This is a genomic window from Stenotrophomonas panacihumi (assembly GCF_001431645.1).
Taxonomy (GTDB): Bacteria; Pseudomonadota; Gammaproteobacteria; order Xanthomonadales; family Xanthomonadaceae; genus Stenotrophomonas_A; species Stenotrophomonas_A panacihumi.
On the sequence record NZ_LLXU01000069.1, the window covers coordinates 1 to 56,542 of the forward strand.

The 56,542-nt window shown below is 67.7% G+C and carries 50 protein-coding genes and 1 pseudogene (1 of these 51 cut by a window edge); 27 read left to right on the forward strand and 24 right to left on the reverse strand.

Annotation, left to right across the window (positions count from 1 at the left end; translation table 11 throughout):
* The first annotated feature begins 174 nt into the window (after positions 1-174).
* Together ARC20_RS07560 and ARC20_RS07565 are read left to right on the forward strand one after the other, a co-directional pair.
* On the forward strand, positions 175-1,125 hold the full coding sequence (locus ARC20_RS07560) for a hypothetical protein (RefSeq protein ID WP_057646170.1): 951 nt from the start codon (positions 175-177) through the stop codon (positions 1,123-1,125).
* Positions 1,122-1,496, forward strand: coding sequence for a hypothetical protein (locus ARC20_RS07565; protein ID WP_057646171.1), 375 nt, complete (start codon positions 1,122-1,124; stop codon positions 1,494-1,496). The genes ARC20_RS07560 and ARC20_RS07565 overlap by 4 nt, the downstream gene beginning before the upstream one ends.
* 100 nt (positions 1,497-1,596) lie before the next feature.
* Here ARC20_RS07565 and accC read toward each other — a convergent pair whose 3' ends face one another.
* The 6 genes from accC to cutA form a co-directional block, all read right to left on the reverse strand.
* Positions 1,597-2,964, reverse strand: coding sequence for an acetyl-CoA carboxylase biotin carboxylase subunit (accC, locus tag ARC20_RS07570; RefSeq protein WP_057646172.1), 1,368 nt, complete (start codon positions 2,962-2,964; stop codon positions 1,597-1,599).
* 10 nt (positions 2,965-2,974) lie between these two features.
* Entirely contained in the window at positions 2,975-3,454 is a 480-nt protein-coding gene (gene accB, locus ARC20_RS07575; RefSeq protein WP_057646173.1) for an acetyl-CoA carboxylase biotin carboxyl carrier protein, read from the reverse strand.
* Positions 3,455-3,515: 61 nt separating this feature from the next.
* The gene (gene aroQ, locus ARC20_RS07580) at positions 3,516-3,959 is read right to left on the reverse strand and encodes a type II 3-dehydroquinate dehydratase (protein ID WP_057646174.1); all 444 of its coding nucleotides are present in this window, start codon (positions 3,957-3,959) and stop codon (positions 3,516-3,518) included.
* A gap of 129 nt (positions 3,960-4,088) precedes the next feature.
* On the reverse strand, positions 4,089-4,901 hold the full coding sequence (locus tag ARC20_RS07585; protein ID WP_057646175.1) for a polysaccharide deacetylase family protein: 813 nt from the start codon (positions 4,899-4,901) through the stop codon (positions 4,089-4,091).
* A gap of 106 nt (positions 4,902-5,007) precedes the next feature.
* Complete coding sequence (locus ARC20_RS07590; protein ID WP_057646176.1) at positions 5,008-7,263, reverse strand: protein-disulfide reductase DsbD family protein; 2,256 nt, start codon at positions 7,261-7,263, stop codon at positions 5,008-5,010.
* A gap of 3 nt (positions 7,264-7,266) precedes the next feature.
* Complete coding sequence (cutA, locus tag ARC20_RS07595) at positions 7,267-7,605, reverse strand: divalent-cation tolerance protein CutA (protein ID WP_057646177.1); 339 nt, start codon at positions 7,603-7,605, stop codon at positions 7,267-7,269.
* Positions 7,606-7,866: 261 nt separating this feature from the next.
* Here cutA and ARC20_RS07600 point away from each other — a divergent pair, with 261 nt between their 5' ends.
* The 3 genes from ARC20_RS07600 to ARC20_RS07610 all read left to right on the forward strand — a co-directional run bounded on the left by ARC20_RS07600 (position 7,867) and on the right by ARC20_RS07610 (position 11,248).
* Positions 7,867-8,154, forward strand: coding sequence for a co-chaperone GroES (locus tag ARC20_RS07600; protein ID WP_057646178.1), 288 nt, complete (start codon positions 7,867-7,869; stop codon positions 8,152-8,154).
* A gap of 51 nt (positions 8,155-8,205) precedes the next feature.
* Positions 8,206-9,855, forward strand: coding sequence for a chaperonin GroEL (gene groL / locus ARC20_RS07605; protein WP_057646179.1), 1,650 nt, complete (start codon positions 8,206-8,208; stop codon positions 9,853-9,855).
* A 322-nt stretch (positions 9,856-10,177) separates the two neighbouring features.
* Positions 10,178-11,248 carry a 3-deoxy-7-phosphoheptulonate synthase gene (locus ARC20_RS07610; RefSeq protein ID WP_057646180.1) on the forward strand — a complete coding sequence of 357 codons (1,071 nt, stop codon included), beginning with the start codon at positions 10,178-10,180 and terminating at the stop codon, positions 11,246-11,248.
* A gap of 4 nt (positions 11,249-11,252) precedes the next feature.
* Here the strand turns inward: ARC20_RS07610 and scpC are convergent, their stop codons facing one another.
* On the reverse strand, positions 11,253-12,770 hold the full coding sequence (gene scpC, locus ARC20_RS07615; RefSeq protein WP_057646181.1) for a succinyl-CoA:acetate CoA-transferase ScpC: 1,518 nt from the start codon (positions 12,768-12,770) through the stop codon (positions 11,253-11,255).
* Between the two features lie 176 nt (positions 12,771-12,946).
* Between scpC and ARC20_RS07620 the strand changes: the two genes are divergently transcribed.
* From ARC20_RS07620 to glnE, 3 genes are all read left to right on the forward strand, one after another.
* Positions 12,947-15,154, forward strand: coding sequence for an AsmA family protein (locus ARC20_RS07620; RefSeq protein ID WP_057646182.1), 2,208 nt, complete (start codon positions 12,947-12,949; stop codon positions 15,152-15,154).
* Between the two features lie 82 nt (positions 15,155-15,236).
* The gene (locus tag ARC20_RS07625) at positions 15,237-17,474 is read left to right on the forward strand and encodes a translocation/assembly module TamB domain-containing protein (RefSeq protein WP_057646183.1); all 2,238 of its coding nucleotides are present in this window, start codon (positions 15,237-15,239) and stop codon (positions 17,472-17,474) included.
* A 180-nt stretch (positions 17,475-17,654) separates the two neighbouring features.
* Positions 17,655-20,468, forward strand: a complete 2,814-nt coding sequence (glnE, locus tag ARC20_RS07630; RefSeq protein WP_057646184.1) for a bifunctional [glutamate--ammonia ligase]-adenylyl-L-tyrosine phosphorylase/[glutamate--ammonia-ligase] adenylyltransferase — start codon at positions 17,655-17,657, stop codon at positions 20,466-20,468.
* A gap of 9 nt (positions 20,469-20,477) precedes the next feature.
* On the opposite strand, the gene ARC20_RS07635 is transcribed toward glnE, so the two are convergent.
* Complete coding sequence (locus ARC20_RS07635) at positions 20,478-21,038, reverse strand: queuosine precursor transporter (protein ID WP_057646185.1); 561 nt, start codon at positions 21,036-21,038, stop codon at positions 20,478-20,480.
* A 69-nt stretch (positions 21,039-21,107) separates the two neighbouring features.
* Positions 21,108-22,070, reverse strand: coding sequence for a mitochondrial fission ELM1 family protein (locus ARC20_RS07640; protein ID WP_057646186.1), 963 nt, complete (start codon positions 22,068-22,070; stop codon positions 21,108-21,110).
* A gap of 97 nt (positions 22,071-22,167) precedes the next feature.
* On the opposite strand from ARC20_RS07640, the gene ARC20_RS07645 reads away from it, so the two are divergent.
* Together ARC20_RS07645 and ARC20_RS07650 are read left to right on the forward strand one after the other, a co-directional pair.
* On the forward strand, positions 22,168-22,758 hold the full coding sequence (locus ARC20_RS07645; protein ID WP_057646187.1) for a malonic semialdehyde reductase: 591 nt from the start codon (positions 22,168-22,170) through the stop codon (positions 22,756-22,758).
* Positions 22,759-22,836: 78 nt separating this feature from the next.
* Positions 22,837-23,544, forward strand: coding sequence for a YceI family protein (locus ARC20_RS07650; RefSeq protein WP_081418085.1), 708 nt, complete (start codon positions 22,837-22,839; stop codon positions 23,542-23,544).
* 65 nt (positions 23,545-23,609) lie between these two features.
* Here the strand turns inward: ARC20_RS07650 and ARC20_RS07655 are convergent, their stop codons facing one another.
* From ARC20_RS07655 to ARC20_RS18270, 4 genes are all read right to left on the reverse strand, one after another.
* A complete protein-coding gene (locus tag ARC20_RS07655) occupies positions 23,610-24,839 on the reverse strand; it encodes a hypothetical protein (RefSeq protein WP_057646188.1) in 1,230 nt (409 codons plus the stop codon).
* Between the two features lie 12 nt (positions 24,840-24,851).
* Positions 24,852-25,145 carry a hypothetical protein gene (locus tag ARC20_RS18265; RefSeq protein WP_146165777.1) on the reverse strand — a complete coding sequence of 98 codons (294 nt, stop codon included), beginning with the start codon at positions 25,143-25,145 and terminating at the stop codon, positions 24,852-24,854.
* A gap of 286 nt (positions 25,146-25,431) precedes the next feature.
* Positions 25,432-26,223, reverse strand: coding sequence for a siderophore-interacting protein (locus ARC20_RS07665; protein WP_057646190.1), 792 nt, complete (start codon positions 26,221-26,223; stop codon positions 25,432-25,434).
* The gene (locus tag ARC20_RS18270) at positions 26,220-26,639 is read right to left on the reverse strand and encodes a PadR family transcriptional regulator (protein ID WP_108143288.1); all 420 of its coding nucleotides are present in this window, start codon (positions 26,637-26,639) and stop codon (positions 26,220-26,222) included. Before ARC20_RS18270 ends, ARC20_RS07665 begins: the two co-directional genes overlap by 4 nt.
* 3 nt (positions 26,640-26,642) lie before the next feature.
* On the opposite strand from ARC20_RS18270, the gene ARC20_RS18275 reads away from it, so the two are divergent.
* Entirely contained in the window at positions 26,643-27,038 is a 396-nt protein-coding gene (locus ARC20_RS18275; protein WP_146165776.1) for a hypothetical protein, read from the forward strand.
* A 165-nt stretch (positions 27,039-27,203) separates the two neighbouring features.
* Entirely contained in the window at positions 27,204-27,950 is a 747-nt protein-coding gene (locus tag ARC20_RS07675; RefSeq protein ID WP_057646191.1) for a DUF1028 domain-containing protein, read from the forward strand.
* Positions 27,951-27,969: 19 nt separating this feature from the next.
* Here ARC20_RS07675 and ARC20_RS07680 read toward each other — a convergent pair whose 3' ends face one another.
* The 3 genes and pseudogenes from ARC20_RS07680 to ARC20_RS07690 form a co-directional block, all read right to left on the reverse strand.
* Positions 27,970-28,365: an STAS domain-containing protein gene (locus tag ARC20_RS07680; RefSeq protein ID WP_057646192.1), complete on the reverse strand. Its 396-nt coding sequence runs from the start codon at positions 28,363-28,365 to the stop codon at positions 27,970-27,972.
* Positions 28,362-28,799, reverse strand: a complete 438-nt coding sequence (locus ARC20_RS07685) for an ATP-binding protein (protein ID WP_057646193.1) — start codon at positions 28,797-28,799, stop codon at positions 28,362-28,364. The genes ARC20_RS07680 and ARC20_RS07685 overlap by 4 nt, the downstream gene beginning before the upstream one ends.
* Positions 28,768-30,769: pseudogene (locus ARC20_RS07690) on the reverse strand (SpoIIE family protein phosphatase); the annotation flags it as partial. The pseudogene ARC20_RS07690 and the gene ARC20_RS07685, both read right to left, overlap by 32 nt.
* A 296-nt stretch (positions 30,770-31,065) precedes the next feature.
* Between ARC20_RS07690 and aceE the strand changes: the two are divergent.
* The 4 genes from aceE to ARC20_RS07700 all read left to right on the forward strand — a co-directional run bounded on the left by aceE (position 31,066) and on the right by ARC20_RS07700 (position 36,564).
* Positions 31,066-33,753, forward strand: coding sequence for a pyruvate dehydrogenase (acetyl-transferring), homodimeric type (gene aceE / locus ARC20_RS07695; protein ID WP_057646195.1), 2,688 nt, complete (start codon positions 31,066-31,068; stop codon positions 33,751-33,753).
* Positions 33,754-33,906: 153 nt separating this feature from the next.
* Positions 33,907-35,115: an AAA family ATPase gene (locus ARC20_RS17930; protein WP_081418088.1), complete on the forward strand. Its 1,209-nt coding sequence runs from the start codon at positions 33,907-33,909 to the stop codon at positions 35,113-35,115.
* Positions 35,112-35,711 (forward strand): DUF4276 family protein, encoded by a 600-nt coding sequence (locus ARC20_RS17935; RefSeq protein WP_081418089.1) that lies wholly within the window; start codon positions 35,112-35,114, stop codon positions 35,709-35,711. Before ARC20_RS17930 ends, ARC20_RS17935 begins: the two co-directional genes overlap by 4 nt.
* 475 nt (positions 35,712-36,186) lie before the next feature.
* Entirely contained in the window at positions 36,187-36,564 is a 378-nt protein-coding gene (locus ARC20_RS07700; protein ID WP_057646196.1) for a SymE family type I addiction module toxin, read from the forward strand.
* Between the two features lie 271 nt (positions 36,565-36,835).
* On the opposite strand, the gene ARC20_RS07705 is transcribed toward ARC20_RS07700, so the two are convergent.
* The 3 genes from ARC20_RS07705 to ARC20_RS07715 form a co-directional block, all read right to left on the reverse strand.
* Positions 36,836-37,351 (reverse strand): hypothetical protein, encoded by a 516-nt coding sequence (locus ARC20_RS07705; protein WP_181360111.1) that lies wholly within the window; start codon positions 37,349-37,351, stop codon positions 36,836-36,838.
* Between the two features lie 560 nt (positions 37,352-37,911).
* Complete coding sequence (locus ARC20_RS07710) at positions 37,912-38,919, reverse strand: glycoside hydrolase family 43 protein (RefSeq protein WP_057646197.1); 1,008 nt, start codon at positions 38,917-38,919, stop codon at positions 37,912-37,914.
* 131 nt (positions 38,920-39,050) lie between these two features.
* Entirely contained in the window at positions 39,051-39,317 is a 267-nt protein-coding gene (locus ARC20_RS07715; RefSeq protein ID WP_057646198.1) for a hypothetical protein, read from the reverse strand.
* Between the two features lie 355 nt (positions 39,318-39,672).
* Here ARC20_RS07715 and ARC20_RS18760 point away from each other — a divergent pair, with 355 nt between their 5' ends.
* Positions 39,673-40,671: a MafI2 family immunity protein gene (locus tag ARC20_RS18760; protein ID WP_237642532.1), complete on the forward strand. Its 999-nt coding sequence runs from the start codon at positions 39,673-39,675 to the stop codon at positions 40,669-40,671.
* A 26-nt stretch (positions 40,672-40,697) separates the two neighbouring features.
* Here the strand turns inward: ARC20_RS18760 and ARC20_RS07725 are convergent, their stop codons facing one another.
* Together ARC20_RS07725 and ARC20_RS07730 are read right to left on the reverse strand one after the other, a co-directional pair.
* Positions 40,698-41,171 (reverse strand): YehS family protein, encoded by a 474-nt coding sequence (locus tag ARC20_RS07725; protein ID WP_057646199.1) that lies wholly within the window; start codon positions 41,169-41,171, stop codon positions 40,698-40,700.
* Between the two features lie 147 nt (positions 41,172-41,318).
* Positions 41,319-41,819, reverse strand: coding sequence for a M48 metallopeptidase family protein (locus tag ARC20_RS07730; RefSeq protein WP_057646200.1), 501 nt, complete (start codon positions 41,817-41,819; stop codon positions 41,319-41,321).
* A 75-nt stretch (positions 41,820-41,894) separates the two neighbouring features.
* Between ARC20_RS07730 and ARC20_RS07735 the strand changes: the two genes are divergently transcribed.
* The 10 genes from ARC20_RS07735 (at position 41,895) to ARC20_RS07770 (ending at position 53,283) form a co-directional block, all read left to right on the forward strand.
* Positions 41,895-42,449 (forward strand): DUF2058 domain-containing protein, encoded by a 555-nt coding sequence (locus ARC20_RS07735; protein WP_057646201.1) that lies wholly within the window; start codon positions 41,895-41,897, stop codon positions 42,447-42,449.
* Between the two features lie 71 nt (positions 42,450-42,520).
* Positions 42,521-43,372, forward strand: coding sequence for a helix-turn-helix transcriptional regulator (locus ARC20_RS07740; RefSeq protein ID WP_057646202.1), 852 nt, complete (start codon positions 42,521-42,523; stop codon positions 43,370-43,372).
* A gap of 77 nt (positions 43,373-43,449) precedes the next feature.
* Positions 43,450-43,596, forward strand: coding sequence for a TRASH domain-containing protein (locus ARC20_RS18280; protein WP_146165775.1), 147 nt, complete (start codon positions 43,450-43,452; stop codon positions 43,594-43,596).
* A gap of 171 nt (positions 43,597-43,767) precedes the next feature.
* A complete protein-coding gene (locus tag ARC20_RS07745) occupies positions 43,768-44,766 on the forward strand; it encodes an alpha/beta fold hydrolase (protein WP_202595434.1) in 999 nt (332 codons plus the stop codon).
* Between the two features lie 105 nt (positions 44,767-44,871).
* Positions 44,872-45,000, forward strand: coding sequence for a hypothetical protein (locus ARC20_RS18835; RefSeq protein ID WP_272914604.1), 129 nt, complete (start codon positions 44,872-44,874; stop codon positions 44,998-45,000).
* A 154-nt stretch (positions 45,001-45,154) separates the two neighbouring features.
* Complete coding sequence (locus tag ARC20_RS07750; protein WP_057646203.1) at positions 45,155-46,216, forward strand: hypothetical protein; 1,062 nt, start codon at positions 45,155-45,157, stop codon at positions 46,214-46,216.
* Between the two features lie 230 nt (positions 46,217-46,446).
* Entirely contained in the window at positions 46,447-47,037 is a 591-nt protein-coding gene (locus tag ARC20_RS07755; protein WP_146165774.1) for a hypothetical protein, read from the forward strand.
* Between the two features lie 369 nt (positions 47,038-47,406).
* On the forward strand, positions 47,407-47,910 hold the full coding sequence (locus ARC20_RS07760; RefSeq protein WP_057646205.1) for a hypothetical protein: 504 nt from the start codon (positions 47,407-47,409) through the stop codon (positions 47,908-47,910).
* Positions 47,911-47,941: 31 nt separating this feature from the next.
* Positions 47,942-49,972 carry an alkaline phosphatase family protein gene (locus ARC20_RS07765; protein ID WP_108143272.1) on the forward strand — a complete coding sequence of 677 codons (2,031 nt, stop codon included), beginning with the start codon at positions 47,942-47,944 and terminating at the stop codon, positions 49,970-49,972.
* A gap of 248 nt (positions 49,973-50,220) precedes the next feature.
* Entirely contained in the window at positions 50,221-53,283 is a 3,063-nt protein-coding gene (locus ARC20_RS07770) for an autotransporter family protein (protein ID WP_161809476.1), read from the forward strand.
* Between the two features lie 31 nt (positions 53,284-53,314).
* Here ARC20_RS07770 and ARC20_RS07775 read toward each other — a convergent pair whose 3' ends face one another.
* The 3 genes in view from ARC20_RS07775 to ARC20_RS07785 are tightly spaced (each overlapping or abutting the next) and all read right to left on the reverse strand, a layout consistent with a single transcriptional unit that may run on beyond the window.
* The gene (locus tag ARC20_RS07775; RefSeq protein WP_057646207.1) at positions 53,315-55,318 is read right to left on the reverse strand and encodes a S9 family peptidase; all 2,004 of its coding nucleotides are present in this window, start codon (positions 55,316-55,318) and stop codon (positions 53,315-53,317) included.
* Entirely contained in the window at positions 55,315-56,304 is a 990-nt protein-coding gene (locus ARC20_RS07780) for an alpha/beta hydrolase (RefSeq protein ID WP_057646208.1), read from the reverse strand. Before ARC20_RS07780 ends, ARC20_RS07775 begins: the two co-directional genes overlap by 4 nt.
* Positions 56,301-56,542, reverse strand: partial view of an FMN-binding negative transcriptional regulator gene (locus ARC20_RS07785; RefSeq protein WP_057646209.1) — the 3' end only. The gene runs 388 nt beyond the window's last position; the window shows 242 of its 630 coding nt (coding positions 389-630); the start codon falls outside the window, past its right edge; the stop codon is at positions 56,301-56,303. The genes ARC20_RS07780 and ARC20_RS07785 overlap by 4 nt, the downstream gene beginning before the upstream one ends.

Sequence of the window (56,542 nt, forward strand, 5' to 3'; positions counted from 1 at the left end):
CGGTGCAGCGCATGGTCAGTTCGAGGAACGGCATGGGGGCGACTCTTGGGGCGACAGGGCGGGCATCGTAGACCACCCCGGCCGGCCGTGGGTCGGCGGGTGCCGCGGCGGCGCTTGCGCTAGACTTTGCGCGCGCCCGCGAGCCCTCCTGCCGCCGGGACCCGCCCGGACCCCATGCCCCAGACCCGCCACCGCCACCTGCTGATCCTGCTTGCGCCCGCCGCGCTGCTGGCGGCCGTGTGGGCGTACCGCATGGGCGGCGGCAAGCCGGTCGTGGCGTCCTGGCCGAGCATCGCGCCGGTCGCCGCCGTGGTGACCTCCGAGCCGCGCCTGCCGCGCCTGCCCCCGCAAACGCCGGCCGAAGCGCGCGCGCAGGTCGCCGCGGGGCTGCCGGTGAACCGCCGGGCCGCCTTCGAGGGCGAAACCGACCTCTACCGCTACGCCCAGCAGCTGGCCGAAGCCGCCCGCGGGGGCGACGCCGAGGCCGGCTGGATGCTCAGCCGCGTCTACGACTACTGCGCCGCCTACGCGCAGAACCCGGCCGGCTATGCCGCCGACAACACCACGCTGGCCAGCCACGCCAACCCGGCGGTGGCGGCGATGATCGACGCCCGCCAGCACCTGCAGGCGCGCTGCAATGGCTTCGTCGCCAGCGATGGCCTGACCGCCGCCAACATCCTGTCCCAGCGCACGCAGGCCGCGCAGGCCGGCAACCTGGCCGCCGAAGCCGCGCTGCTGTCGCTGGGCCAGCCGCTGGTCGCCAGCGCCGCCTACAAGCGCGACCTGGTGCAGCGCGTGCTGGCCTCGCGCGACCCGGAAGCCTACCTGGCGCTGTCGGGGGCGATGGGCGTGTCGGCGCGGGGCGACGAGGCCTATCGCGGCTACGTCGCCGGCGACCAGTTCGCGCAGCTCGCCTGGCAGCTGGCCGCGTGCCGGCTGGGCCTGGCGTGCGGCGCCGAGAGCAACCTGATGACGAGTTACTGCGCCAACGGCGGGATCTGCTCCGCCAACGCCGCGCAGGACTTCCCGGATTTTGTATATGACGCCGCGGTACCGCGGCAAAGTGCGGACAAGATGGACGAGATGATCAATACGCTGGTCAATGGCACGGGGGTGACGTCATGAAGTTCCGACGCTTTCTGATCGGGGCGCGCTTCTGGTTCTGGGTCGTGGCGTTCGTCGCCTACTCGGCGGCGGCCGTGGGCATCGTGATGATCGATACCGCCGACATGCGCTACCAGAATCTCTCGCAGGTGCACCTGACCTCGGTGAAGTCCGACGACCAGGTCCGGCGCATGGGCGCGGCGCAGGTCGCGGCGCTGTATCGCGCGCAAAGCGGCATGCCGTTCGATTCGCTGCCGGCGGGCGCCACCTTCCAGATCGTCTGGCCGGACGGCTCCACCGAAACGGTCACCGTGGTGGATCCGGCCTCGAGCACGGGCAACCAGCTGCAGGTGGGTTCGCAGCAGGCCGCGCCCGCCACCGGCGCGAACTGACGCCTCGCGCCGCGCCGTCGAAGCGCGGCGCCGGCGGGAAAAGCGGCAAAGAAAAAGGCGGGGAGATCCCCGCCTTTTCCATGCCTGCCTGCCGGCCGCCTCAGACCAGCGCGATCGACTGGTTCTTGCGCTCGGCCAGCCGCTTCTCCAGGTAGTGGATGTTCTGCCCACCGGCCTGGAAGCCCTTGTCGCGCATGATCCGCTGCTGCAGCGGGATGTTGGTCTTGATGCCGTCCACGACCATCTCGCTCAGCGCCACGCGCATGCGCGCGATCGCGGTTTCGCGGTCCGGGCCGTGCACGATCAGCTTGCCGATCATCGAGTCGTAGTTCGGCGGGACCTTGTAGCCGCTGTAGATGTGCGTATCCACGCGCACGCCCGGGCCACCCGGCGGGTGGAAAGCGGTGATCAGGCCCGGGTTGGGCATGAACGTTTCCGGGTCCTCGGCGTTGATGCGGCACTCGATGGCATGGCCACGCAGCACGATGTCGCTCTGCTTGATGGTCAGCTTCTGGCCGGCGGCGATGCGCAGCTGCTCGCACACCAGGTCGATGCCGGTGATGCGCTCGGTCACCGGATGCTCCACCTGGATGCGGGTGTTCATCTCGATGAAGTAGAAGCGGCCGTTCTCGAACAGGAATTCGAACGTGCCCGCACCGCGGTAGCCGATGCGCAGGCAGGCTTCCACGCAGACCTTGCCGATCTCGTTGCGCAGTTCCTCGGTGATGCCCGGCGCCGGCGCTTCCTCGACCACCTTCTGGTGGCGGCGCTGCATCGAGCAGTCGCGTTCGCCCAGGTGGATCGCATTGCCCTGGCCGTCGGCCAGCACCTGGATCTCGATGTGGCGCGGGTTCTCCAGGAACTTCTCCATGTAGACCTGGTCGTTGCTGAAAGCCGCCTTGGCCTCTTGCTTCGTGGTCTCGATGGAGGCCTTCAGCGCGCCTTCGGCATGCACCACACGCATGCCGCGGCCGCCGCCGCCGCCGGCGGCCTTGATGATCACCGGGAAGCCGATCTCGCGGGCGATCTTCGTGTTGGCCACGATGTCATCGCCCAGCGGGCCGCCCGAGCCGGGCACGCACGGCACGCCGGCGGCCTTCATCGCGCGGATCGCTTCCACCTTGTCGCCCATCAGGCGGATGGTGTCGGCCTTCGGGCCGATGAAGATGAAGCCGGACTGCTCCACGCGCTCGGCGAAGTTGGCGTTCTCCGAGAGGAAGCCGTAGCCGGGGTGGATGGCCTGCGCGTCGGTGACCTCGGCCGCGGCGATCAGTGCCGGGATGTTGAGGTAGCTGTCGGCCGAGGCGGCCGGGCCGATGCAGACCGACTCGTCGGCCATGGCGACGTGCTTGAGGTTGCGGTCGACGGTGGAATGCACCGCGACCGTGCGGATGCCGAGCGTGTGGCACGCGCGCAGGATGCGCAGCGCGATTTCACCCCGGTTGGCGATGACGACTTTATCGAGCATGCGCTGCTCCTCAGCCGATCACGAACAGGGGCTGGTCGAATTCCACGGGCTGGCCGCTTTCGCCGAGGATCGCCACGATCGTGCCCGAGACGTCGGCCTCGATCGGGTTGAACATCTTCATCGCCTCGATGATGGCCAGCGTCTCGCCGGCCTTGACCGCCTGGCCGACGCTGACGAACGCCGGCTTGTCCGGCGCCGGCGAGGTGTAGAACGTGCCGACCATCGGCGCGCGCAGCACGTGGCCTTCCGGCAGCGCGTTGCCGGCCTTGGCGGTGCCGCCGGTGGAGGCTTCGGTGGGCGACTGCATCGGCATGCTCGGCGCGGCGGCGACCGGCGCGGCCATCATCACCGGGGCCGGCGCGGGCGCGGCATAGCCGCCCTTCGGCGTGCGCGCCAAGCGGACGCTTTCCTCGCCTTCCTTGATTTCGATTTCGGCGAGGTTCGACTCTTCGAGCAGGTCGATCAGCTTCTTGATTTTGCGCAGATCCATGGTGGCCTCTTGGGTAAACGTGGAATGGCGGCGCGCGGCCGCCCGGTACGGAAGAAAGGGGTCAGGCCGGCGCGAGGCGGGCGAGGGCGGCGTCGAGCGCCAGCCGGTAGCTGTCCGGGCCGAAGCCGACGATCACGCCCACCGCCTTGTCGCTGAGATAGCTGTGGTGGCGGAACGGCTCGCGGGCGTGCGGATTGGACAGGTGCAGTTCGATGAACGGGATCGCCACGCCCAGCAGCGCGTCGCGCAGGGCGACGGAGGTGTGGGTGAATGCGCCCGGGTTGATCAGGATGAAGGCGACGCCTTCATCGCGCGCCGCATGGATGCGGTTGACCAGCTCGTGCTCGGCGTTGGACTGGAAGTACGCGAGTTCATGGCCGGCCGCCTGCGCCTTCGTCATCAGGCGGTGGTTGATGTCCGCCAGGGTGTCGTGGCCATAGATCTCCGGCTCGCGGGTGCCGAGCAGGTTCAAGTTGGGGCCGTGCAACAGCAGCAGTCGGGCCATGGTGGGGACGGAAACCTGAAAGGCCGGAAGTCTGCGCGATGCCGCCGATACTGTCCAGATGGGCGAAGTTGTCGTTGTTTTAAGCGGCCGTTTGAAATCCGCCGGAAACCCGCGCCAGCGCTGGCGGCGTCAGCGCGCGGGCGCGCGCTGGGCCTGCACGTAGGTGGTCAGGGTGAGGAAGGTGTCCACCCAGTACACGTCCCGATGGGCGGCCAGGTAGCGCAGCAGCGCCTCATGGGCCTCGCGGGAGACGGTCAGGTAGTCGCCGCCCACGCCGTGGAAGGTGAAATTGACCATCGTGCCGCGCCGCCCCGCCTCCTCGACCCGGGCGATCAGCTGCGCCCCGGTGACCCCGACGGGCGCCTCGACCGGGACGGCGTGCAGGTCCAGCGTGGCCATGTCCGGCACCACGGCGCCGTCGCCCAGCTTGATCGCCACGAACTGCGGGGCGACCAGCTTGATGTAGTTCTCGCCCTGCGCCATGACGTCGCCGCACGGCACCGTCATCGTCCGCTGCGTCTGGCCATCCAGCGCCTGCAGCATGGTGTTGGCGAGCAGCACCTGGTCCTTCATCTGCGCCGCGCTCGTATGGTCGAGGTCGCGCGCGGGTTCGACCCACTCGTGCCCCTTCACCGAGCCGGAGCATTGGTGGAACAGGGTGTGGTTGCCGAGCTCGTGGCCGTTGCGGGCGGCGGCGCGCCAGGCTTCCATGCGCTTGGCGACCGGCTCGCGCGAGAGCTGCAGGTAGAAGCTGCCCTTGAAGCCGTACTGGTCCAGCTGCGGAATGGCGATGTCGAGCTGGGAATCCAGCGCATCGTCATAGGACAGGCTGACCGCCGCCTTGTGCCCGTCCGGCCAGTGGAAGGGCGCGGGTTCGCCGGCGTTGGCGACCGCGCTGGATACCAGCAGCACGCCTCCCAGTACACGGGCCAGCTTGATCATCGGGCGCTTTCCTCTCTCGCAGGTGCCACGCGGGGCGTGGCGCATCTTGGCGTGGAATGCCGGCGGGAGGGAGTGAACCCGGTCACGGGACGGACCGGGCCCGGGTTCAGCGCGCCGCGCGCAGCAGGGCGTCCTCGACGATCGCCTGGGTCAGCACGGTCGGCAGCACGGTCGGTGGCGCGCCCGGTCCATAGACCACGTACAGCGGCACGCCCACCGCCTGGTGCTGCTTGAGGAATGCGCTGATCGCCGGGTCCTCGTTGGTCCAGTCGCCGGTCATGTACACCGCGTCGACCCGGCGCAGGGTGTCGCGGAACTCGCCGCTGCCCAGCACATGGCGTTCGTTTGCCTTGCAGGTGACGCACCAGTCGGCGGTCATGTTGACGAAGACCACGCGATTGTCGGCGCGCAGGCGGTCCAGCAGCTGCGCGGAGTAGGCGACCTCGCCGGCCTCGGCGGCCGCCGCGCGCGGCGGGGCGAGGCGGGTGACGCCCCACACCGGCAGAAGCGCCAGCACCAGCATCGCGCTCGACAGACCCAGGCCCAGCCGGTGGCTGCGCCAGCGGCTGCGCTCGAACCACCACAGGCCCAGCGCCAGCAGCGTCGCGCCGACCAGCACCAGCGCCAGCGCATCCACGCCGCGCTGCTTGCCCAGCACCCACAGCAGCCAGATCGCGGTGAGGTACATCGGGAACGCCAGCACCTGCTTGAGCGTTTCCATCCACGGGCCGGGCGAGGGCAGGCGGCGCGCCAGCGAAGGCACGAAGCCGATCAGCAGGAACGGCAGCGCCAGGCCCAGGCCCAGCACCACGAACACCAGCATCGCCGGCAGCGCGGGCGCGGCGAAGGCATAGGCCAGCGCGGTGCCCATGAACGGAGCGATGCACGGGCTGGCGACCACGCAGGCCAGCACGCCGGTGAAGAAATCGCCGACCGGGCCGTTGCGCGCGGCCAGCGACTGGCCGAGGCCGCCGCTGCCGCCGAGCGTGAACAGCCCCGACAGGCTCAGACCGATGGCGAACATCAGGTAGGCCAGCATCGCCACGAACCACGGCTGCTGCAGCTGGAAGCCCCAGCCCGCGGCCTGCCCGGCGGCGCGCAGGCCGATCACCAGCGCGCCGATGGCGGTGAACGACACCAGCACGCCCAGCGAGTACCACAGCGCATGGCTGCGCGCGCGGGCGCGGCTTTCGCCGCTGTGGGCCAGCCCGAGCACCTTGAGCGAGAGGATCGGCAGCACGCAGGGCATCAGGTTGAGCACCAGTCCGCCGGCCAGCGCGGCGATCAGCACCCACAGCAGGTTCTGCCGCTGCGGCGGCGGCACGCTGCGGTTGTCGTTCTCGGCCGAGGCATCCGGATAGACCGGCGTCTTGGTCGACGGCACCGGCCGCGCGTTGCCGCTCAGCGGCTGGATCGGCAGCGGCGCGGCGCTGGCCTGTTCGGGCGGGGTGACCTTGCCGGCCGGCAACGCCAGCTTCACCCGGCGCGTCATCGGCGGATAGCAGATGCCATCCGTCTGGCAGCCCTGGAACGTCGCCACCAGCGTGATGTTCGCCGGCGCGGTCTGCCGGCGCAGCAGCGGCAGGGTGACTTCGGCCTGGTCGAAGTACACGACCACGTCGCCGAAGTGTTCGTCATGGTGCGAGCGGCCCTGCGGCCAGCGCGGCATGCCGGTGGCGATGTCCTTGCTGCCTTCCAGGGCCAGCGAGGTGCGGTCGCGGTAGAGGTAGTAGCCCGGCGCCGGGGTGAAGCGCAGCAACAGGGTGTTGCCGTCGCCGACGATGGCCTCGAACGCGAACGCCTGCTCGGCCGGCAGCGGCAGGGCTTCCATGCCACTGCCCGGCAGCCCGGGCAGGCCCGGGCCGGCGCCGGGCAGGGCGGGTGCGCGCGGCAGGCCGCTGGGGGGAGCCGCGGAGGTCAGCTCGCCCGGCGGCAGCTTCACCTCGATGCGCCGCTTCTGCGGCGGATAGCACACGCCGGCATCGGCGCAGCCCTGGTAGCGCACTTCCAGGGTGACGCTGCGCGTGGCCGGGTCGGCCTGGCCGGCGAGCACCGCGCGCAGCTGGCCGCGGTAGGTCTCCACGTTGCCGAAGAACTCGTCGTGCTTCTTGTGGCCTTCCGGCAGGGTCAGCGGGCCCGGCGCGAAACCCTCGCCCACCGGCGCGACGGCGATGCGGTGCCGGTACAGGTAATAGCCGTCGGCGATCTTCCACTGCAGCTCGATGCCATCACGGCCGTCGGCGCGCGCGCTGAGCGCGAACGCCTGGTCGACCGGCAGCAGGTCGGCTTCGGTGAAGGCCAGGGCGGGCAGCGAGGAGAACGTCAGCGCGCACAGCGCGAGGAAACGGTGCAGCCACTTCATCAATCAGGAATCCTCGAAGGTTTGCGCCCGGATCCAGTCCAGGTAGGCGGGCAGGCCGGCGCTGGCCGGGATCGCGACCGCCTCGGGCAGGTCGTACGGGTGCAGCTCGCACAGCCGGGCGATGGTCGCGTCCAGGCGCGCCTGGCGGGTCTTGATCAGCAGCTGGACTTCCTCGGCGCTTTCCACCGCGCCGTTCCAGCGATACACCGAATGCGCCCCCGGCAGCCGGGTCACGCAGGCCGCCAGCCCTTCGCCGACCAGCGCGCGGGCGATCACCTCGGCGCTCGCGGCGTCGGGGCAGGTGCTCAGCAGCAGGTGGACCGGATCGGGGGTGTCGGGCATCTGACCAGTATAGGCGGGCGTTCCGCCCCGGCACCCGGCGCCGGCGGAACGGTGTCGTGCCCCTGCCGGGGCAGCGGCGGCGCCCGGCGGCCGCGTGGCAAAAATTTCCCGGGCCGGCCCTTGAAAGCCCCCGGCCGGGCTCCATTACTGCCCGGTCCCGCCCGTCGGGTGTTTTTCTGCCGCGTGTTGGCACTCGTCATGGGCGAGTGCTAATATCGCCAGTCTTTTCCAGACCAATCAATCACTTAAGAGGGTCTTTCAATGAGCATCAAGCCGCTTCACGACCGCGTCGTGGTCAAGCCGATCGAAGCCGACGAAATCTCCGCCGGCGGCATCGTGATCCCGGACTCTGCCAAGGAGAAGTCCACCAAGGGTGAGGTCGTGGCCGTCGGCACCGGCAAGCCGCTGGACAACGGCAGCGTGCGCGCGCCGGTCGTCAAGGTCGGCGACAAGGTCATCTACGGCCAGTACGCCGGCAGCAGCTACAAGTCCGAAGGCGTCGAGTACAAGGTGCTCCGCGAGGACGACATCCTGGCGATCATCGGCTGATCGCCGAGCGTCATTTCCCCCTTTTTCCAGAATCTACTGAGGTAATAGCCAATGGCTGCCAAGGACATCCGTTTCGGTGAAGACGCCCGCTCGCGCATGGTGCGCGGCGTGAACGTGCTCGCCAATGCCGTCAAGGCCACCCTGGGCCCGAAGGGCCGCAACGTCGTGCTCGAGAAGAGCTTCGGCGCCCCGACCATCACCAAGGACGGCGTCTCCGTCGCCAAGGAAATCGAACTGGCTGACAAGTTCGAGAACATGGGCGCGCAGATGGTGAAGGAAGTGGCGTCGCGCACGAACGACGACGCCGGCGACGGCACCACCACCGCCACCGTGCTGGCCCAAGCGCTGATCCGCGAGGGCGTCAAGGCCGTGGCCGCCGGCATGAACCCGATGGACCTCAAGCGCGGCATCGACAAGGCCGTCTCGGCCGCCGTCACCGAGCTGAAGAACATCTCCAAGCCGACCGCCGACGACAAGGCGATCGCCCAGGTCGGCACCATCTCGGCCAACTCGGACGAGTCGATCGGCCAGATCATCGCCGACGCGATGAAGGAAGTCGGCAAGGAAGGCGTCATCACCGTTGAAGAAGGCTCGGGCCTGGACAACGAGCTGGACGTGGTCAAGGGCATGCAGTTCGACCGCGGCTACCTGTCGCCGTACTTCATCAACAACCAGCAGGCGCAGACCGCCGACCTGGATGACCCCTTCATCCTGCTGCACGACAAGAAGATCTCCAACGTGCGTGACCTGCTGCCCGTCCTCGAGGGCGTGGCCAAGGCCGGCAAGCCGCTGCTGATCGTGGCCGAGGAAGTCGAGGGCGAAGCCCTGGCGACCCTGGTGGTCAACACCATCCGTGGCATCGTCAAGGTCGTGGCCGTGAAGGCCCCGGGCTTCGGCGACCGTCGCAAGGCGATGCTGGAAGACATGGCCGTGCTGACCGGCGGCACCGTGATCTCCGAGGAAGTGGGCCTGTCGCTGGAGAAGGCCACCATCAAGGACCTGGGCCGCGCCAAGAAGGTGCAGGTCTCCAAGGAGAACACCACCATCATCGACGGCGTCGGCGACAAGGCCAACGTCGATGCGCGCGTGACCCAGATCAAGACCCAGATCCAGGACACCTCGTCGGACTACGACCGCGAGAAGCTGCAGGAGCGCGTGGCCAAGCTGGCCGGCGGCGTGGCGGTGATCAAGGTCGGTGCTTCGACCGAAATCGAAATGAAGGAAAAGAAGGACCGCGTCGACGACGCCCTGCACGCCACCCGTGCGGCCGTTGAAGAAGGCGTGGTGCCGGGCGGCGGCGTGGCCCTGGTGCGCGCGATTACCGCGCTGGCTTCCCTGAAGGGCGCCAACGAAGACCAGAACCACGGCATCCAGATCGCCCTGCGCGCGATGGAAGCCCCGCTGCGCGAGATCGTCGCCAACGCCGGCGAAGAGCCGTCGGTCATCATCAACAAGGTCAAGGAAGGCACTGGCAGCTTCGGCTACAACGCCGCGACCGGCGAGTTCGGCGACATGCTGCAGTTCGGCATCCTGGACCCGACCAAGGTGACCCGTTCGGCCCTGCAGAACGCCGCTTCGATCGCCGGCCTGATGATCACCACCGAAGCGATGGTGGCCGAGGCCCCGAAGAAGGACGAGCCCGCCATGGGCGGCGCCGGTGGCATGGGCGGCATGGGTGGCATGGGCGGCATGGACTTCTAAGTCCCTGCCGCGGCCCTCGCGCCGTACGCTGTATCGAAAACCCCGCCGCGAGGCGGGGTTTTCTTTTGCCCGCCCGTCCTCGCAGTTGCCAATGAAACGGTTGGCGCGCCGCAAAACCCGTGTTATCAATGCTGCCCATGAACGCAAACCGCAGCCGCTTTTACTTTTGGTACTACGGTTTTCCGATGCCGCTGGCGGAGGAAGGATTGCGCTCACCCTGAAGGAACCTTCAGACGCATCCCGAAAGCCGCCAGCAAACCTGGCGGCTTTTTTGTTGCCGCCACGCTGGGGCCCCCAAGTACTCGACCCCCCGGAGAACACCATGCCCCCCCTGACCGATGACCTGCGCATCCGCAAGATCGAACCGCTGGTCACCCCCGCCGAGCTGATCGGCGAACTGCCGTGCGACGAGGCCGCCTCGGAAACCGTCGCGCGCTCGCGCAGCGCGCTGCACGCCATCCTGCATGGCCGCGACGACCGCCTGGCGGTGGTGATCGGCCCGTGCTCGATCCACGACCCGAAGGCCGCGCTCGAATACGCCGCGCGCCTGCGCCCGCTGCGCGACACGCTCGGCGACGCGCTGGAGATCGTCATGCGCGTGTACTTCGAGAAGCCGCGCACCACGGTCGGCTGGAAGGGCCTGATCAACGACCCCGACCTGGACGGCAGCTTCCAGATCAACAAGGGGCTGGCGGTGGCGCGCGGCCTGCTGCGCGACATCAACCGGCTCGGCCTGCCGGCGGGCGTGGAGTTCCTCGACACGATCTCGCCGCAGTACATCGCCGACCTCGTCGCCTGGGGTGCGATCGGCGCGCGCACCACCGAAAGCCAGGTGCATCGCGAACTGGCGTCCGGCCTGTCGTGCCCGATCGGCTTCAAGAACGGCACCGGTGGCGACGTCAAGATCGCCGCCGACGCGGTCAGCGCGGCCTCGCACGCGCACCATTTCCTTTCGGTGACCAAGCAGGGGCAGACCGCGATCGTCGCCACCGGCGGCAATCCGGATTGCCACGTCATCCTGCGCGGCGGCAGCCGGCCGAACTACGACGCGGACAGCGTCGACGCCGCGGCCGCGGTGCTGCAGAAATCAGGCTTGGCGCAGCGGTTGATGATCGACGCCAGCCACGCCAACAGCGGCAAGAACCCGGACAACCAGCCGAAGGTCATCGCCGATATCGCCGCGCAGCTGGCGGCGGGCGAGACGCGCATCGTCGGCGCGATGGTGGAAAGCCACCTGGTCGGTGGCCGCCAGGAGCTGGTGGAAGGCCGCCCGCTCGTCTACGGCCAGAGCATCACCGATGGCTGCATCGACTGGGACACCTCGGTGGCCGTGCTGGAGCAGCTGGCCGACGCGGTGCGCGCGCGTCGCGCGCTGGCCGCCGAGGCGGCCTGACGCCTCACCCCTCGCGCATCGTCCCGGTATCCAGCCAGCGCTGGTGCCAGGACAGCGCCTCGGGCAGCAGGTGCGGCGTGTGCTTGCCGTACGCGTCGCGGCAGGCGCGGTCGAAGTAGTCCTCCAGCTGCGCGCGGTAGTCCGGGTGCACGCAGTGGTCGATCACCACGCGCGCGCGCTGCTTGGGCGTCAGCCCGCGCAGGTCGGCCAGGCCCTGTTCGGTGACCACCACCGCCACGTCGTGCTCGGTGTGGTCCACATGGCTGACCATCGGCACGATCGAGGAGATCGTGCCGTTCTTCGCCGTGGAGGGGCTGAGGAACGCCGAGAGGAAACCGTTGCGCGCGAAATCGCCCGAGCCGCCGATGCCGTTCATGATCCGCGAGCCCATCACGTGCGTGGAATTGACGTTGCCGTAGAGGTCGGCCTCGATCATTCCGTTCATGCCGATGCAACCGAGGCGGCGCACCAGCTCCGGATGGTTGGAGATCTCCTGCGTGCGCATGACGATGCGCTCGCGGTAGAAGGCGATGTTGCGCTTGAACTCCTCGTTCGCCGCCGGGCTCAACGCGAAGCCCGTGCACGAGGCGTAGCGCAGCACGCCGGACTTGAGCAGGTCGAGCATGCCGTCCTGGATGACTTCGGTGAACGCCTCCAGGTCGCGGAAGCCGCTGTTCGCCAGGCCGGCCAGCACCGCGTTGGGGATGTTGCCCACGCCTGATTGCAGCGGCAGCAGGTTCGCCGGCAAACGGCCACGCGCCACTTCGTGCTTGAGGAACTCGATCAGGTGCCCGGCGATGCGCTCGCTGGTCTCGTCGGCCGGGGTGAACGGGCTGTTGCGGTCCGGCCCGTTGGTGCGCACCACGGCCACCACCTTGTCCAGGTCGCAGTTGAGCGTGGTCTGGCCGATGCGGTCATCGCCGTGCACCAGCGGGATCGGCTTGCGGTGCGGCGGCAACGCGGTGCCGTAGTAGATGTCGTGCATGCCGTCGATATCGGCCGGCTGCCACTCGTTGACCTCGATGATGATCTTCTTGGCCAGGTCCAGCCAGGTCTTGTTGTTGCCCACCGACGTCGAAGGCACCAGGCTGCCGTCCTCGCGGATCGCCGTCACCTCGATCACCGCGGTGTCGATCTCGCCATAGAAGCCGAACCACACGTGCTGCGCGACGTGGCTGAGGTGGATGTCGATGTAATCCAGCTTGCCGGCATTGATGCGCGCACGCGCGTCCGGGTCGGTCTGGAACGGCATGCGCAGGGCGATGCCGTCGGCCTTGGCGAGCGCGCCGTCCAGTTCCGGCGCGGTGGAGGCGCCGGTCATCAGCTTGATCTGGAACGGCTGCCCGGCCTGATGCGCGGTCTCGATCTGCTGCGCCAGCGCGATAGGCACCGCCTTCGGATAGCCCGAGCCAGTGAAGCCGCTCATCGCCACGGTCTCGCCGGGCGCGATCCACGCGGCGGCGGCTTCGGCGGACACCACGCGGTCGCGCAGGCGGGGATGGAGGATGCGTTCGGCGGTCATGGCGGAAGCTGCGGCGTCGGGGGAGACCGGCATTATCGGCCACGCCATGGGTGGCCTGCGTGCGACGAAGGTGGGATGGCACGCACGCTGCCGATATGTCCCTGCCGCTGTATACCGACACGCGCGCCCGTCGCGGGTAGCATGGCGCTTTACGCCACCGTCCGGAGCCGCAGGCCATGGAATCGACGCGCCCGTTCCCGCTCCGTGCCTGGTGGTCCGCCCGCCCGCGCTGGCTGCGCCGCACGCTGTCGACGCTGGCCGGCGTGTACGTCGCCTACCTGCTGCTGGCGAACCTGTTCCTCAACACGCCGCTCGGGCCGTGGGCGGCGAATCGCAAGCCGGAGAAGTTCACCGCGCGGTGGGGCAGTGCGCTGAGCTGGTGGCCGGGTTACGTCAAGGCGTGGGACGTGCACCTGCAGGGCCACGTCATGCACACGCGCTGGGAAGTGCGTGCCGGCCGCGCGCAGGGACACGTGGCGCTGCTGCCGCTGTTCCACCGCGAAGTGCGCGTGCCCGTAGTGGTGGCCGACGAGGTGAGCGGCGGCGCGCATCGCGATCCCGGTGCGCCGATCCTCCCGCCCACCTTCGATCCGAAAGCCAAACCCGGCTGGGTACTGCGCTTCGACCGCATCGTCAGCGACAGCGTGCGCGAAGGCTATTTCGGCAACCTGCGGCTGCAGGGCCAGGGCCGCGCCGAGATGGGCTTCAGCAAGCAGATGCGCGGCGGCGCGATGGCGCTGACGCCTTCGCAGGCGCACTTCACCGCCGCCACCCTGCGCCAGGGCGAGCAGGTGCTGCTGCACGACGCGCGCATCGATGGCGATTTCAGCCTCGACGCGCATCGCCGCGACCAGGCCGCCGGCATCGACAAGCTGCTCAAGCTCGATGCACGCCTGCGCCTGCAGGGCCGCACCGCCGCGTTGTCGTTGCAGCGCGACGACCAGGGCCGGCCGGTACTGCGCCCGGCACCAGGTCAGGGCGACGCCGACATCGACCTGCACTGGATCCGCGGCGAACTCGCACCCGGTGGCCGGTTGGCCTGGCGCGCGCCGCTGGTGGGCACGCGGCTGGACGGCCAGCCGTTGCAGGGCGAAGCGCGCATGGACGTGCGCGTGGACCAGGACATCGTCGTGCACGCGCTGATGCCCGAACAGCCCGGCGCCAACCTCAAGCTCGATGCCGACCTGCGCGTGCAGGGCCGCAAGGTACCGCTGCACGACTTCACCACGCTGGTGCCGCGCGCCAACGGGCATGTGCTGATGCAGTGGCGCTTCCCGTCGCTGGGCTGGATCACCGCGATGTTCCCGCAGGCGCAGTGGCTGCAGCTGCGGGGCGAAGGCCAGGTGGATGCCGACGTGCAGGTACGCGCCGGCCAGCTCGCGCCCGGCAGCCAGGTCAGCGTGCCGGAGGCCAGCGCCAGCGTGGAGGTGATGGGCCACCATATCGATGGCCAGGCCGTGGCCCACCTGCGCGTGGACGGCGAGGCCGGTGCGCTGGTGCCCACGCTGGACCTGCGCATGCAGCGCTTCCAGATTGCCGACGAGGCGCGGCATCCGTTCGTTGAAGGCGAGAACCTGCAACTGGACCTGCGCGCCGGCGCCGGCGAGCGCACCGTGGCCGGCCTCAAGCAGACCGCCGCCGCGCACCTGGTGTTCCGCGATGCGCGCGTGCCCGACCTGCGGGCCTACAACCGCTTCCTGCCCGAGGGCCAGCTGCGCTTCGAAGGCGGCAACGGCACCTTGAGTGGCGACGTGCAGGTGGCGCCGGGCGGCACGATTTCAGAGGGCCGGCTGCGGGTGGCCGCGCGTGGCGCGCGCCTGCACGCGGCCGGCATCGCGCTGCGCACCGACCTCGACGCCGACCTGCACCTGCGCCAGGCCGACCTGCGCGGGCAGAACTTCACCCTCGACGCCAGCACCGTGGCGTTGCGCAACACCAGTTTCACCGGCCCGGATGGCGAGCCGCACAGCGGCTGGTGGGCGACGGTCACGCTGCCGCGCGCGCACATGGACTGGACCCGGCCGATCAGCCTGGACGCCAACGCGCAGGTGAAGGTGCGCGACCTCGGCTTCCTGCTTGCGCTGTATTCGCAAAAGCGCGATTTCCCCAAGTGGGTGGGCAAGGTCGTCGATGCCGGACAGACCCAGGTGAGCGGGCGCATCTTCTGGCATGGCGACCAGCTGGTGCTGGACCGCATGCAGGCCGGCAACGACCGCTTCACCGTCCTGGCGCGACTGCGACTGCGCGGTGGCCAGCGCGACGGCGACCTGTTCGCCAACTGGGGCGTGCTCAGCGCCGCGCTGGAAACCGACGGCGGCAAGCGCGACTGGCACCTGATCCGCGCCCGCCAGTGGTACGACGCGCAGCCGGCATTGCTGCGCTGAGGGTCGCGCCACCCTGACGCCGGCACCACGGCGCCTTGCCTAGCATCGTCGGCCACGCCCCTGACGATGGATCGCCCCGCGCATGCCCCTTCGCCCCCTGCGGCCCCGATGGAACGCCCTGCCGCGTTGGCTGCGCTGGCCGCTGCTGGCCCTGGTCGGCCTGTACCTGTTCTACCTGCTGGCCGCCAACGTCTTCCTCAACACCGGCCTGGCGCCGTGGGCGATCAACCGCAAACCTGACCGCTTCACCCTGCACTGGGACCACGCCACGAGCTGGTGGCCGGGGAAGGTGGACGTGCGTGGGGCGCGCCTGCGCGGGCATGTCATGCACACGCGCTGGCAGATCGACGCGGCGCGCGCGCGGGGCGATATCCAGCTGCTGGCCCTGCTGCGCCGCGAAGTGCACATGCCCGACATCGAGGCCGATGAAGTCACCGGCGGCACGCAACGCGACGACGGCCCGCCGATGCAGCCGCAGACACCGATCCCCGGGCACCCGGGGTGGCTGCTGCGCTTCGACCGCATCCACAGCGACAGCGTGCGCGGCGGCCAGTTCGGCAGCCTGCATTTCGACGGCAGCGGCAGCGCGCAGTTCGGCTTCTACAAGCGCCTGCGCAGCGGGCCGATGCGCGTATATCCCTCCTGGGCGCATGTCGGGCAGGTGCACCTGCGCATGGACGACCACGAATGGCTGCGCGATGGCCGCTTCGACGCCGACTTCTCCATCGACCCGCACACCCGCGCCCAGGCGCAGGGTTGGCAGAAGCTCGACAAGACGCTCATCCGCCTGCGCCTGATCGGCAATACCACCGGCCTGGCGTTGCAGCGCGATAGCCGCGGCCGCCCTGTATTTCGCGCCGCGCCCGGCACCGGCAAGGCGGATATAGACGCGCGCTGGGTGCGCGGCGAGCTGGCACCCGGCAGCCGCGCGCAGTGGACCGCGCCGCTGCTGGGCCTGGACCCGGACGGCCAGCCGCTGCCCGGCGAACTGGACATGCGCTTGAACGTGGACCACGACCTGCACGTCCAGGCCAAGGTGCCCGGCACCGCCGCCGACGCCCTGTGGCTCGACGCCGACCTGCGCTTCGCCGGCCGCCGCGTGCCGGTGCGTGACTTCGCCAGCCTGATCCCGCGTGCCTCCGGTCACCTGCAGGGGCGCTGGCGGTTTGCCTCGCTGGATTGGATCACCGCGATGTTTCCCAGCGCGAAGTGGCTGCAGTTGCGCGGCGAAGGGACGGTCGATGGCGACGTGCAGGTGGACGCGGGCCGGCTCGCCCCGGGCAGCCACGTGCGGGTGCCCGAGGTCGATGCCAGCGCGCAGGTGATGGCGACGCGGTTCGCCGGCAGTGCCAGCGCCGACCTGCACGTCGAGGCCGGCGACGACGGCACGCAATTGCCCACGCTGGCCATGCAGATGCAACGCTTCGTTGTTGCCGCGCTCGATACACCGGACAAGCCCTACATCGAAGGCAACGACCTGCGGCTCACCCTGCGCACGCTGCCGGGCAAGCCCAGCGCCGCCAAGCTGCGCCAGAGCACGCAGGGGCACCTCGTCTTCCAGGACGCGCGCGTCCCCGACCTGCGCGCCTACAACCGCTACCTGCCGCAACAGCAGCTGCGCTTCGAAGGCGGCAGTGGCCGCGCCAGCGGCGACCTGCAGCTGCTGCCCGGCGGCGACATCGGACAGGGCCACGTGCAGGTGCAGGCGCAAGCCGCGCGCTTGAACGCCGGTGGCGTCGCGCTGACCGGCGATGTCGCCGCCAACCTGCAGCTGCGCCACGGCGAATTGAAGGCGCGCAACTTCGACCTGGATACCAGCGTGATCGAACTGCGCAACGTCAACTTCACCGGCAACGATGGCCGCGAGCATGGCCAGTGGTGGGCGCGCGCGGTGATTGATCGCGGGCGCACTGACTGGACGCCGCCGGTGCTGTTCGACGCCGACGTGCAGCTGGACATGCGCGACGTCGGCTTCCTGATGGCCCTGTATGCGCAGAAGCGCGATTTCCCGAAGTGGATCGACAACCTCGTCGATGCGGGCGAAACGAAGATGGCCGGCCGCGTGCGCTGGCAGGACGACCAGCTGCTGCTGGATAACCTGCAGGCCAGCAACGAGCGTTTCGACGTCCTCGCCCGCCTGCGCCTGCAGGGCAAGCAACCCCAGGGCAGCCTGTATGCGAAGTGGGGCATCCTCAGTGCCGCGCTGGAACTGCGCGATGGCCAGCGCGAGTGGCACGTCCTCAAGGCCCGCGAGTGGTACGACGCCCAGCCGTCGGTGCTTCCCGCCTCGCCCGCAAAGGGCGCCGCCCAAGCTGAATAGGTGGGTTCGCTGTACTGTCAAGTATTGTTTTGCAGTGCAGCGTGCAAGATAAAAAATATCTGCGCACTATGGCCCCGCATCCCGACGTGGGGGAGGGAGCAAGGCCCGCTGGCAGTTCGCTGCAAGCGGGCTTTTTTATTGCCCGCGCGGCGGCCACGGCCGGGATGACACAATCGGCGCATGTCGCTGCCCGAACCGCTTTCCCCCGCCCTGAATGCCCATCTCCAACGCAGCCTGGCGCGCCTGCGCGCCGCCTGGCCGGCGTCCACGCCCTGGCCCGGGGAGGCTTTCGAAGCCCGCCTGGCCCGCGTCGCGGTGGCGAGCGACTTCTTCGTCGATACCGCGGTACGCCAACCGGCCCTGCTGGTGCACCTGGCCCAGTCGGCCGACGCCGGTGTGCTGCCCGAACCGGTCCTGGACCCCGCCGCCCCGGATGAATGGCCGGCCCAGCTGCGCCGTTTCCGCACGGCGGAATCCGCGCGGTTGGTCTGGCGCGACGTGCATGGCCTGGACACGGTGGAAGCGACCCTGCTCGGCAGCACCACGCTGGCCGAGCGCTGCCTGTCGCTGGCGCTGGACGCGCTGGCACGGCAATTCGCCGAACGCCACGGGCAGGTGCGCGCCGACGACGGCAGCGTGCAGCGGCTGGTGGTGTTCGGCCTGGGCAAGCTCGGCGGCGGCGAGCTGAACTTCTCTTCCGACATCGACCTCGTCTACGCCTACCCGCAGGCCGGCGAATCCGATGGCGCGCGTCCGCTGGCCGCCGAGACCTATTTCGCGCGGCTCGGCCAGCAGCTCGCCAAGCTGCTCGATGAAACCACCGCCGACGGCTTCAGCCATCGCGTGGACCTGCGCCTGCGCCCATTCGGCAGCGCGGGCCGCGTGGCGTTGTCGTTCGCCGGCATGGACCAGTATTTCCAGCGCGAAGGCCGCGACTGGGAGCGCTATGCCTGGTTGAAGGCGCGCACGGTGGCTGGCGACATCGCCGCGGGCGAGGCGTGGCTCGAAACGCTGCGGCCGTTCGTCTATCGCCGCTATCTCGACTTCACCGCGCTCGACGGCCTGCGCGAGATGAAGGCGGCGATCACCGCGGAAGTCGCGCGGCATGATCGCCTCGATGACATCAAGCGCGGCCCGGGCGGCATTCGCGAGGTCGAATTCCTCGTGCAATCGCTGCAGCTGATCCGCGGCGGCCGCGAGGATGCGCTGCGCGAGCGGCGCCTGCTGCCCGCGTTGCACGCGCTGGTCGCGCTGGGCCAGATCGAAGCAGGCACCAGCGAGGCGCTGGCCGAGGCCTATCGCCACCTGCGCCGGCTCGAGAACCGCCTGCAGATGCTGCGCGATGCGCAGACCCATGCCTTGCCGGAGGACGCGCTGGATCGCGAGCGCATCGCCCGCGGCCTGGGCCATGCAAGCTGGGACGCGCTGTATGCCGAACTGCAGCAGCAGCGCGAGCGCGTCTCGGCCGAGTTCGCCGAACTGCTGGCCCCGCGCCGCCGCGACACCACGCCGGATGCGGCCGCCGGCTATTGGCGTGCGTTGCCCGAGGCAGGTGATTCCGCCGTGCTGGCCGGGCTGGGCTTCACCGATGCGCAGGGCGCGGACCAGTCGCTGCGCGATTTCGCGCAATCGGCCGGCGTACGCGCGCTCTCCGATGCCGCGCGTGCGCGACTGGACCGGGTGATGGCGGCGCTGCTCAACGCGGCGGGGCAATCCAGCCAGCCCGATGCCGCGCTGCGTCGCCTGCTCGGCCTGCTGCAATCCATCCTGCGCCGCACCAGCTATCTGGCGCTGCTCGACGAACAGCCCAGCGCGCTGGCGCGGCTGGTCAACGTGTTCTCGCGCAGCGCGCTGCTGGCCGAACGGCTGGCCGCGTTCCCGCTGCTGCTGGACGAACTGCTCGATACGCGCATCGGCGGCCCGCTGCCCGACGCCGAGGCCATGCGCACGCTGTGCCTGTCCACGCTGGAGATCGACGACCCCGAAGCCGCCTTGCGCGAACTCAACGAGCGCCGGCTGGCGCTGAGTTTCCGCATCGCACTGGCCACGCTCGATGCGCGCCAGCCGGCCGGCGACAGCACGCGCCAGCTGGCCGAGCTGGCCGAAGCGGTGGTGCTGACCGTCGAGGCGATGGCGCGCCAGCAGTTGCGCGAGGCGCATGGCGAAGTGCCCGGCGGCGCGTTCGCCATCATCGGCTACGGCAGCCTGGGCGGCGCGGAACTGGGCTTCGGCTCCGACCTGGACCTGGTGTTCCTCTACGACCATCCGCGCGAGGTGGAGATGTCCGATGGCGCGCGGCCGCTGGAATCCGGGCGCTGGTTCGCGCGCATGGCGCAGAAGGTGATCGCGCTGCTCGGCGCGCAGACCGGCGCAGGGCGGCTGTTCGACACCGACGTGCGGCTGCGTCCGGATGGCGGCAAGGGCGCGCTGGTGTCCTCGCTGGCGAGCTACGACGAATACCAGCGCGAGCGTGCGTGGACCTGGGAGCACCAGGCCCTGGTGCGCGCGCGTGCGGTGGCCGGCGATGCGCGCCTGTGTGCGCAGTTCGACCAGGTGCGCGCGGCGACGCTGGCGCGCACGCGCGAGGCGGCGCAGCTGCGCGAGGATGTCTTGAAGATGCGCGCGCGCATGCGCGGCGAGCTCGACCGCAGCGATGCGGCGCGCTTCGACCTCAAGCAGGGCGAGGGCGGCCTGGTGGACCTGGAGTTCCTGCTGCAGGCGGGCGTGCTGGGCGAAGCGGCCACGCAGCCGGGGCTGCTGCTTCCACGCGATACGCCCGGGCTGATCGACGCACTGGTGCAGGTGGGCTGGCTCACCGTCGCGATGGGGGCCTCGTTGCACGAAGCGCATGCCGCGCTGCTGGAAGCGGGCCTGGCCTGCACGCTGGACCGCCGTCCGCGCCTGACCGCGCCGACGCCGGCCATCGCGCAGGCGCGCACGGCTATTGGCGACGTGGCGCGAGAAAAAGACCTGGTGTTCGCGCAGGGGCGTTGAGCGCCCGCCTTAGCCCCGCGCCACCGCCGGCGCCATCCGCCACAGCAACGCGCGGAACGGCGCCAGCAGGCATAGCCCCATCGCCAGTTTCACCAGCAGGTCGCCGGTGCCCCAGCTGATCCACGGCAACGTCGAACCGGCGAACGCCACCGACCAGAAGATCGCCGTATCCAGCGTCGCGCTGCACAGCGTCGCGATGAACGGCGCGCGCCACCAGCTGCCGCGGCGCAGGCGATCGAACACCTGGATATCCAGCAGCTGCGCGGCGATGAACGCCGAGCAGGACGCCACCGCGATGCGCGGCGTGGCCACCCACACGGAAACGACCACCGCCAGCGCGAAGCCGCACCATGCCACCCGCCGCGCCGCGCGCGGACCGAAGCGACGGTTCACCAGGTTGCTCACCAGGAACGCCAGTGGATAGGAGAACGCGCCCCAGGTCAGCCAATCATTGATGGGGTACTGCACGAGCACGTTGGAGAGCAGCACGACCGCGCCCATCGCCAGGACGGCCAGCAGCAGCGCGCGCGGCGAGGCCGGCGCGAATTCAAGGGAAGCAGGGCGGGACATGGGAAGTGGGGCTGGCGAAAAACTCGCCAATTATCGCCCGGCGGGCGCGCCAGACCAACCCGCGGCCGTTCAGCGCGCCGGCCATCCCAGGCGTTGGGCGAGCTCCGCGGCCACCCGCTCGGTTTCGCGCAGCGGCGGCATGGCGCGCCCGGGCAGCAGCGCCGGCAAGGCCGAAAGCCGTCCGCGCGCCTCCAGCGCCGCCAGCAGTTGCGCCGCGCGGCCCTGCGCACGTTCGGCGAACAGCGGCAGCACCGGCACGCGCGTGGCGCACGCTTCCGAAAGCAGGTTGCTCGAATCGGCGGTGCAGGCGATGGCATCGGCCCAGCCGAGCAGGCCGGCGTAGGGGTTCGGGCCTTCGTCCGCTGCGCCGGTCCACAGCGGGATCGGCAGCGTGCGCAGCCGCGCGACCACCTCGGCCGGCGTGCGCCGCGAGGTCGTCGCCATCAACGAGCCGCCCTGCTGCGCGGCGAGCAATGCGAGCGCCTCCACTTCGGCCGCCAGCGCCTGCGCATCCCACGGCACCCGCGCGGTCGGCCCGCCGATGAGCAGCGCGATGCGCGGTCCCGGCAGCGTACCGAGCGTTGGGAATGCATCGCGTCCTGCCGCCAGCCATGCGTCGTCCACCGGATGCAGGCTGCCGAGCAGGGTGATGACGTTCTCGCCGCGCAGGCCATCGTGTTCCGGCACGATCACCTGGTCCCAATGCCGCGGGTCGATGCGCGGGTCGAGGATCTGCACCGCCACCGCGCCCCGCGCGCGTGCCAGGCGCGTCGCCAGCGCGGCTTGTCGGCCACAGCCGAGCGCCAACCGGGGCGGCGCCGCCAGTGCACGGTGGAACGCCGAACCGAACGCGCGCGCGTCACCCGGCAAACGCCGCGGCGCCAGCCACCGCCAGGGTGCGGTGGGATGCAGCAGCGGCTCGACGGGTGTGTCGTCTCCCAAGGCCCGCGCAAGGGCCAGCACCTGCCGCGCATTACCGACATGGCCGTCGTGAATCGCCCACAGCGGGGCCGATCGTTGCGCGTGGGACATAGATTCGTTGCAGATTTGGCTGTGTGTTCCAGCAGTGGCGTCACTCTACACTGGCGCCTTCGTTCACACCGACGCCCTGCGTCCCCCAGGAGTTTTCATGGCCGAAGTCCTCTCCGATGTCGCGCTGGACCAGCTGTTCCGCACGGCGCGTACCCAGAACGCCTTCCTCGACAAGCCGGTCGAGGACAGCCAGCTGCGTGCGCTGTACGACCTGCTGAAGTGGGGCCCGACCGCGGCCAACTCGACGCCGGCGCGCATCGTCTTCGTGAAGTCGAAGGAGGCCAAGGCCAAGCTCGCCCCGGCGCTGTCGGAAGGCAACCTCGCCAAGACCCTGGCCGCGCCGGTCACGGCGATCATCGGTTTCGACCAGGACTTCCACGAGAAGCTGCCGTACCTGTTCCCGCATGCCGACGCCAAGAGCTGGTTCGACGGCCCGCGCGAAGGCCGTCATGAGTCCGCGTTCCGCAATGGCAGCCTGCAGGGCGCCTACCTGATCCTCGCCGCGCGCGCGCTGGGCCTGGACGCCGGCCCGATGTCCGGCTTCGATGCCGCCAAGGTCGATGAAGCGTTCTTCGCCGGCACCGGCATCAAGACCAACTTCCTGGTCAACCTCGGCTACGGCGATCCGTCCGGCGTATTCCCGCGCCTGCCGCGCCTGAGCTTCGACGAAGCGGCCCGCATCGAGTAACGCGGCGCTAACTCCGCTCCTTTATCTTCCTCCCGTCGTTCCATCCTCGTCCCACCCAACGAAAGGACACACGCACCCATGAACACCGCTACCAAGCTGTTGCTGCCCGTCGCCCTGACCCTGGCCATCGCCGCCTGCAACAAGCCGGCCGAGCAGGCCGCCGCCCCGGCCGCCGCCGAAACCCCGGCCGCCACCGCGCCGGCCGAAGCCCCGGCCGCGCCGGCCGCCGAAGCCGCCGCCCCGATCCAGGCCGTCTCGGGCACCTACAAGCTGGACCCGTCGCACACCGACGTGCTGGTGCAGTGGAACCACATGGGCTTCTCCAACCCGACCGCGCACTTCGGCAATGCCGACGGCACCCTGGTGTTCGACGCCGCCGACCCGACCAAGTCGAGCGTGCAGGTGACCCTGCCGCTGTCGGGCCTGAACAGCTTCACCGCCAAGTTCGACGAGCACCTGAAGAGCGCTGATTTCTTCGACGCCGCCAAGTTCCCGACCGCGACCTTCAAGAGCACCAAGGTCGAGGCGGCCGGCACCAACAAGTTCACCGTCACTGGCGATCTGACCATCAAGGACCAGACCAAGCCGGTCGTGCTGGACGTCACCCTCAACGGTGCCGGCGACCACCCGATGATGAAGGTGCCGGCGGTCGGCTTCGACGCCACCACCACCATCAAGCGCAGCGATTTCGGCGTGGGCGCCTACGCGCCGGCGGTGAGCGACGAGGTCAAGATCCGCATCACCACCGAAGCCGAGGTGCAGAAGGACGAGCCGGCGAAGCAGTAAGCCGGTTTCTTCCACGAAAATGAAAAGGCCCGCCATCTGGCGGGCCTTTTTTATGCTTGCTTGCGCTACCTGAAGACGTCGAACTGTGAGCCAATAAATACTCCGCCGACCGTGCCATCCTCACTCGTCCAGCCAACGCGTAAGCCCCCAGAGAAGCCTCCTTCCTCGCCGCGAAAGAAGTAGATCGGTAGATCCACTCCGGTTTCGTCGCTGGCGAGATTCTGGGTTACGCGAAGGGAAAACGGGAACCGAGAGAAGCGACTGCGTACTTCGGTCCACAGTAGCCTGCCGTTCTCGCGCTGGGGCTTTCCAAGCCTGCCCGAGACGCACGGGGAGGCAGGGTTCGTCAACGCGCCGCAGTAGATGTGTGAATCGGCCTGTTCATAGCTGCGCTGGTAGTCGAAGCCGAACGCGAAAAGCACGTTGCGCCGTGGGTTCGCAAAGCCGAGCGAACCTCCCAACGATACCGTTGAAAAATCCTCCTTCTGCGCGGAGAGATCCGATGCAAGGTACTCGAAGTCCTGCTTGCCTGCCCCAAGCTTGGCCTCGTACAGATAACCCCATCCATAGTGGGTACGCTCGAATTGCTGGTAGGCCTTCGCCAAGTGCTGTGCCCCTGGCTTGCGCGTGGCGGCGTCGATCTTAGCCAGAGTGCAGCCGTTAGCATCGGCAAATCCCGCAGCCGTGCACAAGGATACCCAGTCTCGTGCAGGGACTCCGTGGTCGTCGATCACAACGCGCTTTGTTGATGCGTGCGAGAACGCCAACTCGATCGCCGTGCCACCTCGCAACGCATCCAACGTAGTGAAATGGCCGCGGCCGCCATCCTTGTCATCAAGCGCGCTTGAGGCAGTCACCTTCCAGCCATTCTGGACGTTACGTTGTGCATCGGGCACGGCGCGCGTATGGGCCAATACGGCCCGCACCTCTCCTTTCCCGTCGTTAACCTCCATCTCCAGTCCGGATATCCCGTTGCCCATGCCGCGATCGAGGGGGACGGCCACGAGATCGGGGCTAGCGGGAGATGGCGTGATGTCCATCCCCATCGAGTGGCCGGCCGACGGATATCTTGTGCGGCTCTGTTCGGTGGATGGCGCTTGTGTTTCTTCTTCTGGCTTTGCCGCCAATTCTGCCAACAACTCTCCGCGGATTGCTTCCCTCTGTGCCTGAAGCATGCGCTCAATCACCGTCAGCTGCTCCGCGGTGAATGGCTCCGCGCCCCGGGCAAGGACCGGGATAGACAGGAGTAGGACGGACAGTAAGGCAGCTGACCGGGAGGTTATTTCGATCTTCATGATCTTCTCCGGTCAGGGCACGCGAAAGCTGAAGCTTCCGCCATTGCGGCCAAGAGCCGGCGGAATCTTCATGCTGTCGTGCGAAATTTTGAGCAGTTCATTGCCCGCCTGATCAGTGATAACCAACTGCGCACTGGCATCGGTATTGCCTTCGATGAAGAAGAAGAGCCAATAGGTGGTATTGGGTTCTGCCTGCACCCGCGCCCGGTCATCGACGGGATAAAGATCTGTACCCGCGATGCGCAGGCTCGAATTGAGGATTTTTCCTTTTCGTTCGATTTTTATGTCCAGATACACACGCGGCATACATCCCTCCGTGGTGATTGTGTGTTGAACCTTGATTCGCAGGCACAAGCCACCCAGTTCCGGGGCTTGGCCTCGAAACGTCCCGTAGCGGTTGGTGCTGACGCGAGTGCTGTGAATCCCCCACGCACGGCGTCGGGACGATAATGGCATAGGGGCCCGCGGCGTGAAAGCCTGCCAGAGGTCGCCCGTGGTGAGCTTCCGTCCAGGTAATGTCTGGAGAAGGGATGGTGCCGCGAAGCTCTCCGCGCGGTTTAAGAGAAAACCCGCCATCTGGCGGGTTTTCTCTTTAGTCATCCTCGTCCGGACCCGCCTGCCAATAGCCCGTCGCCCGGATCGAATCACCCGGCACGCCCAGCTGCCCTTCGATGAACTTGCGCATCATCCGGGCGCGTCGCGATTCGGTGGCGATCCAGAAGAACGTATCGCCATCTTCCAGCTCGTAGTCGCGCAGCGCTTCCTCCAGCAAACGGCTGCTCGCCGCCTCCACGCCGTTGCGCTCCAGCCAGTGCACGCGCACGTCGGCGTCGCTGTCCAGTTCCTGGCGTTCGGCTTCGTCGGCGATCTCGATGAACACCTCCGCGACCTGGTCCTCCGACATCTCCGCCAGCCAGCGGCCGATGGCCGGCAGCGCGGTCTCGTCGCCGAACAGCACGTACTGGTCATAGTCGTCGGCCACCACGAACGAGCCGCGCGGGCCGCCGACCACCAGGGCATCGCCCACCCGTGCGCCCTCGGCCCACGTCGAGGCCGGGCCATCGCCATGCAGCACGAAGTCGATGATCAGCTCGCCGTCTTCGGCGTCGTGCCAGCGCGGCGTGTAGTCGCGCATCGGCGAATGCTCGAGGCCTTCCGGCCACTGCGGCCCTTCAGGCGTCATCGTCGGGGTGACAAACGCGCCTTCGCTGTTCGGAAACGCCAGCTTGACGTGGTCATCGGGCGAGGCGCTGTGGAAACCTTCCAGCGCATCGCCGCCGAACACGATGCGCCGCATGTGCGGGCTCACCGTTTCGACCCGCAAGACCTGCAGGTGGCGGAACTTCACCGGATGGCGCAGGCGCTGGTGGACGTGTTCGCTCACTGGCCTTCCTCCATGCCGTCGGCGGCCTGGTTGAGCAGCGCGGCGACGCGGGCGATCTCTTCCTCGCTCCACTGCCCATGCCGGCCCAGCACCGCATGCTTGATGCGCCCGAATGCCTCGCGCACCGGCTGCGGGATCTGCGCCTTGGCGAACTCGCGCGCGCTGCGGTGCGTGCGCAGGCGCGCCGCCTCGATGGCCTCGTGCGCTTCCTGCATGTGGGCGCGGCCTTCCTCGGTGATGGCGTAGCGCTTGCGACCTTCCTCGGCGGTGGCCGCGATCAGGCCCATGTCTTCCAGCTGCGACAGGGTGGGGTAGATCGCGCCGGCGCTCGGGGTGTAGGCGCCATGGAACAGCTCTTCGATCAACCGGATGAGCTCGTAGCCGTGGCGCGGCTGTTCGGCGATGAGGTGGAGCATGAGATGGCGCAGGTCGCCGTGGCCGAGCGCCCGCGCGCCGCCGCGACCGCGCCCGCGGCCATCGCGCAGGTCGTCGAAATCGCCGCCGCCGCGTCCGCCGCGCGGACCGAAGCCGCCGGGGCTACGACCCGGACCGCCGCGTCCGCCGCGCTCTTGGCAGCGGGCTTCTTCGGGGTGGTGCGCGTGGCGGCCCTCGAAGCCGAACTGGAAGCCGTGGCGGCCGTGCCCGCCGTGCGGGCCGCGGCGTTCGCCATGGCGGGCCTCGCCTTCGGCCGGGTGGGCGTGATGGCCGTGATGGCCGAAGAACGGATGCGGGCCGCGGGGGCCCTGGGCGTCGCCATCGCGGCGGCCGAAACGGAAGAAGGGCGTGTGCATGGTCTTTTAGATATATCGTTTTAGGGTGCGAGAACGATATATCGAAATCTGCGGCAGGCGCAAGTGCCCCCGACGCAACCTTTTCGGCGGCTGGCGCATCCAAGCCTTGTTGGTTCGATAGGCCGGCAAGGACGTGCCCCGCCGCGAGGGGTGACGGGGCCGCCGGCACCCACCCGCCAGGAGGCCCCCATGACCGTCCCCGCGCGTTCGCTTCCCTTGCTGCTCGGCCTGCTGGCCTGCGGCGGCCCGGTTTCGGCGGCCGCCACCTGGTCGATCGTCGCCTGCGAGCCGGACGGCAGCTGCGGCGTGGCCGTGTCGACCCATACGCTCGCGGTGGGAGCCGCGGTGCCGGCAGCGCAGGCGACCGGTTGGGCGGGTTCGCTCCAGGGCGAAGGCTTCAGCGTGCAGGGCAACGGACTGGCCGGCCCGCAGGTACTGGAGGCGATGCGCGCGCGTTTCCTCGCCACGCCGGGTGCGCTGGACGTTCGGCTGATGGCCGCACTGGAAGCCGGGCAGGCGGCAGGCGGCCAGCGCATCGGCGCGATGTCGGCCGCGTTGCTGGTGCGCACGCCGCAAGGCGGCGGGGCGGACGTGGACCTGCGCGTGGATGCCTCGCACGACCCGGTACGCGACCTGCGCGCGCTGCTGGATCGCCGTCTCGCGCACCAGGGCATGCTGCGGGCCGAGCGGCTGCTGGCGCGCGGGGATCGCGCGGCGGCGGATCACGAAGTGGCCGCGGCGCTGGCGCAAAGCCATGACTGGGATCGCCTCTGGCGTCGCGCGGCGCGGCTGGCGATGCAGCAAGGCGAGCGCGCGGTGGCGATCGAACGGCTATCGGTCTTCCAGCGGCTCAACCCGGCGTGGGCGCGGGAGGAACTGCGCGACCCGTTGTACGCCGCGTTGGCCGAAGAGAGGCGAGTTGCCGGCTGGCGCTAGGCGCGGGGCCGAAGCCCGCCTACAACGAAGCCGTCGTGTCCCCTTCCTCGATCACCTTGCGCTGCATTGCTTCCAGGTACGCGTCCAGCTCCTGCGTCGAGGTGAAAATCTCGCCGAGCGGCACGGCCTTCACCATGTCGAACACCTTGCGGATCTGCGGCTGCGGATGCGTCACCAGCACCTTGCCGTTGCGCGAAGCCAGCGCCTTGCGCGCCTTGAAGATCGAACGGATGCCGGCGCTGGAGATGTACTCCAGTTCGCTCAAATCCAGCACCAGCGTATGCACGGTGGTGGCCAGCAGCGGCGAAAGCGCATCGTCCAGCGCCTGGTAGGTATGCGTATCCAACCGCCCGCTGAGGATCACGCGCTGGCGGCTCTCCTGCGGGGGGTCGATCTGGATGCTCAAGGTGGTCACGGCACATCCTCCAAATCCGCAGAGAAGGGATGAAGCAAGGTGACACGGACGATGTTGGCGTCGCCTTCACGCCGGTAATCGAGTTCGTCGGCCAACTGCTGCACCAGGAACAGCCCGAGCCCGCCCACCGGCCGCTCCTCGATCCCCGCCGCCAGCGCCGGTACCGCCGTACGTGCCGGGTCGAACGCCTGCCCGTGCTCGCGCAGTTCCAGCACCAGCGCCTCGCGGTCCACCGACACGCGCAGCCGCAGCGGCAAGCCGCGCGCGGCACATTCGCCGTGGTGCAGCGCGTTGGCGGCGAGTTCTTCCACGATCAGCCGCACCTGGCCGACGCGCTCGGCCACCACGCCCCGCTGCAGCAGCGAATCTTCCAGCTGGTCGTTCAAGCCGGCCAACGCCTCCAGCGAAGGCGCCATGTCCAGGTCCATCCTCATGTCCCCCGTGCCTCCCCAGGCTCCCGGCGCAAGCGTATCGCCAGCAGCGTGATGTCGTCGAACGGCTCGGCCTGCCCGGTGAAACGGTGCAGGTCCGCCACCACCGCCGCGCACTGCTCGGCGGCGGTGCGCCCGGGTCGCAATGCCGCGTGCAGCCGCGCCAGTCCGTAGGCATGCGCGTGTTCGTCCAGCGCATCGGTGACGCCGTCGGTGTATCCGAACAACGTCTGCCCCGGCTCCAGGCGGCCACGCAGCAGCGGGTAGTGCGTCTGCTCGTCGATGCCCAGCGGCGGCCCGGACTCCAGCGGCAGCGTCTGCACCCCGGTGCGCGCGTCCAGCAGCAGCGGTGCTTCATGGCCCGCGCTGGACAGCCAGAAGTCTCCGCTGTCCACGTTGATCAGCCCGCACAGCACCGTGGCGAACATGCAGGTGTCGTTGTTCTCGGCCAGCCGGCGCGAGGCGGCGATGAGGATGCCGTCCGGCCGCGTGTGCCGCCGCGCCGCCACTTCCAGCACGCTCACCGCGCGCGCCATGAACAGCGCGGCCGGCACCCCCTTGTCCGACACATCGCCGATCACGAACCACAGCTGCCCCGGCGCGGTCTCGAAGAAGTGGTAGAAATCGCCACCCACCATCTTCGCCGGCTCCAGCCGCGCGCAGGTTTCCAGGTGCGAGCCGGCGGTATCGAAGGTGCGTCCGGAAGGCAGCATCGCCAACTGGATGTCCCGGGCGATCTGCAGCTCGCTCTGCATGCGTTCGCGCGCGGCGGTCATCTGGCCGATCTCCTCCATCTGCTGGCGGATCGAGCCACGCGCGATATCGAACGAGCGCGCCATCACGCCTACTTCGTCATGCCGCTGCACGTGCGGCAGGGTGAAGTCGAAGTCGCCGCGGCGGAAATGCGCGGCCGCCTCGGTGAGATCCTCGATGGGGCGCGTGAGCCGCGAGGCGAAGCGCCGCATCAACACCCACCACAGCACCAGCCCGGTCACCGCGCCCAGCGCCACCCACAGCGCCAGGCGGTTCAGCCCGGCCAGCACGTAACCGCGCGAGGCCGAGAGCACGAACGTCCACCCGCTCTTGCCCACCGCCGCGCTGCGGGTGAAGTACACCTGCCCATCGGGGGCGCGATGTTCGAACGCCGCCGTCTCCCCGGCCGCCATCGCCTGCACCAGCGGTGCCAGGTCCGGCCGCGCGTGCTGCACCTGCTGGGCCAGCGTGCGGCGCAGGTTCAAGGCGGGGTCGGGGTTGAGCACGAACAGCCCTTCCGGCGAGAGCAGCGTGGCCTGCACGCCGAAGGTGTCCGGCAGCTCGCGCACGATGTCGCGCAGCCGGCGCACCGGCACGTCCACGCTCACCATGCCGATGGGCTCGGCGCCGGGCGGGTCGCCGGGCCGCATCACCGGCAGGTTATAGGTGGTGAACAGCTCCCCGCCGGTGGCCGAGTTCGCGTACGGCTCGGACCACCACGCCTGGCGGGTGCTCATCGTGCGCTGGTACCAGGGCATAACACGATAGTCGTAGCCCAGATCCTGGGCGGACTGCTCCACGAGCTTGTCGCCGGCCCGGCGGATGTACCAGACGAACCCCGGATCGTTCGCCTGTTTGGCGTTGCGCGGGGCCAGCACGATCATCGCCCCGGCGATGTCGCCATCCCCGGTGAGGGTGGCTTCCAGCAGGGCGCGCAGGTTGAACGGCTGGGCGCCCACGGCCCCGGCGCTGGCGGCCAGCGTGCGGCCGCTGACCTGCACCGAATCCAGTGTCGCGGCCAGGCTGCGGGCGCTTTGCTGGGTGAGGCCATCGACCTCCTTGCGCGCGGCGGTGACCAGTTCGGCGCGGGCGCCCAGATAAAACAGCGTGCCCAGCAGGCCCAGCAACGCGGCCAGGCTGAGCACCGCGCCCACCAGCATGCGCGTGCGCAGGCTGTGGCGCCAACGCACCTGGGGCTTGGGCTGCGAGGGGCTATCCATGCGGGCGGCTTCCGGTGCCGGCGGAGCTCGGATCATCCCCCCGGCGCGGGTACTGCGCCAGATGGACGCAGCACAGTTCCGGCATCCGGTGCCGTGCCCTATTCCCACCCCCGGCCCCGCCTATTCCTCCACCGCATTCCTGTCCCGCGGGACAGCCGCGGACACCCATGGAACGCTGCTTTTCTCCCCATTCCATACGCACCCGTAGCGAGGAATGCGGCAATACGGCTGGGTTACACTTCATGGTTCACGAAAACATTGCACGGCGGCCCCCGCGCGCCGTACCCGGGAGCGTTATGAACTGGTTGAACGAAGTACTGCAGAACGATCCGAACCCGCTCGAGACCCAGGAGTGGCTCGAATCGCTCAAGGCGGTCATCGATGTCGAGGGTCCGGACCGCGCGCACCAGCTGCTGGAAGGCATGGTCGAGCAGACCCGCCGTGCCGGTGCCTACCTGCCGTTCTCGCCGACCACCGAGTACGTCAACACCATTTCGCCGGCCAACGAAGCCAAGAGCCCGGGCGATTCGGCGATGGAGTGGAAGATCCGCTCGATCATCCGCTGGAACGCCATGGCCACCGTCGTGCGCGCCAACCGCAAGCCGGGCGACCTCGGCGGCCACATCGCCTCGTTCGCCTCGGCGGCCACGCTGTATGACGTGGGCTTCAACCACTTCTGGCGCGCGCCTTCGGACAAGCACCCCGGCGACCTGCTCTACATCCAGGGCCACAGCGCCCCGGGCATCTACGCCCGCGCGTTCCTGGAAGGCCGCATCAACGAAGCCCAGCTGGACAACTTCCGCATGGAAGTGGACGGCCAGGGCATCTCGTCGTATCCGCACCCGTGGCTGATGCCGGAGTTCTGGCAGACCCCGACCGTCTCGATGGGCCTGGGCCCGCTCGGCGCGATCTACCAGGCGCAGTTCATGAAGTACCTGGAGAACCGCGGCCTGATCGAGAAGTCCGACCGCAAGGTGTGGTGCTTCATCGGCGACGGTGAATCGGACGAGCCGGAAACCCTGGGCGCCATCGCGCTGGCCGGCCGCGAAGGCCTGGACAACCTGATCTTCGTGGTGAACTGCAACCTGCAGCGCCTCGACGGCCCGGTGCGCGGCAACGGCAAGATCATCCAGGAACTGGAAGGCGTGTTCCGCGGCGGCGGCTGGAACGTCATCAAGCTGCTGTGGGGCGGTTACTGGGATGCCCTGCTGGCCAAGGACACCAACGGCGTCCTGAAGAAGCTGATGATGGAAACCGTCGACGGCGAATACCAGAACTGCAAGGCCTTCGGCGGCGCGTACACGCGCGAGCATTTCTTCGGCAAGTACCCGGAAACCGCCGCGATGGTGGCCGGCCTGTCCGACGACGACATCTGGCGCCTCAACCGCGGTGGCCACGACCCGCACAAGGTGTACGCCGCCTACCACCAGGCCGTGAACACCACCGGCATGCCGACGGTGATCCTGGCCAAGACGGTCAAGGGCTACGGCATGGGTTCGGCCGGTGAGTCGCTCAACCCGACCCACCAGACCAAGAAGCTGGACGACGAAGCCGTCAAGCATTTCCGCGACCGCTTCAACATCCCGGTGACCGATGCGCAGCTGGCCGACGGCCAGGTGCCGTTCTACCACCCGGGCGAAGATTCGCCGGAAGTGCAGTACCTCAAGTCGCGTCGTGCCGAGCTCGGCGGCTACCTGCCGCAGCGCCGCCCGAAGGCGACCCAGTCGTTCGTGGCGCCGACGCTGGACAAGTTCGAGCGCCTGCTCAAGGACAGCGGCGAGCGCACTTACAGCTCGACCATGGCCTTCGTGCAGACGCTGAACATCGCGCTGCGCGACAAGGAGATCGGCCCGCGCATCGTGCCGATCGTGGCCGACGAGGCCCGCACCTTCGGCATGGAAGGCATGTTCCGCCAGATCGGCATCTACGCGCCGTTCGGCCAGAAGTACAAGCCGGTCGACGCCGACCAGCTGATGTACTACCGCGAAGACCAGGGCGGCCAGGTGCTGCAGCAGGGCATCAGCGAGCCGGGCGCGATCGCCTCGTGGATGGCGGCGGGCACCAGCTACTCGGTCTCCGACGTGCCGATGCTGCCGTTCTACATCTACTACTCGATGTTCGGCTTCCAGCGCGTGGGCGATATCGCCTGGCAGGCGGCGGACATGCGTACCCGCGGCTTCCTGCTCGGCGGCACCGCCGGCCGCACCACGCTGAACGGCGAAGGCCTGCAGCACGAGGACGGCCACAGCCACCTGCTGGCCGGCGCCATCCCGAACGTGCGCACGTACGACCCGACCTTCGGTTATGAAGTCACCGTCATCATGCAGCACGGCATGAAGGCGATGATGGAAGACCAGGTGGACGAGTACTACTACATCACCCTGATGAACGAAAACTACGCGCACCCGGAAATGCCGGCTGGCGCGGAGGAAGGCATCATCAAGGGCATGTACCTGCTGAAGGATGCCGGCAAGCCGAAGAAGGGCGAGCTGCGCGTGCAGCTGCTGGGCAGCGGCACGATCCTGCGCGAGGCGATTGCCGCGGCAGAGCTGCTGGACAAGGACTTCGGCGTGACCGCCGATATCTGGTCGTGCCCGAGCTTCAACGAGCTGCGCAAGGATGGCTTCGACGCCGAGCGTTGGAACCGCATGCACCCGGAGAGCGAGCCGAAGAAGGCGTTCGTGACCCAGCAGCTGGAAGGCCGCCAGGGCCCGGCGATTGCCGCGACCGACTACGTGCGCCTGTTCGCCGACCAGATCCGCAGCTTCGTGCCGATGACGTACACGGTGCTGGGCACGGATGGTTTCGGCCGTTCGGATACGCGCGCGAACCTGCGCCGGTTCTTCGAGGTGGATCGGTACTACATCGCGCATGCCGCGATTGCGGCGCTGGCGAAGGACGGCAAGATGACGGGCAAGGATGTGGCCCGGGCTATCAAGCAGTACAAGATTGATCCTGAGAAGGCGAATCCGGTTGGGGTTTGATCTTCCTCCCGACAAGAATAGAAGGGGGCGGCCTAGAGTCGCCCTTTTCTTTGGCGTGGTATTAATGTTCGAATTGGTGTGTCCCCCAAAAATTGATCACTGTGGTAGTCCGTAGGGATCTGCTCCTACCAATCGACCTCAAGGCGGTTTCAGATGAAGAGCCCCGTATTTCTAACCCGGGTAGTGCTCAGAAACTATAAAAGCATTGGCGGATGCGACGTTCGCCTCCACCCTTTGACCTATCTGGTCGGTCCAAATGGATCCGGTAAGAGTAACTTCTTAGACGCCCTCCATCTGGTTAGAGATGCTCTCGTTGGCTCGCTAGACAATGCTTTAAGTGAACGTGGCGGCCTTGCGGAGGTTCGAAGGAGGTCGAGTGGCCACCCCACCCATTTCGGCATACGTCTCGAATTCGTTCTTCCAGATGATGGAAGGGACGCATACTTCGCATTCAATGTTGGCGCGCTGAAGAATGGTGGCTACGAAGTCCAGAACGAAGAGTGCGGGATTGGCCGCAAAGGGCGGGGGCCGTTCTACAGCATAGAACGAGGTTCGGTCAAAAAATGTAGTGAGGGCACCTTTCCGGCCATTACCGCAGACAGATTGGCACTAGTTGCTGTGTCGGGCATGGCTGCCTTTAGGCCAGTTTTCGATGCATTAGTGTCAATGGGGTTCTATAACTTGAATCCAAAACTCATGCGGGATCTCCAGAAGCCTCAGGATGGCAGATTGCTACGGCCTGTCGGCGAGAACGTCGTTAGCGTTATTGGCCATCTTGAGCGAAACGCTCCCGATCAAATTCAGGTTATTGGGGAATATCTCCAGACTGTCGTGCCCATGGTGCATGGCTTTGAGAGGAAGGCTATCGGCCCAATGGAGACGTTGGAGTTTCGGCAGGAGATGGCTGGATCAGCTCATCCATGGCGATTTCTTGCTCAAAGTATGTCGGATGGAACCTTGCGCGCCCTGGGCGTGCTGACGGCACTTTTTCAGACCAATCGCGATTTCTCACCGACTATTGTCGGTATTGAAGAGCCAGAAACGGCTCTCCATCCGGCAGCCAGCGCAGCCCTCAGAGATGCACTGACAAGAGCATCGAAGAGCGTTCAGATTATTGTGACCAGCCACAGTCCGGATCTGCTCGATGATCGAGATATTGACCCCGATTCCCTGTTCTCCGTCATTTCGGAGGGAGGGGAGACAAAAATTGCGCCGATAGATGCCGCGTCGAGAAATGCGATGAGGGAGCATTTATTCTCGGCAGGTGAGCTTCTTAGGCTCAATCAGTTGGTGCCGGATCCGGTGGTAATTGAATCTCAGGGGCAGAGCCAGTCAGATCTGTTTGGTGCCATTCTCGAATGAATATTGCAGTGGCTTCCATCGTAGAGGGGCACGGGGAACAGGCAGCCTTTCCTGTCCTTCTAAGAAGGATTTTCGAGTGGCTATCTCCCGGGGAGTATGTACATGTTCCGGCGCCGATCCGTGTCCATAAAGATAGGTTTTTGAATAGGGATGCGGAATTTTCAAGATATTTAAGCTTGGCTGATGCTAAGAGTGATGGGTCTGGCTGGGTAATGATTCTCCTTGATGCCGACGACCAGTGTCCAAGATATCTCGGGGCTGAAGTTCTTGGGAGAGCTCAGCAAGCGCTGCCCGGAAGGTCAATTTCAGTAATTATTGCCAATCGAGAATATGAAGCGTGGTTTATTGCGTCGGCTAGATCTTTAGACGGGGTGCGGAGTTTCAAGTTTCAGGGCGACTGCCAAGATCCCGAAGCTCCACGCGACGCGAAAGGTTGGATGGAAGCGCGTATGGATTCAGGTTGCTATGGAGAAGTCATGGATCAGCCGGCTTTCTCGGCAAAGCTTGATTTGCAGCAGGCGCATGATCGAAGCCGATCTTTCCGTAAGCTGGTGAGTGAGTGTGAAAAGAAGTTGCGGGCTATTCGAGGTTATTAGCCTAGAACGAAATTTATTGCTCCTCAGGGGTAGCGCTAGCTAGCTGGCTGCCGGGGCATCCTCCGGCCATTGGTGAATTTGCGGGAAGCCTAGCGCGTTCTCGTTCTCCTGTTCCTGGTTGGCTGGCGATTCCGCTTTTGGTTAGATTTTTCGGATGGCGGATTCCGGCGGTAATGGGCCAAGATCCTTAACAAGGAGCCTAGAAACTCCGCCAACAGCGATTGGGCGCCCGACATGCGCTTGTAATAGCATCGAGATGATGCGGACAAAGAAGCAATGTCGGGAGGGCGGCTAATACAATACCCCTAGGGGAAATACGCCCGCCGGCTGTTGGCGGTTTCTAGCCTCCCGACACCCCCTTCGAACTGACGCGACGGGGTTCTTCTCAGTCAAGGAGGGCTTCCTCATGCGTCACCCCCGACCCAAGCGCACCGTTGAGCCGTGCGCTCACCCTGAGTACACGCCCTGCCCCGCCATGGCCGGCATGGTGCATTCGAAGTTCTGGAACGCGCCCGTCCCGGGCTATGTTCCCTTGCTCACCCCCGAGGAGCGCACCGCCCTCGACAAGCGCGACGCCGTAGCCGCCGCCCGGCGCCGTCCCCGCGCCGGGCGGCGCCCCGCGTTCTGCACCCTGACCCGCTCCTTCAACGACGCCGAAAGGCGAGAGGTGCCGCGCTTGCGTCTGGAGGGCAAGTGGATGGAGCCCCTGGGCTTCAAGCCCGGCGGCCGGGTCAGCGTCGAGGTGCGCGAAGACGGCGCCTTGGTGCTAATGCCGATGGTCACTCCTTCATCTGCTGAGCTGCCGGGAGCCGGTAAGCGTAGGAGCAAGCGAACGAAGGCCGAGGCCTTGTAGGCTGCTGTTCTGACGGTCACAACTGATGTGTCTGAACTCGTATCGCGAACAGGCAGCCGCGTGCGTGACCGGCTGCGATTGCGCTGGACGGGCTCGATGTCCATATCCACGCACATCCGACGAGAGGGTCGAAGACGAGGCTAGGGCGAGGGTGCGCCGCGCAGGACGCGGCCACCACGATCAGGGCGGAAGAGATCGGCCGAGCAGCCTGTCTCTGCCCAATAGGAGAGGCGCGACGTCACCGCCGCGCCTTCCTGAGCCCCCTCAGCGCTCACTTCGCAGCAGAGCCGTCAGATGGCGGCTCGACGGGCGGAACTTCGTCCGGCGCAGGCTCCACGGCTGGCTGCCGCCGGAACGCAAACCGCTGGGACAGCGCCGCCCTCAATGCCTCAAGCCCTCGTCCCCTGCCGGCCACCTTGAGAACGGCATAGCCTTCCAGCGAGGCGCGCATCAGGCTGCTGCCGATCTGCATTTCTGCATCGCGCAGCTTCTCGTAGAACCGGGTAGTGCGAACGCGGATGGGGCGCAAGGTGTCGAGGCTCACCAGCTGCTTCTGGAACAGCGAGACGTCGAAGTTGCGCGTCATGACATCGGGGTTCTGCGCGAAGGTCACCACTGCCTGTCGGCAGAAGGCTTCGGACTTGTCTCCCATCTTGATGATGCGCTTGCGCTCTTCGGGCCGAAGGGCAGGGAGGTTGCCCAGGTGCAGCTCCAGCGTCGTCAGCGCCGCTTCAATGGCAGCGAGGGCATCTGCCCCGAGTTCAACAGTCAACGGGCTTTGATTCATGAGGGTTCCCAAATCTACGTCAGCGGTTCACTGACAAATCGAATGTCGGCTATCCCAGCGAATCAAGTGAGAGGAATCCAGGAACTGCACCGGTCTGTACAAGTCGCGGGTGAAGCTAGGAATGTCCCGCGCTGTACGTACAAGGTTGTCTGAGCAAGTGATCCGCCACAGCGTCCCACGCGGAGCTGCGCCGAGGTGGGAACGAGCTGCTCGTGGATAGCCAGGAACCGCACCTTCGATGCTCCGTACTGCATCGCTGTTCCTGAGCACTACGTCAGAGATGCAAGGCACTATGTCATCGGAGATGCGTGCTATCCCCGCACGGGTCGTTTGCCTGCGTCTGGGCCCAGAGTTCTGGCGCCGCGAACCTGCCGGGGCGGGGTGCGGTGCACGTAAGCCCGGCGGAGAATCTCGCCTGCACTCGTTCGGAATGCGAAGCCATCGCGGAAGAGATCACACCTCTCCGCGCGTAGCTTGGAGTTCTCCGCCGGGAGCTGGGCGCTGCAACAAAGCGTGAGTCGATCAGCCCGGAACGGCTGTGCCGCCTGAAGCGCAGCGGCTCAGCGCAGCGGATGCGCGGCCACGCCCTCGGTGGTCATCTTCACCGGCAGGATGTGCCCCTGCGCGTCGAACGACATGCGGTCGATGGCAACGACCCGATGGTCGCGCGCGGTGTCGCCGAGCGGGCGGCGGTGGTAGACGATGTACCAGCTGTCGTCGTCGGCCACGTGGATCAGCGAGTGGTGGCCGGCACTGGTGGCAACCTTTGGATCCTGCTGCAGGATCTTGCCGATGCGCTTGAACGGACCGGTCGGCACATCGGCGATGGCGTAGGCCACCGAATAGTCCGGGCCGCCCCAGCCGCCTTCGGACCACATGTAGTAGTAGTGGCCACCGCGCTTGAACATCAGCGAACCCTCCACGTATTCCGGCGCCGGCGTGATCTCCTTGAACAGCGTGCCGTCGGCCAGCGGCAGCACGCCCGTGAAGTCGTCCTTGAGGCGCACGATGTTGGCGTGGCGCCAACCGCCGTAGATCATGTACCAGGTGCCGTCGTCGTCCTTGAACACGAACTGGTCGATCGGCTGCGCGCCATTGTGGAATGCGCCGACCAGCGGCTTGCCGAGCAGGTCGTGGTAAGGCCCTTCGGGCCGGTCGGCCACGGCCACGCCGATGCCGCCGACCTCGTCATCGCTCTGGATGTCGTTGGCGGCGAAGAACAGGTAGTACTTGCCGTCCTTCTCCACCACCGAGGGCGCCCACAGCGCCTGCCTGGCCCAGGAGACCGCCGCGATCGAGAGCACGTCCGGATGCCGCGTCCAATGCACGAGGTCCGGCGAGGAGAACGCATCGAAGCCTACCTGCTGCGCGTAGACCGTCGAGCGGGTCGGGTAGATCCAGTAGGTCTTGCCGAACACGGCGGCTTCCGGGTCCGCATACCAGCCCGGCAGTATCGGGTTGCCCGAGGTCTTGGCAGTGGTGGCCGGTGTCTGCGCGGGGGTGGGCAGGACCCAGCCCCCGATAGTGGCTGCCAGTACCGCGGCCATCGCCTTCTTGCTCAACGTCATTGCAGTGCCCGTGCGTTCGTCGAAGCGTTCGATTCTAGGGCGATGCTGCGGGTAGGGAATCGATGGGGGTCACGAATGGGCGCAATTGTTCAAAGCAAAAAAAGCGGTAGCACCCCGCGGCACTACACGCATTAGCCGGCTACTGACGGGTCCATATAGGTGGCCATCCAGTGGATGGCGATGGCAGCCAGCGGGAGAAGCATCGGCAGAGACCGAAACAAGATGAGCATCAAGTGGCTTCCCTCCGCGAGGCGAGGCGCATTCAACGCGCTGTGCAGCCCAAGGGTAAAGGCCGCGGAGCAATAGCTCAGCATGGTGGGACCGAACAGGCCGCCTTTCGAGAAGGGCATCGATAGCAGACCGATGGCATAGAGCACACAGGCGAGTCGGAGGAACATGGGGTCGTACTCCTGACGATGGGCTAGCTCACGCAACAGTCTTGCTCCGTGTTCGAGCGTTTGGCTCACTATTAGCCGCCAGAGGTGCGGCGGCCCGAGATTCGGGCGATCAGTGACTACTTGGAATGCGATTGATCCGTGTAGATGCGAAGTTGTCAGAATCGCTGACAATGTCATGCCTATCGGCAGCGTGTTTTTCCAAATAGCAGCGGGATGGGCTGCGAGCCGGATGTTGAAATGTGCTTTGCGGGCAAGGGTCGGCAACCGAAGCATTTCCCGTCTTGCATCTTGTGGCGACCCGGACGTCCCCATAAGCTCAACCGCTCCGGCCTAATGCCGGATCAGGGGTGTTGGCATGGATGCAATCGAGGCTGCCGCACGCGCGCCGCTCACTTTCAGTGAAATGGAATCGCGCATCCGGGCGCTACCAGAGGTGCGGGAGGATGTTTTCCGTCCAGGCTGGTTCGTGCAGGGTGCGTCGGCTGTGATGAGCGTCGGCATGCTGCTAGGCCTGACGCCATCCTTCCTGCTGACCACGGGCATCCCCCATTCCGTGCTGTTGCGCGCTACACAATGGGGCCTGATCCTGGCGGTCGCCGGTTTCGTGCCAGTCGCGATCTACTACATCATCTGGATTGCGAAGGATATTCGTGGGTGGGTCAAAGACCAGGCCCGACGCATGGATCATCAGAAGGCGCAGTTCGCCGAGGAGATCAAGTGGCTGCAGCGCCATCCCTCTGCCGAGCTGGAGTCCATGCTGGACTACGTGCGTTACAGCGACGTACGTCGGGCAGGCAGGATCGGGCTCATTGTCGGCAGTGTCGAGAAGCTCGGAGTACTGCCCGTGCTCGTCTCACTCTTCGTCCTGTTTCACGGCGGCGGTGATCCGTTCGCCGTGTCGGGTTGGGTGGCGGCCCTTGGCGTTCTGCTCTCCGTCTTCTGGCTTATCTGCTGGATCGCCACCTTGGCGCGTGGGAGGCTGCGGACTTACGAGTTCCTGCTTGAGGCTGCCCTGAAGGCGCCCGGTGTCCCGCCGACTGGCGATGATGGGGCTTACTTCAGTACGCGGCCTGCTTTGCTGCTTAGTGTGCAGCGTGCGCTGCTGGGTGAGGTGCATCCCCAGCTATGGCGAGTGTCCATTGAGGGCGACAGCGATCAACGGCGGGTACACATACGGTTCGAATACGAAGGGGCTCCGACTCCCGATGCGTTGGAATGTGGCTCCATCGTAGCGACTGAAGTGTTGGCGAATCTGCCCGGTTCTTGGGATCTGCTGGATGAGTATGTGCAGCGGAATCCAGATAATCCGCTACCACCTCTTGCCCATTTGGCTTTCCAGGCGGGTTGTGTCTGAGGTTGTAGAGCCTGTCGGAATTCCGCTCAAGCGTCGCCCCGAAACCGCAGCGTCAGCCCCTTCAAGAAATTCCGCAGGATCTGATCCCCGCAAGGCCGGTAGTGCTTATGCCCCGGCTGCCGAAACAGCGCCGTCATCTCCGGCTTGGTCAGCGGAAATCCCGCAGCCTGCATGATCTCGTGCATATCCACGTCCTTGAGCTGGAATGCCACCCGCAGCTTCTTCAGCACCAGGTTGTTGGTGATGCGCGACTCCATCGGTCGCGGCGCCTGGCTATCGCTGGGACCGCGGAAGTAGAGGATCAGGCCATCGAGGAAGTTCGCCAGCAGGCGGTCGCTGCATGCCACCGCGCCTTCCTCGTCGTCCTTCTTCAGCAGGGCCGGGATGTCGGCCTTCTCGATCGGGAAGGCCGGATCGACCAGATGCGTAATCTCCACGACCTTGGCATCGCTGAGGTCCAGCATGAAGCGGATGCTGCGCAGTACGTCGTTGTTGATCATGGCGGGTCACCCTGCGGTCGAACGGAATCAGGCGTGCAGTCTAGCGCTTGCGGAAAAGAGGGGTGCCGGGGGTGGCCCGCGCCAGTGCCCCCGGCGCGGAGGGCGATCTCGAATCGCATGGCTGTACGGCCCCTCCTGGCGGGTACTTCAACCCCGTTCGTCCAACTCCCGCTGCGTCAAATACAACCGAAGATCAAACTCCAGCTGGTGGTAATCCGGCTCCATATGCCGGCACAGCTGGTAAAAGGCCTTGTTGTGCTCGGCCTCCTTGATGTGCGCCAGCTCGTGCACCACGATCATCCGCAGAAAATCGGCCGGCGCATCGCGGAACACCGTGGCGATGCGAATCTCCCGGCTCGCCTTCAACTTCCCGCCATGCACCCGCGAAATCGCCGTATGCGTGCCCAGCGCATGCTTCATCACCTGCAGCTTGCCGTCGTAGAGCACCTTGCCCAGCGGCACCGAACGGCGCAGGTGCTGCTCCTTGAGCGCCTGCACGTAGTCATACAGCTGCCCGTCGTTGCGCACCGCGTGGGCGTCGCGGTACTTCTCGGCCAGCATCGTGCCCAGCCGGCCCTGGTCGATCAGCTGGCGCACCTGTTCCAGCAGGGGCGGCGGGTACCCGGTGAGGTATTTGAGGGGTTCCATCGGTAGCGGGGCAGGGGCGTCGGGCAGGGACCGGCGGTATCATGGGGCCTGAATCCCCAGCAAGAAAGCAGTGTCATGGCCAAGGCGAATCCCCTGCAGGAACAGTTGCTCAAGGCGGGGCTGGTCAACAAGTCCAAGGTGGCCGCGGCCGCGCGCGAGCAGAACAAGGCGCTGCATGCCAAGGGCCCGACCGGTCCCAGCGAGATCCAGATCGAAGCCGAGCGTGCCCGCGCCGAGAAGGCCGAGCGCGACCGTGCCCTGGAGGCCGAGCGCAAGGCGCAGGCCCGCGTCGCCGAGATGCGCGCGCAGGCGCGGCAGATCATCGCCGACAAGAAGGTGCCGCGCACCGGTGAAAGCGAATACCGCTTCACCGTCGATGGTGTCATCCGCACGCTGCTGGTCAACGACGATCTGCGCAAGAAGCTCTCCGCCGGCGTGCTGGTCATCGCGCGCGTGGACGATCGCTTCGAGCTGCTGCCGCGCCCCGCCGCCGACAAGGTGCGCGAGCGCGACGCCAGCATGATCGTGCTCGACCATGGCCAGCCGGCCGGCAGCGAGGCCGAGGCCACGCTCTCCGACGACGATGCGTACTACGCGCAGTTCCAGGTGCCGGACGACCTGGTCTGGTAATCCGCTCCTGCAGGCCCTGCGCCTCGCCCGCCGTACTACGATAGGCCCACTTCCCGCCCCGGCATCCGGCCATGTCCGACTTCACCGTGCACCTGCTTCTGCAGACCTCGCTGGTGCAGGTCCGCGACGTGGTGTGCGCGGGCACCTGCCGCCACGCCAGCGACATCGAGCGCGCCACCCGCACCGAGCTGGTGTTTCCGTATCGCGGCACCTACGTGCGCCATCTGGAGGATGATCTGGTCGTGGCCGATGCCAGCCAGGTCATTTTCTTCAACGCCGACGAGCCGTACCGCATCAGCCACCCCCACGCCGGCGGCGATGCCAGCCTGGCGCTCACCATCGACGAAACCCTGCTGCACGAAATCGCCCCGGCCGCGCTGCTGCACGAAGGCCCGCCGCCGCGTTTCCGCCTGCCACGCCTGCGCATCGATCCGCGCACGCAGGTACTGGTGGCGATGCTGCGTCACAGCCTGCATGAAGGCATCGCCGATCCGCTCGAAGGCGAAAGCCTTGCGCTGGTGCTCGCCCAGCGCGCCATCGGCCCGCGTACCGCGCATGCGGCCGGCGCCAGCACGGGCAAGCGGCGGTTGGTCGACCGCGCCAAGGTAGTGTTGATGGGTGACGTGGCGCGGCGCTGGACATTGGCCGACGTGGCGGCGGAGGTCGGCGTCTCGCCGGTCTACCTCACGCAGAGTTTCCGCGAGGTCGAGGGCGTGCCGCTGTACCGCTACCAGATGCGCCTGCGGCTGGCGCGCGCGCTCGACCTGCTCGGTGAATACGAGGACCTCAGCCGCCTCGGCCAGGACCTGGGCTTCTCCAGCCACAGCCATTTCAGCGCGGCGTTCCAGCAGGCCTATGGCCGCAGCCCGAGCGAGTTCCGGCAGCAGGCGCTGAACGCCAGCCCGGCGCGCGGCGGACGCTAAATTTCCTGATAGCGGCCTGCCGGCCCGCCGGCGTCTACTGTCCCTGCCCACTTTCGGGCGAGCGAAGGGAGAACGACATGAGCGAGAAGACCTGCGCGGCCTGCGATTGCGAACTCGACGAGAACGCCATCCAGGTCAAGCTCGGCGGCAAGGTGGTGGAGGTGTGCTGCGAGGAATGCGCCACGCAGCTGCGCGAAGCCTACGCCGCCGCCGCCAACGGCTGAGCCGGTGGAGAGCCCGGTCGCGTGCGCGCGACCGCGACCCGGGTTCCTCCCTTTGATACGCAGCGCCGCAATGGCGGCTGCACTTTCCTGATGACCTGTTTCCGCCCGCGGCCTTTGCGGGCGGCATGACCCACCACGGCCGCGGGACGGCCGGGGCGGAGGGAGATGTCCATGTTGAATCGCAGGCAATTCCTGGCCGCCAGCGGCTGGGCCGGCGCCTCGTTGGCGCTCTCCGGGCTGGTCACGGCCGCCGGCGGCGTGCAGGCGGATGATCCGGCACTGGATGCCAACACCTTCCACGGCCTGCGTCGATACGCACGCACTGCGTTCGGAAACATCGCCTACGTGGAGCAGGGGCACGGCGCGGCCGCGTTGTTCCTGCACGGCTTCCCGCTCAATGGTTTCCAATGGCGGGGTGCGTTGCCCCGGCTGGCCCCTTATCGCCGCTGCATCGCGCCGGATTTCCTGGGCATGGGCTACACGCAGGTGGCGGAGGGGCAGGCGGTTGGCCCGGACGACCAGGTCGGCATGCTGCTCGCCTTGATGGACACGCTGGGCATCGCGAGCGCGGATGTGGTTGCCAACGACAGCGGTGGTGCGGTGGCCCAGCTACTGCTGGCACGGCATCCCGAACGCGTCCGCACACTGCTGCTCACCAACTGCGACACCGAGATCGACAGCCCGCCGCCGGCGCTGCTGCCAGTGATCGCGCTGGCGCGGGAAGGTCGCTTTGTCGAGGAATGGCTTGGTCGCTGGCATGCGGATCGCACGTTGGCGCGCTCGGCCGAAGGGATCGGCGGCATGTGCTACGCCGATGCAGCGAACCCGAGCGACGAAGCCATCGACACCTACTTCGGCCCGCTGCTCTCCACGCAGCAGCGCACCGACCGCGCGCACGCATACGCCATCGCGTTGTCGCGCAATGCGCTCGGCGGCACGGCCGAAGCGTTGCGCGCGAGCCGTGCACCGGTACGCGTGGTGTGGGGCATGGCCGATACGATTTTTGCGCCGAAGAACGTGGACTACCTGGAAGCCGCCTTCGGAAATTCGCGCGGCATACGCCGCCTGGTGGGCAGCAAACTGTTTTGGCCGGAAGAGCGGCCCGATGTCATCGCCCGCGAGGCGATGGTGCTGTGGAACACCTGGACGCCGGTGGCGATGCGGCGTTGAGCCGCGCTGAAGCATTCATTGCAAGCTGGGTGGACAACACGCGCGCGTCACTGAGCGGGGCGCACCGTCGGGTGGCGGTAATCCCCACCGCCGAGGAATGCAGACATGACCCAGCAGAACCCGCAGCGCCAGCAGGGCGACAACGACAGCCAGCAGGCGGACGAGCAGCAGCGCCGCCAGCAACAGCAGCAGCAACAACAGCAGCCGCAGAAGCCGGAAGACGAGGAAGAGTAAGCCGCCTGGCATGTGGCAAGGTCGAGGGTCGCGTTCGCGCGGCCCTCAGCTTTTCTGCACGCCGGCTTCTCGAACGCCTCTCGCGTCTTTCACCGCGGCGCGCGCAGCCTTCGCTCACTACATGACACCCGCATGACTCCGGAGAACGAATGCAATGAGCATCCCAGGCGATAGATACACCCCTGCCGTCGAGACGGTGGCCGTCGTGGCCGCCACCGCCGAACCCCTCGCGGCACCCGCCGAAAGCGCGGTGTCCTGGGGCGCGATATTTGCCGGCGCCGCGGCCGCCGCCGCGCTTTCCCTCATCCTCGTCATCCTCGGTGTCGGGCTGGGGCTGTCCTCGGTATCGCCGTGGGCATTCGAGGGCGTGAGTGCGGAAACCTTCGGTTGGTCCAGCATCGCGTGGCTGACGTTCACCGCCATCGTCGCTTCCGGCCTGGGCGGTTACATCGCCGGCCGCCTTCGTACGAAGTGGACGCGCCTGCATGGCGACGAAACCTATTTCCGCGATACCGCGCACGGTTTCCTGTCGTGGGCCATCTCCACGCTGCTCGCGGCGGGCCTGCTGACGACTGCGATTGGCGGCATCCTCGGTGCCGGCGCGAAGGTGGCCGGTGCCACCGCGGGCGCGGCCACGGGCGCGGCCGGTGGGCTGGCCACGCTGGGTGCGGCATCCACGATGCCCGGCACCCAGGACGGTGACCTGCAGTACTGGGTGGATTCGCTGTTCCGCCGCAATACGGCGACATCCGCGTCCGCGCCGGTCGATCCGGCCACCCCGATGCCGGCCAACGCCGGTGCGGTACCGCCGCCGCCGGTGCGCGGGCCTGCCGGTGTCGAACCGATGCCGGGCACGGCGCCGCCGCCGCCCCGTCCGGGCATGGACCACCCCGGCTCGCGTGCCGAAGTGGCGCGCATCGTGCTCAACAGCCTGCAGTCGCCGACGATGGATGCCGCCGATTCGCAGTACCTGGTTCAGCAGGTCGCGGCGCAGACCGGCATGAGCCAGGCCGAAGCGCAGGCCCGCGTCAACGACATGCAGACGCGCCTGCGCGCGGCCATCGACAAGGCCAAGCAGCAGGCCAAGCAGGCCGCCGACGATGCGCGCAAGGCGACGGCCTACGCCGCGTTGTGGCTGTTCATCACGCTGCTGGGGGGCGCGTTCTGCGCGAGCCTGTTTGCCACCTGGGGCGGCCGCCGCCGCGACCTGTACTGATCGACGAATCCTCAAGAGGGAGAAAGAGCCATGAAATACATGTTGCTGTGGCTGCTGGGCGTGCCGATTCCGATCCTGCTGCTGATCGCCCTGCTGCGATAAGCGTGGAGAGGCTGCCGAAAGGCAGCCTTTCTTCTTGGGCGGCGGTGGAGGCGGAGCCCCGCAGGAGCACTTGCCGGAACCCCCGCATATGGCGATGCTTCCCGCCGACCACAGGGAAGGGGAACGCCATGAAGCGAAGCGCAAGGTGGGCGGTACTGGGCCTGCTGGCCTGGACGGGGATGGCGCAGGCGGATGGCTGGGTGAACCGCGAAGGCGAGGCGGTTCCCGAGACCGAATCGCAAGCCACCGTCAAGGACTTCAGCGCGATGCTGCTGCTCACCCCTGACCGTGACTGGCAGGAGAAATGGAATACGCCCGCCGATCACGCGCCGCACTTCAACACGGCCAAGGAAGTAGGGCCGGGCGGCGAACTCAACGTCCTCATCCTGCTGGCCAATCCGCAGGTGGACCCCAAGACCGGCATGACCGACGTGGCGTGCGACCTGGAGATGCACCGCCCGAATGGCGAGGGTCCGCTGGTGCAGAAGGACGTGCCCTGCTTCAACGTCAAGCTGACGACTGACCCGCGCAACGTCTACATGACCAACACGTGGATGAAGTACATCGAGGAGCCGGCCGACCCGCGCGGCACCTGGACGGTGATCGTGCGTGTGCGCGACCGCCTGCGCGATGCGGAAGTCCCGCTGCGCGCCTCGTTCGTGGTGAAGGGGAAGATGACGCGCAGCCGGCCCTCGGCGGCGGACGCATCGCAGCGCTGAAGGCCGCGATCAGATTTCCTTGGTGACGTTGAGCGCCTGAGCCTGCTTCTGCCGCGCCGATTCCTGATTACCCGGAAGGCGCGCGCCAGGCGCGACGCCGCACATTTGCGGCCATCAGGCTGAAGACAGAAGCCGAAGGTTGGCTGGCCCGGCGCAAGCAGAACCCAGTCACCTTTTCACATCGAAGCCGATCGCGGATCGGATTTTCACACGCGCGATTACCCGATCCCGGGGATGTTCGCCCGCCGATGGGCGGTCCAGATTCCGCCTCGCGCGAACGCGGACTGCCGCCAGGCGCAAGGAAGGGTGGCGGCCGGCTGCGCCGGCCCTCGCCCCGGTGCGATCCATTACCCAACCAGGAATGCGCGCATGCACACGCACCCGAACAAGGTGACGATCAAGGATGAATCCCGGACGGTGGTCGGCATGACCTACCTGCCCGGCACGCTCAAGGTATCCAAGGACCAGCCGTTCGATGGCGATCCCACGATCATCAGCAGCGGCCTGCTGTTCACGCTGGAGGTGGTGGCGGGCCGCCACAAGACGTCCGCCATTGCCAACGACTTCAACACCGCCTGCGGCGGTGCCGCCTTCGAGTACGCACCGAACGGCGGCGGCGACAAGCCGTCTGAACTGAATTTCTACTTCGGAATCCGCGTGGCGTTCTCCACCTCGCAAGGCAACGGCGTGGCCACGCTCTACCTCGGTCAGGGCCACCAGGGCGCCTACAACAACTGGTGGCTCGGCGGCCATGGCCTGCTGGTGAGTGGTCCATCGCTCGTCGTCCCCATCGGCGATACGGGCACCGAGCTGTCATTGCCATTGGCGGGCACGCACAAGTCCTTCGTGTTCAAGCCCGGGAAGATCCGCTGACCGCACGCCACCACAGCACAGGGAACCTGCCATGACCAGCAAGAACGTGCTCACGATTCAAGACGATTCCGGCGCGCTGGAGCGCGTCACCTTCGAAGGCGGTATCGACGTCTCCGCGCGCGAGAAGCATGCATCCACCGTCAGTGTGCAAAAGAACGGCACCGACTTCGTGGTGACCTTCGAGAGCAACCGGCGCCAGACTGCCGCGGTCGCCGACGTGTTCTCGACGAGATCCGGCGGTAGCGGACACGCCTACGGGGGCTGGGTACATTCCAGCCTGCCGGCGGCGCTCAACTTCACTTTCCAGCTCAAGCTGCATTTCAGGACCAGCCGCGGCACCGGCAGCGTGCTGCTCAACGTGGCGCAGGGGCATCGGTTCCCGCACAACAACTGGTGGTTGGGTGGGGCGTCCGTCGACAGCAACCAGAAAGTGCTGCAGGTACCCCTGGGCACCGATGGCGCCAATGAGTTGGTGATCCCGCTATCCGGCACCTATGACAGCGTCACCTTCAACGCGGGGTCGATCCGTCCGAAGTTCCCGATCCAGCACGTGTTCGTCCTGATGCTGGAGAACCACTCGTTCGACAACATCTTCGCCATGTCCGGTATTCCCGGGATCACCGCCGCCACGCCCGCCACGGACATCAACCGGCATGATGGCAGCAGCTATCCCGTGTCCAGGCCCGCGCCGGTGGCGATGCCCACCGACCCGGGCCATGAATTCGAGGACGTGGTGAAGCAGCTGGCCGGCGCCTCCGCGACCTATCCCTCGCAGGGGCCTTATCCGGAGATCACCCGCGCCGGCTATGTCGACAACTATGCGACGGTGCCCGAGACGCCGGCCGCGGATGTCGGTAAGGTGATGGCGTGCTTCGATACGCCGACCCAGCTGCCGGTGCTCAACGCGCTGGCGCGGAATTTCCTGCTTTGCGATCACTGGTTCTCGTCGATGCCCGGCCCCACCTGGCCCAATCGCTTTTTCGTGCATGGGGCGTCCTCCAGCGGCCTGGACCACAGCCCCACGATGGGCGAGCTGCTCAAGTGGTCTACGGTGCACGGCTTCGTGTACCCGAATGGCTCGATCTTCGACGCGCTGGACAATGCCGGCATTCCCTATGGGCTGTACAACGACGAGCACAGCCAGTTCGCGCGCCCGCATCTGCATGTCGAAGATGGCGGTGATATCGCCCAGGTGGCGGCGATCAAGGGCGTCAGCCGGATGGACGTCCACGATATCGGCGAGCTGCCCCACGATCTCGCCGGCAGCTACCAGCCGGCTTATACCTTCATCGAGCCCAACTACGGTGACGTGGTGCTCGAGAACTATCGCCATGGCTCGTCGCAGCACCCGATGGACGAGACCTGCGGGGCGGAAGGCCTCGTCAAGTTCGTGTATGAAACGATCCGCAACTCGCCGGTCTGGCAGAACAGCCTGCTGATCATTACCTACGACGAACATGGCGGCTTCTACGACTCGCAGTCGCCGCAGGCGCTGTCGACACCGGGCGATCGCAGCGGGCCGCTGGGCCTGAACACGCATGGCTTCAACTTCGACCTGTCCGGCGTGCGGGTACCCGCCATCGCGATCTCGCCGTGGTTGCCTGCCGAGGTCGATCACACCGTCTACGACCACAGCTCCGTGCTGGCCACCGTGGAAGCCTTGTTCGGGCTGCGTCCGCTGACCAATCGCGACCGGGCGGCGAAGTCGCTGACCGCGAAATTGCTCCAGACGCCTCGCAGCGATTGCCCGCTGACACTTCCCGATCCGGTTCCGCCGACGGCGCCGGTGGCGGACGCGGGCGCCGAGGCGGCACTGTTCGCTTTGCGCGCCGCCGAGCCATTGCCGCGACAGGGCAATCTGCCCGGCGTGCTGGCGATCGCCCTGAAGACCGCGCTGGAGTTGGCCGGCGATGACGACGTGGCGCAGCTGGCGGTCCGGCAGCGGTTCGAGCAGCTGCGCACGCGCGGCGACGCGCGCGACTATCTGGCCGAGGTGTCGGCACAGGTGACCGCAGCCAGGCTGCAGGCCATCGCCACGCCGGAGGAGGGGCGCGCGCCGTGAGTCAGGCGGGCAATCGCCTGATCGCGTGAGGCGTCGGCGACGGCATCGGGTGCGATGCCGTCCCGCGCCGCGCTACTCCCTCCGGAGCACGGCTCCCCGATTTCGGGGATGCCCATTCCGGCGCCGTCGCCTTAGCCTTTCCGCACAGCGCTGTACCGGGCGATCCGCCGTCGTGATGCGCTTCAAGGGGAAGTGGCATGCGTGGGGATTTCGTGGGATCGCTGGCACGCGCCAGTCGGGTGGGTGCCGTGGCGTTGTTGGCCTTGGCCGGTATCGTGGGCAATGCCGCGGCCTCGACCGGCTGCCAGCTGCTGAACGGTGCCAGCGGCACGCTTGCCCCGGGGGGCACGGTGTTCTTCAATCCCTCGCAGGCCATGAACCTCAATATCGGGGACCAGGTCACGCTGTCCGTCAGCGGGACGTCCAACGCGGATTTGGTGTACCTGATGTTGGGTGCGGAAACGCTCAACCTCTTCACCAACGGCGTACCGCAACAAAAGTCCATCACGCTCCAGACGGGTGTCATCGGCGGACCGTCCACGCTGTACCTGTGGAGCGGCAACACCAACGCGACGGGCACCACCCAGTACCAGGTCACGTGCGTGTCGCAGGCGCCCAGCGTGACCGCTGCGTCTCCCGTGGTGGGCCTGGCCGGCGACACGGTGCAGATCGACGGCGCGGCCTTCCTGGGCATGACCGCGGTGCGTTTCGGCACTACCGCCGCCAGCTATACACTGTCGAGTGATACTCGCCTGACGGCGGTGGTGCCGGCAGGCAGCGGCACGGTGCCGCTGACGGTCACCACCGATGCGGGCACCGTGAGCGCCGGCAGCTTCACCTACGCAACGGTGCCTGGCGCACCCAGCATCGGCACGGTAACGGCGGGTGACGCCCAGGCCGTGGTCGCCTTCGCGCCGCCGGCCAGCGATGGCGGCGCGTCGATCACCACCTACACCGTCACCGCCAGCCCCGGCGGTGCCACTGCCAGCGGACCGGCCGGGCCGCTCACCGTGACCGGGCTGAGCAATGGCACGGCCTATACCTTCAGCGTCACCGCGACCAACCTGGCGGGCACCGGCCTGGCATCCGCGGCGTCGGCGAGCGTGACGCCGCAGCAAGCGCAATCGATCTCCTTCAGCCCGCCGGCCAGCGTGCCATTCGGCCAGGCCGTGTCGCTGACGGCCAGCGCAACCTCCGGCCTTGGGGTGCAGTTCTCCACCACTACGCCTGCGGTCTGTGGCGTGACTGGTGCGGGTGTGCTGACGCCGCTGACGCTGGGCACCTGCGTGGTCCATGCGGACCAGGGCGGCGACGCCGCGCATACGCCTGCCGCGCAGGTATCGCGTTCGATTTCGATCGTCTCGGCCAACGGCGCGCTGGCACTGACCACCACCGGGCTGCCCAGCGCCACCGAAGCGGAGGCGTACGACCAGCAGGTCAGCGCCAGCGGCGGCGATGCACCTTACGTGTTCGCCATCACCACCGGCACGCTCCCCGAGGGCGTGGTGATGTCCGCGGCCGGGCGGCTCTCCGGCACCCCGACGCGCACGGGCAACTTCCCGATCACCGTGCGCGTCACCGATGCCGCGGGCCAGACCGCCACGCAGGCCTTGGTGCTGCAGGTGGCCGCGCCGGCGCAGCCCCCGCCGCAGGCGCGTGACGACGCGGCGTCCACCTTGTCCAACCAGCCGGTCACCCTGGCGGTGACTGGCAATGACGAAGGTGTCTTCACCAGCATCGCGATCTCCAGCGCGCCCGCGCATGGCAGCGCGACGGTGAGCGGCCTCGGCGTGATCTACACGCCGGCCACCGATTACGCTGGCGAGGACGCGCTGCAATACGTCGTTACCGGCCCGGGCGGCAGCTCCGCACCGGCCACCGTGCGCATCAGCGTGCAGGCGCGGCCAGTGGCAGCCGTGCTCAGCACCACCGCGGTGGCGGGCGGCACGGTGACGGTGGATCTCACCGCGCAGGCTTCCGGCGGACCGTTCACGGCTGCGACGCTGCTCTCCGTGTCGCCGGCGAATGCGGGCACCGCGACGCTCTCGGGCAACGCGCAGGACGGCTACCGGCTGGCCTTCGTCGCCGCTACCGCGTCCGGCGGCCTGGTGCAGATCGCCTACACCCTGACCAATGCCTATGCGACCTCGGCGCCGGGCACCCTCAGCATCTCGATCACTCCGCGCAGCGATCCGTCGAAGGATGCCGAAGTGCTTGGCCTGCTCAACGCGCAGGCCGAGTCGGCCCGACGCCTGGCCAGCGGGCAGATGGGCAATTTCCAGCGCCGTCTCGAAGCGCTTCGCGCGGGCCGCGCCAGTGGTTTCAGCAACGGCATCACCCTGGCATCGGCGAGTGCGCAGCACGCGGGCAATGGAAGCGACGAAGACCTGTGGAATCGCCGCTATCTCGTGCAGCCGGACGACGCCCCGGCCGCGGTGACGGTGCCGGAAGCCGCCAACCATCGCCTGCCCGGCGATCTGGCGATCTGGACGGGCGGTGCGATCAACTTCGGCGACCAGCGCCCGAATGGCCGCGACAGTGCCATCGACTTCACTACCACCGGCGTCAGCATCGGCGTGGATCGGGCCTTCGGCGAGCGCGTGACGCTGGGCGTGGGCGCCGGCTACGGCCATGACGACAGCGGCATCGGCCAGCACGACAGCCGCAGCCAGACCGACGCCTACAACGTCGCGGTCTACGCCAGCTACCAGCCGGGCGACCGCTTCTACGTGGAAGGGCTGGCCGGCTACCAGTGGCTGCGTTTCGACACGCGCCGCTACGTCACCGATACCGCCGCGCTGGTGGATGGCCGCCGCGATGGTACCCAGATATTCGCTTCGGTCTCGGCGGGCTATCCGTATCGCAGTGACAGCCTGCTGCTCACGCCTTACGGCCGCCTCGACGTGGCCCGCGCGTCGCTGGACGCCTACAGCGAATCCGGCGACGCCAGCCATGCGCTCGACTACCGCGGACAGACCGTGGACACCTCCACCGCCTCGCTGGGCCTGCTGGCGCAATGGACCCTGCGGCGCGGCGCCGGACTGTGGCAGCCGATGCTGCGCGCGGAGTTCGGCCGTGACCTGCAAGGCGACAGCCAGGCGACGATGCGCTATCTCGACACGCTGGACGGCCCGTTCTACCAGGCCACGCTGGAGGGGCGCTCGCGCAGCCATGGCACGCTGGGCGCGGGCCTCTCGTGGCAGGCGGCCGGCTGGTTGCTGCGTGCCGAGTACCAGAACTACCTCGACAGCACGAGTGGCGACAACCAGTCGGTGCAGCTGGGCGTGGAGAAGCGTTTCGGTTCGCCGTAAACCCGCCACGCGATGAGGGCGGCGGGCGGACTCACTCCGCCCGCGTCACGCCCAGCTGTGCATCCAACCAATCCAGCACCCGCTGCTGCACGTCGCGCCCGTGCTCGCGTTCGTAGAACCAGTGCGGCCCGCGCGGATACGTCACCATTTCCACCGGCGTGCCGTTGAACTTGAGTGCCCGGTAGAACATCTCGCCTTGCGAGAGCGGCACGCGTTTGTCCTGCTCGCCGTGCAGGATCAGCACCGGCACCTTGACCTGGTCGGCGTAGCGGATCGGCGAGTGCGCGTCATACGCGGCGCGGTTCGTTACCGGGTCGCCGAAATAGCCGGGCAGGTAATCCTGCGTGTCGGTGGTCAGTGCCATCGCGCCGATATCAATCACGCCGGCGCCGACGATGGCGGTCTTGAAGCGGTCGCTGTGCGTCACCGCCCAGGCCGACATGTAGCCGCCGTAGCTCCAGCCGCCGATCGCCAGCCGCTGCGGGTCGATCACGCCTTCCTTCTCCAGCACGTCCACGCCGTCGAGGATGTCCTGGAAGTCCGCGCCGCCCCAGTCATTGCGCGCCATCTCCGCGAACGCATGGCCGCCGCCTTCCGAGCCGCGCGGGTTGGGCAGGAAGACCGCATAGCCATGCGTGGAGAGCAGCTGCGCCCAGTCGTGCCACGAGCCCAGCCAACCCGACCACCACGCCCACGCCGGGCCACCGTGGCCCTGCACCAGCGTCGGCAGCGGCGTGCCGCGCTTCCAGCCGGGCGGGGTCACCAGCAAGCCAGTGATGCGCAGGCCATCGCGCGAAGACTTCCACTCCAGCTCGCGCACTTGGCCATGCGCCCAGCCGGCGACTTCCGGGTGGTGATCGGTACGGCCGGCCAGCTTGCCGTTGTCCAGCGTCCACACTTCGGCGGGCTGGTCGTCGCGGATGCCTAGGTACGCGCTGCGCCCGCTGCGTGCGGTGGTGAAGGACTGGAACGGAATCTGCGGGCGCGCGATCTCGCGCCAGCGGCCATCGCGCGCGTCCAGCCGCAGGAACGCACCGCGCGCGCCGCGCTGGCCTTCGCCGACCAGCGTGTGGTCGTCCTGCCAGCGTGCCAGCCACAGCGTGCCGTTCCAGTCATTCGCCAACACGGTGCGGTGCCCGCTGGCGATGTCCTGCACGGTGAGATCCGCCGTCATGCCGTGGTCGCCGAGGCGGCCGAACAGCAGGCGCGTGCCATCCGGCGACCATTGCAGCGGATGCGCCGAGGCGCGGGATTCGAGCACCTGCCCCAGCGCGCCGCTCGCGGCATCAACGAGCACCACGCGCGAGCGGTACCAGTAATCGTTGAGCGTGGTGCCGTCGGATACGCGCAGTGCCAGCGTGCGACCGTCCGGCGACCACGCCAGGTCGTGCACCTGCAGGCCGGGCGCGGTCAGGGCATGCGCTTCGCCGTTCGGCAGCTCGCGCACCCATGCGCGCGAGAACCGGGTGGGATGCTCGACGCGCACGGCGTCGTCCTTGCGGTCCGTCGCCTGCTGGGCAGCCGCATCGGTCGGGTCCATCGCGAGGTACGCGATGCGCGTGCCGTCGCGCGACACGTCGAAAGCGCTGACGTCACCCTGCGAGCGGGTGATCTGCGTGGGTGCATCCCCTTGCGCGGCGATGCGCCATACCTGCGTCGCGGCCACGCCGGGCTGCGGTGCGTCGCCGGGTAGCGGGCGGTCGGAGACGAAATCCAGGTAACGCCCATCGGCCGTCCAGCGCGGATGTTCCTCGCTCGCGGTATCCGGCGCGGGCAACTCGCGCGCTTGCGTCTTGCCGGAGGCGGCCACGCGCCAGATGCGGCTGCGCGGTGGCTTGCCCTGGCCTTGCGGCGTACCGACCGTGTAGGCGATCCACGCGCCCTCGCGGTCGATCTGCGGATCGCCCACCACGCGCAGCGCCATGATCTTCTCCGGCGTCGGCAGTTCGGCCTGGGCCTGCGCGAGGGAAGTGCCCGGCCACAGCAGCGCGAAGGGCAGGCAGGCGGCGAGCAGCCGGTGCAGCGTCGAGGTCATGCGGCGTGTCCTGGCGGGGGGGAAGAGAGATGATCGCGCACCCAGGCCGCGCCGCGGGCCACCGCCTCGCGCGCCTGCTCGGACACCGCCATCGCTTCGATGAAGCTGTGCGGCGCGCCGGCATGCACCTGCGTGCGTACTGGAACCCCAGCGGCGATGAGCGCCTGGGCCATGTCGGCGTTCTGTTCGGCGAGTACGTCGCGGTCGCCCCACAGCATCAGCGCGGGCGGCAGGTCGCGCAGTTCGGCCAGCAGCGGCGCCGAGTACGGGCCGGCGACCCGTGCCGCATCCGGGCCGAGGTAGGCCTCCCAGAACTCGTCCATCTCCGCGCCGCTGAGCATGTCCTCCGAAGTGCCGAGCGTCTGCCGCGCGGTATCGGAGAGCGCCGGCGCCCAGGCGCCGTAGTTCAACAGCAGCGTGCGGATGCGCGCCAGCTCGCCGCGCTCGCGCAGGCGCAGCGCGGTGGCGACGGCGAGGTTCGCGCCGGCCGAATCGCCGCCCAAGGCCAGCTGCGTCGCGTCGATACCGAACGCCGCGCCATGGGCCTGCAGCCAATCCAGCGTCGCCACCGCCTGGTCGAGCGCGGCCGGATACGGGTGCTCCGGCGCGAGGCTGTAGTCGATGGCCACCACCGGCAGGCGCATCGCGTCGGCGTATTCGCGCAGCAGGCGGTCATGCGTATCGAGGCCGAACAGGCACCAGCCACCGCCATGCAGGTAGACCAGCGCCGGCGAAGGTGTGGCAGCACCGGCCTGCGGATGCAGGATGCGCACGCCGAACTCGCCATGCGCGGAAGCCAGGCGCACGTCGGCGATGTCGCGCATGCGCGGGCCGCCTTCGCGCCAGGGGGCGCGGGCCTGCGCGGCGATGACGCGGCGCTGCGGCCAGCCCGGCTGGCTGTCGCCGCGCAGGCGGGCGCCCTCGCGGCAAACCTCTTCGATGAAGCGGCGGATCTGCGGGTCCAGTGCCTCCAGGCTGCGGCTCATGCGGCATCCCCGGCGAAATCACGCATCCACGCGACCAGCTCATCCTCGCCACCGGCCTGCAGCCCGAGCAGCAGCTGGGCGAAATCGTGGCGGGCTTCGTCCTGACCCAGCTTGAAGGTGGCACGCACCGCGCGCACGTCGCCGCGCAGCGCGGTCACGCCGGTGGCGAGGCGGGCATAACGTTCGCCCATTTCCTGCAAGGACCAGGCGCGCGGTCGCCCCGCTTCCATCTGCGTGA

Bases quoted from the DNA above. Each gene is read 5' to 3' on its own strand.
- ARC20_RS07610 (WP_057646180.1), top strand. From the start codon at position 10,178: ATGCCCCCCCTGACCGATGACCTGCGCATCCGCAAGATCGAACCGCTG.
- ARC20_RS07650 (WP_081418085.1), top strand. From the start codon at position 22,837: ATGAACACCGCTACCAAGCTGTTGCTGCCCGTCGCCCTGACCCTGGCC.
- ARC20_RS07765 (WP_108143272.1), top strand. From the start codon at position 47,942: ATGACCAGCAAGAACGTGCTCACGATTCAAGACGATTCCGGCGCGCTG.
- ARC20_RS07565 (WP_057646171.1), top strand. From the start codon at position 1,122: ATGAAGTTCCGACGCTTTCTGATCGGGGCGCGCTTCTGGTTCTGGGTC.
- ARC20_RS18280 (WP_146165775.1), top strand. From the start codon at position 43,450: ATGAGCGAGAAGACCTGCGCGGCCTGCGATTGCGAACTCGACGAGAAC.
- aceE (WP_057646195.1), top strand. From the start codon at position 31,066: ATGAACTGGTTGAACGAAGTACTGCAGAACGATCCGAACCCGCTCGAG.
- ARC20_RS17930 (WP_081418088.1), top strand. From the start codon at position 33,907: ATGAAGAGCCCCGTATTTCTAACCCGGGTAGTGCTCAGAAACTATAAA.
- ARC20_RS07760 (WP_057646205.1), top strand. From the start codon at position 47,407: ATGCACACGCACCCGAACAAGGTGACGATCAAGGATGAATCCCGGACG.
- ARC20_RS18760 (WP_237642532.1), top strand. From the start codon at position 39,673: ATGGATGCAATCGAGGCTGCCGCACGCGCGCCGCTCACTTTCAGTGAA.
- ARC20_RS07700 (WP_057646196.1), top strand. From the start codon at position 36,187: ATGGCCGGCATGGTGCATTCGAAGTTCTGGAACGCGCCCGTCCCGGGC.
- ARC20_RS07715 (WP_057646198.1), bottom strand. From the start codon at position 39,317: ATGTTCCTCCGACTCGCCTGTGTGCTCTATGCCATCGGTCTGCTATCG.
- ARC20_RS07750 (WP_057646203.1), top strand. From the start codon at position 45,155: ATGAGCATCCCAGGCGATAGATACACCCCTGCCGTCGAGACGGTGGCC.
- groL (WP_057646179.1), top strand. From the start codon at position 8,206: ATGGCTGCCAAGGACATCCGTTTCGGTGAAGACGCCCGCTCGCGCATG.
- ARC20_RS07655 (WP_057646188.1), bottom strand. From the start codon at position 24,839: ATGAAGATCGAAATAACCTCCCGGTCAGCTGCCTTACTGTCCGTCCTA.
- scpC (WP_057646181.1), bottom strand. From the start codon at position 12,770: ATGACCGCCGAACGCATCCTCCATCCCCGCCTGCGCGACCGCGTGGTG.
- ARC20_RS07710 (WP_057646197.1), bottom strand. From the start codon at position 38,919: ATGACGTTGAGCAAGAAGGCGATGGCCGCGGTACTGGCAGCCACTATC.
- accC (WP_057646172.1), bottom strand. From the start codon at position 2,964: ATGCTCGATAAAGTCGTCATCGCCAACCGGGGTGAAATCGCGCTGCGC.
- ARC20_RS18835 (WP_272914604.1), top strand. From the start codon at position 44,872: ATGACCCAGCAGAACCCGCAGCGCCAGCAGGGCGACAACGACAGCCAG.
- ARC20_RS07625 (WP_057646183.1), top strand. From the start codon at position 15,237: ATGCCCCTTCGCCCCCTGCGGCCCCGATGGAACGCCCTGCCGCGTTGG.
- ARC20_RS07560 (WP_057646170.1), top strand. From the start codon at position 175: ATGCCCCAGACCCGCCACCGCCACCTGCTGATCCTGCTTGCGCCCGCC.
- glnE (WP_057646184.1), top strand. From the start codon at position 17,655: ATGTCGCTGCCCGAACCGCTTTCCCCCGCCCTGAATGCCCATCTCCAA.
- ARC20_RS07590 (WP_057646176.1), bottom strand. From the start codon at position 7,263: ATGAAGTGGCTGCACCGTTTCCTCGCGCTGTGCGCGCTGACGTTCTCC.
- cutA (WP_057646177.1), bottom strand. From the start codon at position 7,605: ATGCCCGACACCCCCGATCCGGTCCACCTGCTGCTGAGCACCTGCCCC.
- ARC20_RS18270 (WP_108143288.1), bottom strand. From the start codon at position 26,639: ATGCTCCACCTCATCGCCGAACAGCCGCGCCACGGCTACGAGCTCATC.
- ARC20_RS07685 (WP_057646193.1), bottom strand. From the start codon at position 28,799: ATGAGGATGGACCTGGACATGGCGCCTTCGCTGGAGGCGTTGGCCGGC.
- ARC20_RS18275 (WP_146165776.1), top strand. From the start codon at position 26,643: ATGGCGCAGGTCGCCGTGGCCGAGCGCCCGCGCGCCGCCGCGACCGCG.
- ARC20_RS07585 (WP_057646175.1), bottom strand. From the start codon at position 4,901: ATGATCAAGCTGGCCCGTGTACTGGGAGGCGTGCTGCTGGTATCCAGC.
- ARC20_RS07620 (WP_057646182.1), top strand. From the start codon at position 12,947: ATGGAATCGACGCGCCCGTTCCCGCTCCGTGCCTGGTGGTCCGCCCGC.
- accB (WP_057646173.1), bottom strand. From the start codon at position 3,454: ATGGATCTGCGCAAAATCAAGAAGCTGATCGACCTGCTCGAAGAGTCG.
- ARC20_RS07740 (WP_057646202.1), top strand. From the start codon at position 42,521: ATGTCCGACTTCACCGTGCACCTGCTTCTGCAGACCTCGCTGGTGCAG.
- ARC20_RS17935 (WP_081418089.1), top strand. From the start codon at position 35,112: ATGAATATTGCAGTGGCTTCCATCGTAGAGGGGCACGGGGAACAGGCA.
- aroQ (WP_057646174.1), bottom strand. From the start codon at position 3,959: ATGGCCCGACTGCTGCTGTTGCACGGCCCCAACTTGAACCTGCTCGGC.
- ARC20_RS07780 (WP_057646208.1), bottom strand. From the start codon at position 56,304: ATGAGCCGCAGCCTGGAGGCACTGGACCCGCAGATCCGCCGCTTCATC.
- ARC20_RS07675 (WP_057646191.1), top strand. From the start codon at position 27,204: ATGACCGTCCCCGCGCGTTCGCTTCCCTTGCTGCTCGGCCTGCTGGCC.
- ARC20_RS07725 (WP_057646199.1), bottom strand. From the start codon at position 41,171: ATGATCAACAACGACGTACTGCGCAGCATCCGCTTCATGCTGGACCTC.
- ARC20_RS07755 (WP_146165774.1), top strand. From the start codon at position 46,447: ATGAAGCGAAGCGCAAGGTGGGCGGTACTGGGCCTGCTGGCCTGGACG.
- ARC20_RS07730 (WP_057646200.1), bottom strand. From the start codon at position 41,819: ATGGAACCCCTCAAATACCTCACCGGGTACCCGCCGCCCCTGCTGGAA.
- ARC20_RS07635 (WP_057646185.1), bottom strand. From the start codon at position 21,038: ATGTCCCGCCCTGCTTCCCTTGAATTCGCGCCGGCCTCGCCGCGCGCG.
- ARC20_RS07745 (WP_202595434.1), top strand. From the start codon at position 43,768: ATGTTGAATCGCAGGCAATTCCTGGCCGCCAGCGGCTGGGCCGGCGCC.
- ARC20_RS07705 (WP_181360111.1), bottom strand. From the start codon at position 37,351: ATGAATCAAAGCCCGTTGACTGTTGAACTCGGGGCAGATGCCCTCGCT.
- ARC20_RS07735 (WP_057646201.1), top strand. From the start codon at position 41,895: ATGGCCAAGGCGAATCCCCTGCAGGAACAGTTGCTCAAGGCGGGGCTG.
- ARC20_RS07645 (WP_057646187.1), top strand. From the start codon at position 22,168: ATGGCCGAAGTCCTCTCCGATGTCGCGCTGGACCAGCTGTTCCGCACG.
- ARC20_RS07775 (WP_057646207.1), bottom strand. From the start codon at position 55,318: ATGACCTCGACGCTGCACCGGCTGCTCGCCGCCTGCCTGCCCTTCGCG.
- ARC20_RS18265 (WP_146165777.1), bottom strand. From the start codon at position 25,145: ATGCCGCGTGTGTATCTGGACATAAAAATCGAACGAAAAGGAAAAATC.
- ARC20_RS07600 (WP_057646178.1), top strand. From the start codon at position 7,867: ATGAGCATCAAGCCGCTTCACGACCGCGTCGTGGTCAAGCCGATCGAA.
- ARC20_RS07640 (WP_057646186.1), bottom strand. From the start codon at position 22,070: ATGTCCCACGCGCAACGATCGGCCCCGCTGTGGGCGATTCACGACGGC.